Raw genomic sequence first — 54,482 nt, forward strand, 5'->3', positions numbered from 1 at the left:
GCCGCGATGCCATAGGCGTTGTCGTCCTGCATGATCCGCTCCTTGTTTTGCCGCCGGGTCTAGGCGGTCTTGCGGGCGGGTGCAATCGCCGCTAGGCCGTGCCGGCAAACGGAGGGCGCGATGACGATCTGGGACGGGCTGATCTGGGGCGGAACCGGGCTGACGGCCCTGGGGCTGGTGGCGCTGGCCTGGTGCATCCTGACCGCCGCGCGGGCCAAGGCGCGGGTCACCGACGATGCGCAGATGCGGGCCGTGATGCGCAAGGTCGTGGTGGTGAACATGGCAGCGCTGGCGGCATCGGTCTTTGGCCTGATGTTCGTGGTGCTGGGCATCATGCTGGGCCGCTGAGATGCGCGCCCTGGTCCAGCGCGTCAGCCGCGCCGAAGTCACCGTCGAGGGCCGCAGCATCGGCCGCATCGGCCCCGGGCTGATGGTCCTGGTCTGCGCCATGCAGGGCGACCCCGAGGACGCGCCCGCGAAGCTGGCCGCCCGCATCGCCAAGCTGCGCATCTTCCGCGACGAGGCGGGCAAGATGAACCGCTCGGTCACCGACATCGGCGGCGCGGTGCTGGTGGTGAGCCAGTTCACCCTGGCCGCCGACACCCGCACCGGCAACCGCCCGGGATTCTCCAGCGCCGAGGCGCCGGCGCGGGGCGAGGCGCTGTACCTGGCCTTTGCGCAAGCCCTGCGCGACCTGGGCCTGCCGGTCCAGACCGGCGCGTTCGGCGCGGACATGGCGGTGTCGCTGGTCAATGACGGGCCGGTGACGATCTGGATGGATTCCACCGACCGCACTTGACTTTTCGTGCAAAACCCCTCATCTGCACCAAGTTGCCGCCCGCTGCCGCGTGAGCAGCGACGCCCTTGCGCGTCAGGTCGGCCACATTTTCCGGTTTCCCATTCACGCGGGGAGGCTTGCGGGCATAGCGTATCGCGCCCGCCCCTCGCAACCAGCCGCACGCGATGCGGCCCCTTGTCATGCGTGCCGATACGCGGCCCGCATGGCCGAAAGATGACATGACGCAAGATACCACCCGCCCGAACCGTTCGGGCAAGCCGCGCCAGAATGCCTCGGGCCAGCCCCGCGGCGACGCTCACCCCCGCGGCGAGCGTGGCGGCAAGCCCGGATTCCGCGGCGGCAATGCCAAGCCGACCACCAACCACCGCCGCCACCGCGACGAGCCCGAGGAGAAGTTCATCCGCCGGGCGATTCCCGATATCGACACGCCCTTCACCCGCATGGGCATCGACGCCCGCGTGGCGGTGAACCTGCCGCCGATGGGCATCGACGCGCCCTCGCCGATCCAGGAGAAGGCCATCCCCGGCATCGTCGAGGGCCGCGACCTGCTCGGTCTGGCCCAGACCGGCACCGGCAAGACGGCGGCCTTCGGCCTGCCGATGCTGACGCGGCTGCTGAACATCGGTCGCAAGCCCGAGCCCCGGACCTGCCGCGCACTGATCCTGGCGCCGACCCGCGAGCTGGCGACCCAGATCGCTGCGAACATCGACGCCTATGCCGCCGGCACCGCCATCCGGCAGTTCCGCGTCGTCGGCGGCGCCTCGATCAACACCCAGACCATGCGCATGGAGCGCGGCGTCGACGTGCTGATCGCCACGCCCGGCCGGCTGATCGACCTGATCGAGCGCGGCGCGGTCGATCTGTCGCAGACCAAGTATCTGGTGCTGGACGAGGCCGACCAGATGCTGGACATCGGCTTCATCCACGCGCTGCGCCGCATCGCCAAGATGCTGCCGCGCGAGCGCCAGACGCTGCTGTTCTCGGCCACCATGCCGAAGCTGATGGAAGAGCTGGCCGACAGCTATCTGACCGATCCGCTGAAGGTCGCCGTGAACCCTCCGGGCCAGGCGGCCGCCAAGATCGCGCAGGGCGTGCATTTCGTGAACCAGGGCGACAAGGCGACGCTGCTGGCCGAATATCTGGCCAAGCACCGCGAGGAACTGGCCATCGTCTTCGGCCGCACCAAGCACGGCTCGGAAAAGTTGTCGAAGCTGCTGGAGAAATGGGGCTACAAGGTCGCCGCCATTCACGGCAACAAGAGCCAGGGCCAGCGCGAGCGCGCCTTGTCCGGCTTCCGCGCCGGCGAGACCAAGGTGCTGGTCGCGACCGACGTCGCGGCGCGCGGGCTCGACATCCCCGAGGTGGCGCATGTCTATAACTACGACCTGCCCAACGTGCCCGAGAACTACGTCCACCGCATCGGCCGCACCGCGCGCGCCGGCCGCGACGGCCGCGCCATCGCCTTCTGCGCCCCGGCCGAGGTCGGCGAATTGCGCGCCATCGAGAAGGCCATGAAGGCGCCGATCCCTGTGGTCGGCGGCGAGGTGCCCTTCGAGGCGGCCAAGATCCGCGAACGCGGCGGTCCGGCCGGCCGCGGCGGCCCCGCGGGCCAGCAGCCGGCGCGCAAGCGCCCGGCCCGCCGCCCCTCGCGCGCGCCGAAATCGGCCTGAGCCGCGCCTGACCCCGCGCAAACGTGAGCCGCCGCCTGTGGGCGGCGGCTTGCCCGCATCGGGCCCTCGCGGCTATCTGCCGACATGGCCAAGCTTTATTTCCATTACTCGACGATGAATGCCGGCAAGAGCACGCTGTTGCTGCAGGCGTCCTATAACTATCGCGAGCGTGGCATGCAGACGCTGCTGCTGACCGCCGCGCTGGACGACCGCGCCGGGCCAGGCCAGATCGCCAGCCGCATCGGCATCGCCGAGCCCGCCACCACCTTCACCCCGGAGACCGACCTGTTCGCCCTGATCGCCGATGCGGGTCCCTGCGCCTGTGTCTTCGTCGACGAGGCGCAGTTCCTGACCGAGATCCAGGTCTGGCAGCTGGCGCGCGTCGCCGACGACCTGGGCCTGCCGGTGATGTGCTATGGGTTGCGCGTCGATTTCCGGGGCAATCTGTTTCCGGGCTCGGCCGCGCTTCTGGCCTGGGCGGACGACCTGCGCGAGGTGCGCACCATCTGCCATTGCGGCCGCAAGGCCACCATGGTGGTGCGGCAGGATGAAGAAGGCCGCGCGCTGCATGACGGCGCGCAGGTCCAGATCGGGGGGAATGAAACCTATGTCTCGCTGTGCCGCCGGCACTGGCGCGAAATGATGGAGTGACCGCATGCAAGCCAGCAACACGCCCCGCGCCTATGGCTGGGTGGCCCGCTTTTTCCACTGGACCATCGCCGTCCTGATCCTGGCCGCCATCGGCTTGGGGCTTTATGCCGGCAGCCTGCCGACGGGCGCGCAGGACCAGATGCAGGCGGTGTTCCGGGCCTTCTCGATCCACAAGACCGTCGGCGTGGCCGTGCTGGTCCTGGCGCTGCTGCGCATCCTGTGGACCCTGACGCAGCGGAAGCCGCGCCCGCTGCATCCCGGCCGGCGGCTGGAAAGTTTCGTCGCCGAGGCGGTGCATTGGGCGCTGTGGATCGGCATGGTCATCATGCCGCTGACCGGCTGGCTGCTGCACTCGGCGGCGCCGGGCGGGTTTTCCCGCATCCTGTGGCCGCTGGGCCAGCGCCTGCCCGGTGTGCCCGAGGATGCCGCCCTGGCCGAGCGTTTCGCGCACTTTCACGAGACCGGCTGGTGGGTGCTGGCAGGGCTGATCCTGCTGCATGTCGCGGGCGCCGTGAAACATGCGCTGATCGACCGCGACGGCACCATGAGCCGCATGGCCGGCCATCCCGACCGCGCGCCCGAGCCGCCGCCGGCCCGTCCCGCCCTGCTGTCGCATCTGCTGGCGGCGCTGGCCGCGCTGGCGATCTGGGGCGCGACGGCAGTCCTGGCGGTGCCTGGCGCCGACGAGGATGCCGTAGCGCCCGCCGTGACGGCGCCCGTCGCCTCGGGCTGGGCGGTCGAGCAAGGGACGCTCGCCATCGAGGTCGTGCAGGCGGGCAGCCCGATCTCGGGCCGGTTCGGCGCATGGGATGCGGCGATCGACTATGATCCCGAAGAGCAGGCCGGGCATGTGACGGTCAACATCGACATTGCCTCGCTGGAGCTGGGCTCGGTCAGCGACAGCGCCAAGGGGCCGGATTTCCTGAACGCCCCCGCGCATCCGACCGCGACATTCGATGCCGATATCCTGGCAGAGGGCGCGGGTCCTGTCGCGCGCGGCACGCTGACCATCGCCGGGAAATCCGTGCCGGCGGAACTGCCCTTCGACCTGGTGATCGCGGGCGATACGGCGACGGCCAAGGGCCGGATGCAGGTGGACCGGCGCGATTTCGGCGTGGGCAGCGGCTATGCCGACGAAAGCACCGTGGGATTTGCGGTCGGGATCAGCTTCGATCTGACGGCGAAGCGGCAGTAGGAAGAAAGGGCCGCCTCGATGGGCGGCCCTTTCGTTTCGGGTATTTACGGAGCAAAGAAGCCGGATCAGCCGACCAGTTCGAGGCCCGAGAAGAAGAAGGCGATCTCGCGCGCGGCGGCTTCCGGGCTGTCCGAGCCGTGCACCGAGTTCTCACCGACCGAGAGGGCGAATTCCTTGCGGATGGTGCCCTCGTCGGCATTGGCCGGGTTGGTCGCGCCCATGACTTCGCGGTTCTTCAGGATGGCGCCTTCGCCCTCCAGCACCTGCACCACGACCGGTTCCGAGGTCATGAATTCGGTCAGCTCGCTGTAGAAGGGGCGTTCCTTGTGCTCGGCATAGAACTGGCCGGCTTGCGCGAGCGTCAGCTGGATGCGCTTCTGCGCCACGATGCGCAGGCCGGCTTCCTCGAACTTGGCATTGATCTTGCCGGTCAGGTTGCGCTTGGTGGCGTCGGGTTTGATGATCGAAAGCGTGCGTTCGGTCGCCATTGGGGTCGTCCTTTTCCTGATCCGGGCGGGATGGCCCGGAATTGCGCGCCCCGTTAACATGCAGCGCGGCGCTTGAAAAGCGGGCGCAGGATTGACGGCCGCGCGCGCTTCGTCCATGCGGGGGCCATGCTGCGCATCGACGACATCTCCTATTCCATCGCCGGCCGGCCGCTGTTCGAGCAGGCCAGCGCCACTATTCCCGACGGCCACAAGGTCGGTCTCGTGGGGCCGAACGGCGCCGGCAAGACCACGCTCTTCAAGCTGATCCGGGGCGAGTTGGGCCTTGACGGCGGCGCGATCACCCTGCCCGCCCGCGCCCGCATCGGCGGCGTCGCGCAAGAGGCGCCGGGCACCGCGACAAGCGTGCTGGAAACGGTGCTGGCCGCCGACGAGGAGCGCGCCGCCCTGCTGGCGGAATCCACGAGTGCGACCGACGCGCACCGGATCGCCGAGATCCAGACCCGTCTGGCCGATATCGACGCCTGGTCGGCCGAGGCCCGCGCCGCCACCATCCTGCGCGGCCTGGGCTTCTCGATCGAGGACCAGGCCCGGCCGACCAGCGACTATTCCGGCGGCTGGCGCATGCGGGTGGCGCTGGCGGGGGTGCTGTTCTCGCAGCCCGACCTGCTGTTGCTGGACGAGCCGACGAACTATCTGGACCTGGAAGGCGCGCTATGGCTGGAAAGCTATCTGCAGCGCTATCCGCATACCGTCATCGTCATCAGCCATGATCGCGACCTGCTCAATCGCGCCGTGGGCCATATCCTGCATCTCGAGGACCGCAAGCTGGTGCTTTACAGCGGCGGCTATGACACCTTTGCCCGCACCCGCGCCGAAAAGCGCGCCCTGCAAGCGGCCGAAGCGAAGAAGCAGGAGGCGCGGCGCGCGCATCTGCAAAGTTTCGTCGACCGTTTCCGCGCTAAGGCCAGCAAGGCCGTGCAGGCGCAGGCCCGCATCAAGATGCTGGCGAAGATGGAGCCGATCACCGCCCCGGAAGAGGCCAAGTTCCACCGCTTCAGCTTTCCGCAGCCCGACCAGTTGTCGCCGCCCATCGTTTCGCTGGACGGGGTCTCGGTCGGCTATGGCGACCGGGTGGTGCTGCATCGGCTGGCCCTGCGCATCGACCAGGACGACCGCATCGCGCTGCTGGGCCGCAACGGCCAGGGCAAGTCGACCCTGTCGAAGCTGCTCGCCGGTCGGCTGGAGCCGATGGAGGGGCGGATCAACCGCTCGGGCAAGCTGCGCATCGGCTATTTCGCCCAGCACCAGGTCGATGAGCTGGAACTGGACGAGACGCCCCTGGCCCATGTCCGCCGCCTGCGCCCGGACGAGACGCCGCCCCGGCTGCGGGCGCGGCTGGCCGGCTTCGGCCTGATGGAGGCGCAGGCCGAGACCAAGGTGCGGCAGCTGTCGGGCGGGCAGAAGGCGCGGCTGTCGCTGCTGCTCGCGACCATCGACGCGCCGCATCTGCTGATCCTGGACGAACCGACCAACCACCTGGACATCGAAAGCCGCGAGGCGCTGACCGAGGCGCTGAACGACTATACCGGCGCCGTGGTGCTGGTCAGCCACGACATGCACCTGTTGAACCTGGTGGCCGAGCGGCTGTGGCTGGTCGATCAGGGCGGGGTCGCGCCCTGGCAGGGCGACCTGGACGATTACCGCAAGATGCTGCTCTCGGGCGAGGACAAGCCCGCCGCGAAACCCGAGCCGAAGCCCACGGCGAAACGCCCCTCGCGCGACCAGGTGCTGGAACTGCGCGCCGAGGCCCGCCGCGCCGAGGAGCGGGTCGAGAAGCTGACCGCCATGCTGGAAAAGCTCGACGCCATCATGGCCGACCCGGCCACCTATGACGACGCGCAGAAGGCCGAGGCCTTTGGCCGCAAGCATGCCGAGGCCAGCGAGGCGATGACCCGCGCCGAGGGGCTGTGGATGGAGGCGCTGGAACGGCTCGAGGACGCGCTGCGCGCCTGAAAGCCACACATCACGGCTTTTCGTCCGGCAAGCCGCAGCGCGGGCTTGCCCCGGGAAGCGGTTTCGCCCAATGCCTTCGGGCAAGTTGACAAGGATTCGCCCATGACCCGCCTGATCGCGCTCGCCCTGCTCTCTGCCACCGCGCTGGGAACCCCGGCCATGGCGCAATCGCTGGCCGGGCGCAGCTTTTCCTTCGATGCCGGGCTGGGGGTGAAATACAGCCCGGAATACATGGGCTCGGACAACCTGGACGCCTCGCCCTGGTTCATCCTGAAGAATGCCGATGCCGACCGCGACAAGCCGGACGGATTCTCGTTCCTGCCGTCGCTGAACTATATCGGCAAGCGCGATGCCAGCGACTATCCCGACCTGCACGGCATGTCCGACGTGGGCATCGCCGGCGAGGCGGGGCTCAAGGTTTCCTATCGCATGGGCGACATGACCAGCTACGGCGCCATCCGCAAGGGCTTCGGCGGCCACCATGGCGTGGTGGGTGAACTGGGCGCGAAATACCGCATGGAATACAACGACCGGCTGACGCTGTGGACCGGGGCCGAGCTGGGCCTGGGCAGCGACGATTTCACCGATACCTATTTCGGCGTCACCGGAAGCGAATCGATCTCCAGCGGCCATCGCGCCTATGATCCCGAGGGCGGCGCCTATATCGCCCGGCTCAGCGTCGAGGCGCGCTATGAATTCATGCCCGACACCGCGCTGATGGGCCGGCTGACCTATGGCCGCCTGCTAGGCGATGCCAGCGATTCGCCGCTGGTGCAACAGCGCAACCAGCCCTCGGTCAGCATCGGCGTGGCGCGGCGGCTGAACTTCCGCTTCTAGAGCCGGGCTGGACCCTGCGGAAAGCACGCCCTATATAAGCGCCAGGCTTTCACAGGACGGGCGCAATGACCGACGAAACCCTCAAGGAAGGCGATCCGCTGATCGCGCCCTCGACAACCGAGCATCCGCTGTATGACAGCGTGGTCGAGGCCTGCAAGACGGTCTACGACCCCGAGATTCCGGTGAACATCTTCGACCTGGGCTTGATCTATACCATCGCCATCGACGACGAGAACGCCGTGCGCATCGTCATGACACTGACCGCGCCGGGCTGCCCGGTCGCGGGCGAGATGCCGGGCTGGGTCGCCGATGCCGTCGAGGCTATCCCGGGCGTGCGGCAGGTCGATGTCGAGATGACCTTCCAGCCGCAATGGGGCATGGACATGATGTCCGACGAGGCCCGGCTGGAGCTGGGGTTCATTTGAGCGCGCTCGCGGATATGCTGGCCGGGCGCGCCTATGATCCCGGCGACGGCGAGCTGGTCGCCATGCGCAAGACGGCCCAGGGGCTGATGCGCGAATACAATGCCACCATCATCGGCGACAAGACCCGCGCCCGCACGCTGTCGCAGCTGTTGGGCAGCTGGAACGGCGCCGTGGTGCGCGCGCCCTTTCACGTCGATTACGGCAAGCACATTCACTTCGGCGAAGGCTGTTTCGTGAATTACGGCTGCTTTTTCATGGACATCTGCGAGATTCGCATCGGCGCGCGCTGCCAGTTCGGCACCGCGGTCCAGCTTTTGACCGAGGACCGGCCGCGCGATGCTGCCCGCCGGGCCGCCGGCGAGGAATGGGGCAAGCCGATCACCATCGGCGACGATGTCTGGATCGGCGGCGGCGCCATCGTGCTGCCCGGCATCACCATCGGCGACGGCGCCATCGTCGGCGCGGGTTCGGTGGTGACGCGCGACGTTCCCGCCGGCGCCACCGTGGTCGGCAACCCGGCCCGTCCCCTGCCCGCCCGCAGCTAAAGAAACATCCGGTGTCGCCCTTGGCTGACCAGATGCACGGCGCCTTGCAGAACCGGCATCTCGGCCAGCCGCGACAGCGGCAGGCCCATCGCCTCAAGCCGCAGCATGCGCAGGGTCACGCCATGGGTGACGATCAGCGCCGGGCCCGACAGTTCGCGCAGAAAGGCCCGCACCCGAGCCTGGAGCCCGGCGAAATGCTCGCCTCCCGGCGCGCGGTCATACCAGTCCAGCGCGCCGCCCGCGAACAGCGCTGGATGCTCGGCCCGCAGCGCCTCGCCCGTGCGGCCGGTGAAATGGCCGATGTCGATTTCGTGCAGTCGGGTGTCGCTTAGAAAATCCGCGCCGGCGAAGACGATGCACGCGGTCTGCTGCGCGCGCCCGGCCGTGCTGGCATAGCGGGCAAGTCCGGTCAGGTCGCGCAAAAGCCAGGCCTGCCGCCGCGCCTGCGCGACGCCCAGCGGCGTCAACGCCGAATCCAGCCGCCCCTGCATGCGGCCTTCGGCGTTCCATTCCGTCTGCCCGTGCCGCATCAGGTAGAGGTCGGGCAGATCCGGCATCAGACCCATTTCGCCAGCGGCGGCAGGCTCATCAGCACGGCCTCGGGGTCGTGGCCGGTGGCCAGGCCGAATTTGGTGCCGCGGTCATAGACCAGATTGTATTCGGCATAGAGACCGCGGTGGATCAGCTGCGCGTCCCTGTCGGCCTCGCCCCAGGGCTGGGCCATGCGCTTTTCGGCGAGCGGCAGGAAGGCGGGCAGGAAGGCCTCGCCCACCGCCTTGGTAAAGGCGAAATCGGCCTGCCAGTCGCCGGTGTTGAGATCGTCGTAGAAGATGCCGCCGACGCCCCGTGCCCGGCCACGATGCGGGACAAAGAAATACTCGTCCGCCCAGGCCTTGAAGCGGTCGTAGTAATCGGCGCCGTGCGGCGCGCAGGCCGTGCGCAGCGTGTCGTGGAAATGCGCCGTATCCTCGGCGACTTCCAGGCAAGGGTTCAGGTCGGCACCGCCGCCGAACCACCAGGCGCCCGGCGTCCAGAACATGCGCGTGTTCATGTGTACGGCCGGCGCATGCGGGTTCTGCATATGCGCGACCAGGCTGATGCCCGAGGCCCAGAAACGCGGGTCCGCCTCGATCCCCGGCACGCCGCGCGCGGCCATGGCCTGGCGCGCAGCGGGCAGCAATTCGCCATGCACCGCCGACCAGTTGACGCCGACCTTCTCGAAGACCCGGCCGCCGCGCATCACCGACATCAGCCCGCCGCCGCCGTCTTCGCCGCGCCGGGTCTCGCGCACCTTGAAGCGGCCGGGCGGGGCGCTGCCGGGACCGCGATCCTCGAGCCCCTCGAAAGCGGCGACGATGCGGTCGCGCAGGCTGCGAAACCAGGCCGCGGCTTCCTGACGTTCTTGGCTCATCTCCATGGCTTGTCCCTGCATTCGTGAATTGCCCTGCCGAAATCGCAGGCCTATGCTTTCCGACAAACAACTAGAGATCCCCGCCATGACCCGCAACATCCTGCTTGCCCTGATGCCTGTCCTGGTCGTCGCAGCCTGCGGCACCCCGCAGGAACAATGCATCAGCCGCAACACGCGGGAATACCGCACGGTCTCGAACCTGCTGGCCGAGGTCGAGGCGAACCTGGCGCGCGGCTATGCCTGGGAAGAGCGCACGGTGAGCCGCACCGAATGGGACGATTGCCCCTATGTCATCCGCGACAAGGACGGCAATGCGCGCATCGTCAACCGCACTTGCATGCGCGAGGTCGCCGATACCGAGCGCTATCGCGTGCCGATCGACCCGGCGGCCGAGGAACGCAAGCGCGACAACCTCGCCGCCCGCAAGCAGGCGCTGACGCCGAATGCGGCCGCCGCGGTCAAGGCCTGCAAGGCCGCCTATCCCGAGGAAGACAAGTCCTGATAGGCGCGGCTCAATAGACGCCGGGCGCCAGCGGATCGCCCAGGCTGCGCCCGCCATCGACGCGCAGGATCTGCCCGGTGATGAAGCCCGAGGCCTCGCTGGCCAGGAATTGCACGGTGCCGGCCAGTTCGTCCGCGCCGGCGATGCGGCCCAGGGGCGTCGCCGCAATCATGCGGTCGCGCAGGCCGGGATCCTCGCGCAGCTTCAGCTGCATGTTGTTCGACATGATGCTGGCGAAGGCCACGCCATTCACGCGGATGCGCTGCGGCGCAAGCGCCGCGGCCAGTGAGCGTGTCGCCTGCGCCTGCGCGGCGCTGGCGATGGAATAGGCCAGCATCTGCGGCTGCGGCCAGTCGGCGGCCAGCGAGGTCACGTTGACGATGGCGCCGCTTTGCAAGGGCGGGGTGTCGCTGTGCTCGACCTGGGCCAGCATGCGCTTGGCGACCATCTGCGACAGCCGCAGGCCCGAGATCATGTTCTGGCGCAGCATCTCGGCCAGCATGTCCTCGCTGACCGCCAGCGGATCGCAGCCCTGCACCATGCGATGGGCGTTGACCAGGATGTCCACGCGGTCGAAGGCGTCGATGGTGGCCGAGACCAGGTTGGCCAGCGTCAGCTTCTGGCCCAGGTCGCCGGCAAAGGCACGGATCGGCCCTTCGGCCGCCGCATCGGCGCCCAGCTCGGTTTCCAGCGCCGCCTCGTCGCTGTCGGCGAACATGACATTGGCGCCGACCGCGGCGAAATGCCGGGCGATGGCCAGGCCGATGCCGCGCGCGGCGCCGGTGACGATGGCGGTCTTGCCCTGGATCGACAGGCTCATCTTCTGTGTCCCTTCGGCTGGCCGCGCCCGGCAGCACCGCCGCGACGCGCGCCGGTGGCGGTCAGGATCTTGAAGCGCGCATCGCCGCCCAGTTCGGCCACGTCGGCAAAGCTGTCCCTCAGCACCTGCTCATAGGGCAGGTGCCGGTTCGCCACCATCCACAGCCGCCCCGCCCCGGTCAGCAGCCCGGCGGCGGCGCGGATGAAGCCGGCGCCGATGCGCGGGTCGGCCGCGCGGCCGTCGTGAAAGGGCGGGTTCATGATCACGCCGTTCACCGGCTCGGGCAGGTGGAAGTCCAGCGCATCGGCCCAGTGGAACTGGGCGCGCGGGTCGGTCACGTTGCGACGCGCGCAATCCAGCGCGGTGGCATCGGCCTCGACCAGATGCAGCGTGCCGACGCCGGGATGGGTCAGGATCTGTGCCGAGAGCCAGCCCCAGCCCGCGCCCAGATCGGCAATCCGGCTCGGCAGTTTCTCCGGCAGGGCCGCCGCCAGCGCCTGCGAGGCCGGGTCCGGCCCGTCGGCCGAGAACACCCCCGGCCGCGTCACCATGCCGGGCGCGGCCTGGTGATCCTGCGCCGCCCAGTCCTCGGGCAGCCAGCCCGGCTCGGGCAGCGTCACGCGAAAGATCTTGCCATGGCCGCGCGATTCGATCCCGTCGACCGGGGCAAGGCCGCGCATCTCTTTCAGCACGGCGTCGATGCCATCGGTCTTTTGCCCGTCGATCCACAGCGCGGCGCCGGGTGACAGCCGCGAGGCCGCCTCGGCGATGCGGGCGCGCGCCTCGGCCCGGGCGCGCGGCAGAAACACCACCGCCGCGTCGAAGGAACCCGAGGCCGCGGTTACGACATCGAAACCCCGCGCCTTCAGCGCCTGGTGGTCGGGAAAGAACCCCTGCACGGCCTGCGTGCGCGCGGCGTCGAAAGGGGAAAGGTCCGTGTCGGCGCCGGCACCCAGCAACAACAGGCGACCCTCGGGCGGCTCACCGCCAAAGACAAGTTCCAGCCGTGATCCAGCCAATTTCTACTCTTTTTCCATGGTGCATTGCAGCGGATGCTGCTGACGGCGGGCAAGTTCCATCACCTGCGCCACCTTGGTTTCCGCGATCTCGTGCGAGAACACGCCGACCACCGCCACCCCCTTGCGATGCACGGTCAGCATGATCTCGATCGCCTGGCCGTGGGTCATGCTGAACAGCCGCTCGAGCACATGGACGACGAATTCCATCGGCGTGAAATCGTCGTTCAGCAGCAACACCTTGTACATCGGCGGCCGTTTCGTGCGGGGGCGGGTCTTGACCCCCAGCTCGACCTCGTCGCGGTCTCCGGGTGAGTTGGTCATCTGCGGTCTGGTCACGAGGCTTGCAACAGGATGGGAACGGTTCTGCGACCGAATATAGGCACTTTCCCCCCGGTTGGTAAGCCCCGCCCTGGGGGCGCCGCCGCAAGGGGCATGCAACCGCCGGCAGATTGCGCGCTACGGCCCCAAACTTACGGTTTCCGTGCGCAGGAATGCGTGTTATTGTCACTTTATTAATGAAGGGCCCGCATAATGAACGGGCCCTCAGAGGCAGAAAGACCGGGACCGTGAGCAGAATCAGCAAGAATGTCCGCTTGGGACTGATGATCCTATTGGCATGGGCCATGCCCATGGCCGTGGCAGCGGCGCCTTTCGCGGCCTTCGTCATGGATGCGCGCACGGGGCAGGAAATCTATTCGCAGAACGCCGACACGCGGCTGCACCCCGCCTCGCTGACCAAGATGATGACGCTTTACCTGGCCTTCAACGCCATCGAGCGCGGCCAGGTGCGGCTGGACAGCAAGTTCCTGGTGTCGAGCCATGCCGCCTCGCAGCCGCCGTCGCGGCTGGGGCTGAAGCCGGGGCAGCGGATCGAGCTGCGCTATCTGATCCGCGCCGCGGCAGTGAAATCCGCCAATGACGCCGCCACCGTGATCGGCGAAGGCCTGGCGGGCTCCGAAGCGCAATTCGCCGCGCAGATGACGCAGATGGCGCGCGCGCTCGGCATGCGCAACTCGAATTTCCGCAACGCCAACGGGTTGACGACCGAGGGGCATTATTCCACCGCCCGCGACATGTCGATCCTGGGCCGGCGGCTGTTCTACGATTTCCCGCAATATTACTCGATCTTCTCGCGCCGCTCGGCGGATGCCGGCATCGCCACGGTGTCGAGCACCAACCGCCGTTTCCTCGACAGCTACGAGGGCGCGGACGGGATCAAGACCGGCTATACCCGCGCGGCGGGGTTCAACCTGACCGCCTCGGCCAAGCGCGGCTCCAAGCGCATCGTGGCGACGGTGCTGGGCGGCAATTCGACCGCGCATCGCAACGCGGTGATGGCGCAGCTGCTGGATGCCGGTTTCGGAAAGGCCCCCACCCGTGTGCGTGAGGTAAAGCCCGCCCCGCCGCAGCTCGTGGCCGAGAAGAAGGTGCGCCGCACGGTGCAGGTCGCGACCGTGGTGCCGACGAGCCCCGGCGCCGCCGCATCCTCGGTGCAGCTCTCGGCCTCGGACCGGCCGGTGGCGCGGGCTTCGACCGCGGCGGTGGTGACCCCGGCGGCGATCTCGGCGGCGGTGTCGCGCGCCCAGGCCAGGGCCGGTTCGCGCGCCACGGGCGATGCCGGCACGCTGGCCGCCAGCGCCCGGCCGAACCGCAAGCCCGGCGCGGGCCCGGTCGCCAATGCCGCCGTCGATCCGGAGGTGCTGGCCCGGGCCGCCCGCCCCGCGGCGCGCCCGGAAGAAGGCGACGCCTCTGAAGCGATGGCCGAGCCGGTGCAAAGCCAGCCGGCCGCGAACCGGATCGACGCGGTCCGCCCTGCCCCGGCGCCGCGCGGCGACCGGTCGGCCAGCTTGGCGCCGGCTGATACGGCCGGCTCCGCCTCGCTGTTCGTGCAAAGCACCGCGCCGCAGCCGGAAAGCCTGGCGCTGCTGGCCTCGCCTGCGCCCGAGCGGCGTTCGGAAACCATCATCCTGGCCTCGCTGGAGCCTGAGGAAGCCGTGCCCGAGGCGACCGAGATCGTCTCGCGCGGGACCGGCGGCGGCAAGGGCTGGGGCGTGACCCTGGGCCTGTTTCGCTCGCAGCGCGAGGCAGAACAGTTGCTGTTGAAGACGGCGTTGCAGGAAAGCGCCGCGCTGGGCAGCGCGGTCAGCCGCGTCGCCAATACCAAGCGCGGCTTCGAGGCGAATTTCGTCGGCATGGCGAAAGAGACCGCCGAACTGGCCTGTGACCGCCTGGCCGCGCGGCAGCAGGACTGCACGGTGGTTGGTCCCTGATTGCCGGGATCGACCGCGGGGCCGATGAACTCTGATCCGCATGAGCGCTGCAAAGTCCCGGTCGAGAGGCCGGGATTTGTCTTTCGAGCGCCTTGGCTTGCTTCGGGCACTTTGCTTGGTCGCCGGACTTAGGTAGCTTCAGCAGGGCTTCGGCTTGCGCACCCGCATTTCCTGGACTTGCTTGGTCACAAGACTTCGGCAGCGTCAGCAGGCTGCTGAAAATGGCAGAGCTTGGGCCGGCAACCGGGAAATTGACTCGATTCGACCAGAAATGCCCATTCCCAAGCCGAGCCTGACCGAGTCCAGACGATTACCCTTTCCGGCAGCTGACAGGGACGGCATGCGGTCCTGGGCCTCTGACGCTGCGCTTCCTGACCGGCATGGCGGCAGGCGGCAGGCAGCCGGTCGATTACGCGATGGCGGTTCGGCATAAGACGCGCCTTATGCTACGCCACGGGCTGACTGAAGGGAGACCGCCCAAAGCATGATGGTGCGAAACGGCGAACCGTCTACGTGCAACGCGCGCCTTGCGTGCCGCGATCATCCGAGAGGGCGATTTGCCCGGGTTGGCTCTGCGAAAAGGTAACGCTTTCAGAAAGGAGAGACGCCCGGGGCTCTGCGGTCGGTTGTCCGGCCCTACCCCGCTGCGCCGATACCCCCGCTTTTCGGCTCAGGGTTTCGGATGATCGTCCCATTCCTGGCTGAGGATCCGCTCGGCATCGCCCTTGGGATCCTCGTATTGCCGGCCGCGCAGGGCCCAGACGAAGGCCAGAAGGCCCAGCGTGCCCAGGCCCAGGGAAACCGGAATCAGGATGCTGAGAACTTCCATGGCAACTCTCCCTAGCGCAGCCGCAAGGCGTTCAGCGTCACGCTGATCGAACTCAGCGACATGGCCAGCGCCGCCATCAGCGGCGTCGCGAGACCCGCGATGGCAAAGGGCACCGCGACGACATTATAGCCCAGCGAAATCGCGAAATTCTCCTTGATCCGCGAACGCGCACGGCGGGCGACGTCCAGCGCCTCGGCCACCGGGGCAAGATCGCTGCCCATCAGCACGATGTCCGAGGCGGTGCGCGCCGCATCCAGCGCCGAGGCGGGCGAGATCGAGACATGCGCCTCGGCCAGCGCGGCGGTATCATTGAGCCCATCGCCGACCATCAGCACATGCCGCCCTTCACTGCCCAAGCCGCGGACGGTCTCGGCCTTGTCGAGCGGCGTCACCCCGGCGCGCCATTCGGCGATGCCGAGCCGCGCCGCCAGATCCTCGACCACCGGCGCCGCATCACCCGAAAGCAGCAGCACGCGCTGCCGCCGCGCCAGCAGCCGGGCGACGCAGGCCTCGGCGCCCGGGCGCAGCCGGTCGGAAAACTCCAGCCGGATCGGAGCGCCCTGCCCCAGGTCCAGCCAGCTGGCCGAAAGTCGCGCTTCGCCATGGCTGGCGCCCAGCCAGTCGGCGCGGCCCAGCCGAACCTCGCGGCCCTGCCAGCGCCCGGCGATACCGTAACCCGGCACCTCGCGCAGGTCGTCCAGGGCCGCCGGCTGCGTGCCCGCCTCGGCCAGCGCCTGGGCCAGGGCCTGCGACAGCGGGTGGCCCGACCCTTGGGCCAGGGCCAAGGCCAGCGGCCGGGCCTCGGCCGGGATCGGCGCCAGCGACACCAGCTGCGGCACGCCCATGGTCAGCGTCCCGGTCTTGTCGAAGACCACGCAATCGACATCGGCCAGCCGCTCCAGCGCCGTGCCGTCCTTGATCAGCATGCCGCGCCGGAACAGCCGCCCCGAGGCCGCGGTGATCACCGCCGGCACCGCCAGGCCCAGGGCGCAGGGGCAGGTGATGATCAGCACCGCCGCGGCGACGTTCACCGCCAGCCGCAGGTCATGCGTGGCCAGATACCAGCCGAGGAAGCTGCAGAAGGCCATCAGATGCACCAGCGGCGAATAAAGCCGCGAGGCCCGGTCGGCGAGGCCGGTGTAATGCCCGCGCGCCGATTCCGCCGCCGCGACCAGCGCCGTCAGCCGCGAGAGCGAGCTGTCGCGCCCGGCCGCCGTCACGCGCAGGACCAGGGGCCCGGTCAGGTTCACCTCGCCTGCCGACAGCGCCATGCCCGGCGCGGCCGCGACCGGGATGCTTTCCCCGGTCAGAAGCGCGCGGTCGATCTCGCTGCGGCCTTCGGTGATCTCGCCATCGGCGGGCACGCGGGCGCCCGGGCGGATGCGGATCAGGTCGCCCGGCACCAGCTCGGCCACCGGCACCGGCTCCTCCCCCGCCGCGGTCAGGCGAAAGGCGCGCGGCACCTCGAGCGCGGTCAGCTCCTCGGCGGCGGAACGCGCCACGGCGCGGGTACGATAGTCCAGGTAGCGGCCGATCAGCAGGAAGAAGCACAGCATCACCGCCGCGTCGAAATAGGCGTGATGGCCGGAATGCACCGTCTCATAGACCGAGATCGCCGAGGCCAGCACCAGCGCCAGCGAGATCGGCACGTCCATGCCCAGCCGGCCGTGCCGCAAGGCCCGCCAGGCGCTGGCAAAGAACGGCTGGCCGGCAAAGGCCACCGTCGGCAGGGCGATGGCGCCCGAGATCCAGTGGAACAGGTCGCGGGTGGCAGCGTCGGCCCCCGACCAGACCGCGACGGACAGGATCATGATGTTCATCATCGCGAAACCCGAGACGCCGATGCGCATCAGGATGTCGCGGCCCTGCCGGTCGGCGGCGCTGGCCGACAGCGCGGCAGGGTCGAGTTCATGCGCCTCGTAGCCGATGGATTCGACGACCGGGATCAGCTCGGCGGCGGCCATGCCCGGGGCGTCCACCGTCACCCGACGCAGGGTCAGGTTCACCCGCGCCGCGCGCACGCCGGGATGGCGGGCCAGCACCCGCTCGACATCGGTGATGCAGGTCGCGCAATGGATGGTCGGCAGCGACAGGATCACATCGGCCTGCCCGCCCCGCGCATCGGCCAGGCGCTGCGCCAGGGGCGCCGCGTCGCAGGCCGGGCAGGCCGAGAGCCGCAGTTCATGATCGTGCAGGGTGGCGTCGGACATCTCAGTTCACCCGGTTGCCGTGGTAGTGGTCGATGCGCTGGCGAAACACCGTGCCGTCGGGCGCCGTCGCCACCAGGTGGATGTTCCACAGCCCCGGCGCCAGATGCAACGGCGCGCGGAACAGCCCGCCGGAATAGGTGAAGGCCGGGTGCTGGTCCTCGCGCACATGGGTCGGGCGGCCGATGGTCACGTCCAGCGTCCGGACCGGGGCCGGATTGCCTTGGGCGTCGCGGATCACCAGCACCAGCTCGCGCCCGTCGTAATCGGGCGTCGCGGTCCAGTCCAGCGCCTGCTGGGCCGCGCGCTCGCGGTCGAAGGACTGCGAGGCGACATAGCTGTTCTTGACCTCGAGTCCCGGGAAGGTCCCGACCGCCTTGACGGCCATGAAGACATTGACCGCGATGATGGTGCCGAAGGCCGCGAGGGTAATCAGCAGCACATGCCGGCCGGTCAGTTCGCGCGCCATCATTCGCTCCTTCCGTGAAAGACCGTGTCGATGCTGGCCCTGACGCCATCGGTGGCATCCTCGACCCAAAGCGTCAACTCCGCCTGTCCGCCCTCGGCCAGGGCCGAGCCCTTTTCGGCGGTGATATAGACGCGCTGGGTCTGGGTGCTGTCGGCCGCGACGCTGACCCGGCCATCGGGCTGGCCCTCCAGCGTGACCTGGGTGCCCGCCGGCGCGCTGCCGCCGGGGCCGGCGACGGACAGGGTGAAGTCATGCGCCTCGGCCTGCTTGTTGCGCAGCCGCAGCGCATAGGTATTGCGGATCGCGCCATCGGCCATGGTGACATAGAGCGGATTGCGCACCGGCGTCACGTTGAGGTCGAGCGGCGAGCGCATGAACAGCGCCGCGACCAGCGCCACGCCGATCCCGGCCCAGAGCGTGAAATACAGGATCGTGCGCGGGCGCAGGATGTGCTTCATCAGCGGCTTCGGCTGGCCGCCGGCGCGCTCGGCGGTCTCGTCGCGCAGCGCCATGTAGTCGATCAGCCCGCGCGGCTTGCCGATCTTGTCCATCACGTCGTCGCAGGCGTCGATGCACAAGGCGCAGGTGATGCATTCCATCTGCTGCCCGTCGCGGATGTCGATGCCCATCGGGCAGACGTTGACGCAGGCCATGCAGTCGATGCAATCGCCCTTGGTGCCGCCGTCCGAGCGGGTCAGCTCGCCCTTGTGGATCTTGCCGCGTTCCTCGCCGCGCCAGTCGCGATAGGCGACGGTCAGCGTGTCCTCGTCCATCATCGCGGCTTGGATGCGCGGCCAGGGGCAGGCATAGATGCAGATCTGTTCGCGGGCGAAGCCGCCGAACAGGAAGGTCGTCGCGGTCATGGTCGCGATGGTGATATAGGCCACCGGATGCGCCTGGCCGGTCAGCAGGTTGCCCAGAAGCGTCGGCGCGTCGGTGAAATAGAACACCCAGGCGCCGCCGGTCAGCGCCGCGATCACCAGCCAGATGGTCCATTTCGACAGCCGCAGCCGCAGTTTCCTGGCGCTCCAGGGCTCATTCCACAGCCGGACGCGGGCGTTGCGGTCGCCCTCGATCCAGCGCTCGGTCAGGATGAACAGGTCGGTCCAGACCGTCTGCGGACAGGCATAGCCGCACCAGACCCGCCCCAGCGCCGAGGTGAACAGAAAGAGCCCCAGCCCCGCCATGACCAGCAGGCCCGCGACGAAATAGAATTCATGCGGCCAGATCTCGATCCAGAAGAAATAGAAGCGGCGGTTTGCCAGATCGACCAGCACTGCCTGGTCCGGCAGGCTGGGGCCGCGGTCCCAGCGGATCCAGGGCGTGAGGTAATAGATCCCCAGCGTCACCGCCATGATGACCCATTTCAGGTTGCGAAAGGTGCCTTGCACCCGGCGCGGAAAGATCGGCTCGCGGGCGGCATAGAGACGTGGCGGGTCGATGTCGGATTGCGACATGATTGGCTCCTGTTGCGCGTGGCTTGGGTATAGGCCCTGGCCGCGGGGGCGCTTTGATCTGCGTCAAGCGCGGGGCTGGGCGACTTATACACAGGCCGGGCAGCGGCCGGCATGGGCCGCATTGTCGCATCATGGCCACGGACATGCGCGAAGGCGACTTGCGCCGCCCCCGGGGATTCGCGTTTGATAAAAACACCGGCCCCCCTGGAAACGCGCGAACAGGACGGGGGGCCGGTGCCTCCGGGGCCGGTTGCCCGGCCACGGATTCGGGGTGCTTGTCTGGGCGCTATTCGCCGCCGCCCAGACCGTGCACATAGGATGCGACGGCGCGGATATCCGCCTCGGACAGCCGGCCGTTCCAGGCCGGCATGACGCCGAAGGGACCGTCGTGGACGATGCGGGTGATCGTCGCCGGGTCCGAACCATAGAGCCAGACCGCGTCGGTCAGGTCCGGCGCGCCCTGCGCCCGGTCGCCCTTGCCGTCCTCGGCATGGCAGGCAGTGCAGTTGTCAGCGAAGACCGCCGCGCCCTCGGCCGCGAGGTCTGCGTCATGCGGCTGCCCGCCCAGTTCCAGCACATAGTTCACCACCTGGGCGATCTGGCTGTTGTCCAGCAATTCGTCGGTGCCGAATTTCGGCATTTCGGAATAGCGGGTCTCCTCGTCCTTGGGATCGCGGATGCCGTGCTGGACGGTGGTGTGGATGTCGTCCAGCGTGCCGCCCCACAGCCAGTCGTTGTCCAAGAGCGTCGGATAGCCCGGATTGCCGCCCGCGCCCGAGCCGTGGCACTGCGCGCACCAGGTGCGGAAGATCGCGGCCCCGGCATTGGCGGAATAGTTCGCAAGCTCCGGATCGGCGGCGACCTGGTCCAGCGGCGTCTCGACCAGCTTGGCCTGGATCGGAGCGTTGGCGTCGTTGAAGCGCTGGATCTCGGCCGCGACATCGCTGCGATAGGTGGTGCCCAGCACGCCCTGGGTCGAACCCGACAGCAGCGGGATGGCCGGATAGGCCACGACATAGGCCAGGCCCCAGACGATGGTGGCATAGAAGGACCACAGCCACCAGCGCGGCAGCGGGTTGTCGTATTCCTCGATCCCGTCCCAGCTATGGCCGGTCGAGGGCACCTCGACCACCTTGCGCACGCCCTTGCGGTCGCGCACCACGCGGGTGCTGCCGACCGGGCGGTGCAGCGGCCGGCCGTCGGGTCCCACGGGCGGATGCGCGGCGATCTGCGCCTTGTTCTCCTGGTCCGCGGCCATGCGTTCCAGCTCGATCCGGTTGTCGGGGTTCTGGGGGCTGGTGTGCTCGTCGTCGGTGTCGGCCATCACTCGACCTCCTTCTCGCCCGCCGTGGCGGGACTCGTCTCGTTACGGAAAATGCTTTCCGCGGCATCGCGGTGCAGCCGGCGCGAGCCGGGCCTGAGGACGAAGGCGATCGCCCCCAGGAAGAACAGCACCAGGGACAGCAGCACCCAGCTGTCGGCCAGTTCGCGCAGGAAGGAATAGATCTCCATGGCGGGCCTCAGCGGTTCGGGTCGGGCTCGAAGGTCGAGAAGTCGACCATCGTGCCCAGCACCTGCAGATAGGCGATCAGGGCGTCCATTTCCGACACGCCGGCGCGGCGGTCGTAGTTGCGCTGCAATGCGCCCGGATAGCGCTCTTCCAGCCCCGAGGCATCCGCGTCGGGATCGGCCTGGGCGCGGAAATCGGCGGCGGCATTCGTCACCATCTCCTCGCTGTAGGGCACACCGACCAGCGCGTCGGTCTTCAGCCGGTCCTGCATGTTCGAGGCGTCGATGATCCGGTCATGCAGGAAGCCGTATTTCGGCATGATCGATTCCGGCACCACCGCCTGCGGATTGGTCAGGTGGTCGATGTGCCATTCGTCCGAATAGCGCCCGCCCACCCGGGCCAGGTCCGGCCCGGTGCGTTTCGACCCCCATTGGAATGGATGGTCATACATCGACTCGGCCGCCAGGCTGTAGTGGCCATAGCGTTCGACCTCGTCGCGCATCGGGCGGATCATCTGGCTATGGCAGACATAGCAGCCCTCGCGGACATAGATGTCGCGGCCCTTCAGCTCCAGGGGCGTATAGGGCCGCATGCCCGTCACCGTCTCGATGGTGTTCTGCAGATAGAACAGCGGCGCGATCTCGACGATGCCGCCGATGGTGACGACCAGGAAGGAAAAGACCAGCAGCAGCGTGGCGTTCTTTTCCAGAACCTTGTGTTTTTCAAGGATTGCCATGATGCGCCCTTACTCTGCCGGAACCGCGACGGCGGTGGTTGCGGTCTTGGGTTGCCTGGCGACGGTGGCCCACAGGTTGTAGCACATGATCAGCGCGCCGCTGAGATAGAGCACACCCCCCAGGCCACGCACCACGTTCATCGGGAACTTGGCGGCCACGGTGTCGGCGAAGGCGTTGACCAGGAAGCCCTGGGCGTCGACCTCGCGCCACATCAGCCCTTCCATGATGCCCGAGACCCACATCGAGGCGGCGTAGAGCACCAGGCCGATGGTGGCGAGCCAGAAGTGCCAGCTGACCAGCGCGGTGGAATACAGCCGCTCGCGGCCCCAGAGACGCGGCGTCAGGTAGTAGAGCGCGCCGAAGGTGATCATGCCGTTCCAGCCCAGGGCGCCGGAATGCACGTGGCCGATGGTCCAGTCGGTATAGTGCGACAGCGAGTTCACCGCCTTGATCGACATCATCGGCCCTTCAAAGGTCGCCATGCCGTAGAAGCCGACGGCCACCACCATCATGCGGATGATCGGATCGGTGCGCAGCTTGTCCCAGGCGCCCGAGAGCGTCATCAGCCCGTTGATCATGCCACCCCACGAGGGCATCCACAGGATGATCGAGAACACCATGCCCAGCGTCGAGGCCCAGTCGGGCAGCGCGGTATAGTGCAGGTGGTGCGGACCGGCCCAGATATAGAGGAAGATCAGCGCCCAGAAGTGGATGATGGACAGCTTGTAGCTGTAGACGGGACGCTCGGCCTGTTTGGGGATGAAGTAATACATCATGCCCAGGAAGCCGGCGGTCAGGAAGAAGCCCACGGCGTTGTGGCCATACCACCATTGCACCATGCCGTCCTGCACGCCCGAGAACACCTGCACCGATTTCGAGCCCAGGAAGCTGACCGGCACCGACAGGTTGTTGACGATATGCAGCATGGCGATGGTGACGATGAAGGACAGGTAGAACCAGTTCGCCACGTAGATATGCGGTTCCTTGCGCTTCAGGATCGTGCCCAGGAACACCGCGAGATAGACGACCCAGACCAGCGTCAGCCACCAGTCGACATACCATTCCGGCTCGGCGTATTCCTTGGACTGGGTGGCGCCCAGGATATAGCCGGTCGCGGCCAGGACGATGAACAGGTTGTAGCCCCAGAACACGAACCAGGCGGCATTGCCGCCCCAGAGCCGCGCCGCCGAGGTGCGCTGCACCACGTAGAACGAGGTCGCGATCAGCGCGTTGCCGCCAAAGGCGAAGATCACCGCGCTGGTATGCAGCGGCCGCAGCTTGCCGAAGTTCGTGTAGCCCATGGTGAAGTCGCTGAGGTTCAGCGCCGGGAAGGCCAGCTGGAAGGCGATGACCACGCCGACCAGGAAGCCGACCACGCCCCAGAATGCGGTGGCGACGACCCCGGCCCGGACCACGCCGTCCAGGTATTCGTTTTCCGGGTGCGGGTCGAGCAGCGGCTGCTCGTTGCCCATCTGGCGCAGCACCCGCATGAACATGAACCCGGCTGCCAGCATCACGATCAGCGCGTTCACCAGATAGGCGGGATCATCGGGTCGCGCGTAATTGGCGGCGAGGGCGGCCAGAACCGCGATCACCCCCAGCGCGATCAGCTTGATGGTATCCAACATGACTTTCCTGTCCTTCATCCTTTGCCGGCGGCCGCGAATCACCCGCGCATGCGCTGGAATTTCGGCCTCGACACCCACCTTCTACAGGCGCACGGTTTCGTTACACTTTGATCTGCATCAATCGTTTCGTTCGCAAGGGGTGTAAAATCGTCCCCTGACCGGACAGGATGGCCACGCCAGCGCCGGCCAGGCCCTTGATTCCCTTCCGGGAAGCCGGCGCCCGGGACCAAATGCCAAAAAGGAGACTGCCCATGGGATACAAGACCATCCTGACCGTCCTGACCGAGACCGGCCAGCACGAGCAACTGGACGCGGCGCTTGCCATGACCCGGCGCGAGGATGCGCATCTCGACGTCTTCTGCATGGGCGTCGACCACACGCAAAGCGGCTATTACTATGCCGGCGCCTCGGCCTATGTGTTCCAGGAATCCATCGACAAGGCCATGGCCGCCGCCAGCGACCTGGAGCAGAAGGTGCGCGAGCGGCTGAACGCCGAGGACGTGCGCTGGTCGGTCGATTCCGCCGTCGCCCAGGTCGGCGGCATGTCCACGCTGGTCGGCATGCGGGCGCGCTATTCCGATCTGGTGGTGCTGAACCGGCCCTATGGCCCCGGCGCGACCCCCGATGCAGAGGCGATCACCGAGGCGGCGCTGTTCGAGGGCTCGGCCCCGGTGCTGATCGTGCCGCACCAGCTGACCGAGCCCTTCGGCAAGCGCATCGTCATCGCCTGGAACCAGTCGAACGAGGCCCTGGCCGCCGTGCGCCGCGCCCTGCCGCTGCTGATCGCCGCCGAATGCGTCGAGATCACCGTGATCGACCCCTCGCCCAACGGCCCCGAACGCTCGGACCCCGGCGGGGCGCTGTGCCAGATGCTGACCCGCCACGGCGTGCGGGCCGAGATCTCGGTGCTGGCGCGCACCCTGCCCCAGGTCAGCGACATCCTGAACCGGCGCGTGACCGAGATCGGCGCCGACATGCTGGTCATGGGGGCCTATGGCCATTCGCGCTTCCGCCAGGCGATCCTGGGCGGCGCGACGCGCAACATGCTGGAAAAGGCCGAGGTGCCGGTGCTGATGGCGCGCTGACGGGGCCGGCCGGCGGGGGCTTGGCCCCCGCTTTGCCCTCAGCTCAGCGGACCGCCGTCCGAATCGTCGCCGCTTTCCAGGACCAGGCGCTGGAACGAGGGCACGATGACCCGGCGCTTGCCGTCAAGCTCGATCACCCCCTCGCGCTTCAGGGCGCTCATCTGCCGGCTGACGGTCTCCAGCGTCAGCCCCAGGTAATCGGCCATGGCCTCGCGGGTCAGCGGCAGTTCGATGGCGATGCGCCCCTCGGGCCGGCGCTTGATCAGCGCCGCCTCGCGCCGCGCCAGGATCACCAGCAGCGAGGCGATCTTCTCGCGCGCCGACTTGCGGCCCAGCAGCAAGAGCCAGTCGCGGGCGGCGTCAAGCTCGTCCAGCGTCATCTCCAGCAGCCGGCCGGCGATGCGCGGAATGTCGATCAGCAGCTTTTCGAAGGGCTTGCGGCGAAAGCAGCACAAGAGCAGGTCGCTGGTCGCGGTCACGGTGTAGGCCGCGACGTCGCGCCCTGGCCGGCCCAGGAAATCGCTGGGCAGCAGAAGCCCGACCATCTGCGTGCGGCCATCCTCGAGCTGCTGGGTCAGCCCGGCCATGCCGGACACTACGGAACCCACGAAATCCAGCCGGTCGCCGGCCCAGACCACGACCTGCCCGGCCTCGAAGCGGCGATAGTATTTCATGCTCTCCAGCTCGGAAAGCTCGTCGCCGCCGCAATGCGAACATACTGCCCGTTCCTTGATCGGGCAGATGTGGCAGGGCTGCTGCGTCGCAACAAGGGCGGCGTCGTGTGGCATGTTGATCTGGGTCAATGTCCTGGCGCGTGTTCTGCTGCAAGGATAGCGTCATGACACAGCAATCGCAACTTGAACGCCTGGGACTGTTTGACGCGCGGGTTCCGCGCTATACCAGCTACCCCACGGCACCCCATTTCACCCCCGCCGTGAACGGGGCCGAATTCGGCCGCTGGCTGGATGCGATTCCCGAAGGCGCGGCGATCTCGCTCTACATGCATGTGCCGTTCTGCCGGCGGCTGTGCTGGTTCTGCGCCTGCCGCACCCAGGGCACGCAGTCGGATGCGCCGGTGCGCGCCTATGTCCAGGCGCTGCTGACCGAGCTCGAGACGCTGCGCGCCGCGCTGCCTCGCGGCGTGCGGCTGTCGCGGCTGCATTGGGGCGGCGGCACGCCGACGCTGATGCAGCCCGACATGATGCGCGACCTGGCCCAGGCCGTCCGCGACGCCTTCCCGCTGGCCGAGGGCGCCGAGTTCTCGGTCGAGATCGACCCGAACGAAATCGACGAGCCCCGCATGGACGCCCTGGCCGAATCGGGCCTGACCCGGGCCTCGATCGGGGTGCAGGACTTCGACCCCGAGATCCAGCGCATCATCGGCCGCGAGCAGAGCTTCGAGCTGACCAAGCGCGCCGTGGACATGATCCGCGACCGCGGCGTCGCCAGCCTGAATGCCGACATCCTCTATGGCCTGCCCGAGCAGGATCCGCGCCGCATCGCCGAATCGGTGCAGAAACTTCTGGCGCTGTCGCCGGACCGGGTGGCGCTCTACGGCTATGCGCATGTGCCCTGGATGGCCAAGCGCCAGGTGATGATCCCCTCGGAATCGCTGCCGGACCCGCATGGCCGGCTCAAGCTCTTCGAGACCGCCCGAGCGCTGTTCCTGGCCGACGGCTATGACGAGATCGGCATCGACCATTTCGCCCGCCCCGGCGACGGGCTGGCCACGGCGCAAAAGGCCGGGCTGCTGCGCCGCAACTTCCAGGGCTATACCGACGACCGGGCCGAGGTGCTGGTCGGGCTTGGCGCCTCGTCGATCTCGCGCTTTCCGCAGGGCTATGCCCAGAACGCGCCGGCGACCGGCGCCTATCTGGGCCATGTCCGCGCCGGCCGCTTCGCCACCACCCGCGGCCATGTCTTCAGCGCCGAGGACCGCTGGCGCGCCCGCATGATCGAGGCGCTGATGTGCGACTTCCGCATCGAAGCACAGGAATTCGCCGCCCACGGCTTCGACGCCGAAAGCCTCGCCCGCCTCTTCGCCCCGGTGGCCGAGCGTTTCGGCGAGATGGTCGAATGCGACGCGACCGGCCTCAGCATCACGCCCGAGGGCCGGCCGCTGACGCGGATGATCGCCCGCATGTTCGACGGCTACGACATGGCCGCCTCGGGCCATTCCGGCGCCATCTGAGGCCTCGGCTTCTTTGCTCTGCAAATACCCAAGCGGCCGCGCCACAAGCGCGGCCGCCTTCGTCAATGCGCCTCGGCCCAGCTTGCCCCCTGCCCGGCATCGACGATCAGCGGCACGTCCAGCCGCACGGCCGGCTCGGCCGCGCCCTGCATGACGCCGCGCGCCACCTCGATCAGTTCCGGAACCGCCCCTTCCTCGACCTCGAAGACCAGCTCGTCATGCACCTGCAGCAGCATCCGCGCCGGCAGATGCGCGATGGCCTCGGGCATGCGGATCATGGCGCGCCGGATGATGTCGGCCGCCGCGCCCTGGATCGGCGCATTGATCGCCGCCCGCCGCGCGCCCCCGGCCGAAGGGCCGCTGAGGTTGATGCCCGGGGTGTTGATGCGCCGCCCGAACAGCGTGCGCACGAAGCCGTCCTGCTTGGCCTCGGCCACGGTGCGGTCCATATAGGCGCGGATCTCGGGGAAACGCTCGAAATAGGTGTCGATGAAGGCCTGCGCCTCGGCGCGCGGAATGCGCAGGTTGCGCGACAGGCCGAAGCCGGAAATGCCGTAGATCACCCCGAAATTGATCGCCTTGGCGCGGCGGCGGATCATCGGGTCCATGCCCTCGACCGGCACGCCGAACATCTGGCTCGCGGTCATGGCGTGGATGTCGATGCCGTCGCGGAACGCCTGCTTCAACGCCGGGATCGCCGCGACATGCGCCAGGATGCGCAGCTCGATCTGGCTGTAGTCGAGGCTGACCAGCCGGTGCCCCTCGGCGGCGATGAAGGCCTCGCGGATGCGCCGGCCCTCCTCGGTCCTGACCGGAATGTTCTGCAGGTTCGGATCGGTCGAGGCCAGCCGCCCGGTCTGGGCGCCGGCAATGGAATAGCAGGTGTGGACGCGCCCGGTCGCCGCGTTCACATGCAGCGGCAGCGCATCGGTATAGGTCGATTTCAGCTTCGAGATCGCCCGCCAGTCCAGCACCCGCGAGGGCAGGTCGTGGCCCTCGGCCGCCAGGTCCTCCAGCACCTCGGCGCTGGTCGAGAAGGCCCCGGTCTTGCCCTGCTTGCCGCCGGCCAGCCCCATGCGGTCGAACAGGATCTCGCCCAGCTGCTTGGGGCTGCCGACGTTGAAGGACCCGCCGGCCAGGGCGTGGATCTCGGCCTCCAGCGCCGCCATCTTCTGGGCGAAGGCACTCGACATGCGGCGCAGGTGGTCGGCATCGATGCGGATGCCGGCCATCTCCATCCCGGCCAGCACCGGCACCATCGGCCGCTCCAGACGCTCATAGGCGCTCGCCACCCGCTCGCGCGCCAGCTGCGGACGGAAATGATGCCAAAGCCGCCAGGTCACCTCGGCATCCTCGGCGGCATATTCGGCGGCCTTGTCGATGGCGACCTGCTGGAAGCCGATCTGCGCCTTGCCCGAGCCGATCAGGTCCTTGATCGGCACGCAGGTATGGCCCAGATAGGTCTGCGCCAGCTCGTCCATGCCGTGGTTGTGCGTGCCGGCATTCAGCGCATAGGACATCAGCATGGTGTCCTCGACCGGTGCCATGCGGATGCCCAGCCGGGCGAAGATCTTGACGTCATACTTGATGTTCTGGCCGATCTTCAGGGTGGCATCATCCTCCAGCACCGGTTTCAGCAGCGCCAGCGCCCGGTCGACCGGGACCTGCCCCTCGGCCAGCACCGGCCCGCCGAACAGGTCGCCCGTCGCGCCCTCGCCGACATGGCCCAGCGGGATATAGCAGGCCCGCCCCGGCCCGGTGCATAGCGAAACCCCGACCAGGTCGGCCACCATCTCGTCCAGCCCGGTGGTCTCGGTATCGACGGCGACGATGCCGGTCTCGGCGATGCCCTCCAGCCAAGCGGCCAGAGCCGCCTCGTCGCGGATGACCTCGTAGCGGCTGCGGTCGATGGCCGGCAATTCCCGCGCCACGGGCCCCGCGACAGCCGCCACCGCAATCTCGGGCGCGGCCGGCACCGCGGCCCCCAGCTTCTCGGCCACGCGGTTGACCAGGGTGCGGAACTCCATCCGCTGCAGGAATTCCAGCAGCGCCTGCGCCTCGGGGGCCCGGATCGACAGGCTCTCCAGCGTGAAGTCCAGCGGCGTGTCGCAATCCAGCTCGACCAGGCGCTTCGAGATGCGGATCTGCTCGGCATGGTCGATCAGGGTCTGGCGACGCTTGGGCTGCTTGATCTCGCCCGCACGCGCCAGCAGGCTCTCCAGGTCACCATATTCCTCGATCAGCTGCGCGGCGGTCTTGATGCCGATCCCGGGCGCACCCGGCACGTTGTCGACGGAATCGCCGGCCAGGGCCTGGACGTCCACCACCCGCTCGGGCCCGACGCCGAACTTCTCGCGCACCTCGTCGGGGCCGATGGGCTTGCCCTTGATCGGGTCCATCATCTCGACGCCGCCGCCGACCAGCTGCATCAGGTCCTTGTCGCTGCTGATGATGGTGACGCGCCCGCCGGCATCGCGCGCCCGGCAGGACAGCGCTGCGATGATGTCGTCGGCCTCGTAGCCCTCGGTCTCGATGCAGGCGATGTTGAAGGCCCGCGTCGCCTCGCGGGTCAGGGGAAACTGCGGCCGCAGATCCTCGGGCGGCTCGGGCCGGTTCGCCTTGTAGAGCGGATAGATGTCGTTGCGGAAGGTCTTGGCGCTATGGTCGAAGATCACCGCGGCATGGGTCGGCTGGTCCGAGCCAGAGCCGTCCTGGATATATTTCCACAGCATGTTGCAGAAACCGGCGACCGCCCCGATCGGCAGCCCGTCCGAGCGCCGGGTCAGCGGCGGCAGCGCGTGATAGGCGCGAAAGATGAAGGCCGAGCCGTCGATCAGATGCAGGTGATGGCCCTTGCCGAATACGTCCGTCATCTGCGCCCCATCCTTCTGCCGGCAATCCAAGGTCCCTTGATGCCACGAAGCGCCGACCGGGCCAAGACCGCCCCCCGCCTTCGCTGTTTCACAAATACCCCCGCCGGAGGCCGGCAACCCTGCCGCCCCCGCAAAGGCCGCCATGGCGCAGGGTCAGTGATCGTCGTGGGCGTGGGCGCGGTCGATGACGAAGCGCTTGTCGCAATAGCCGCATTCGACCCAGCCGCTGTCCTGCGGAATGGCCAGCCAGACGCGCGGATGGCCAAGGCCCCGCGCCTCGTCGCCGTCGCAGGCGACCTTCCAGCGGGTGACGGTCTGGATCTCGGGGGCCGGGATGGTCATGGCGGTTCCTTGAGCTTTGACGACAAACGCGGTTAAACCGGCGGCGATCATAATGAACGCGAAGAGCCGATGCCAGCCCCTGCAAGCAGTCCGAACGCCATCGAAATCAGCGGCCTGACCAAGACCTATGCCGCCGCCGGCAAGGCGCCGGCAAAACAGGCGCTGAAGGGGCTGGACCTGGCGATTCCCGCCGGCTCGATCTTCGGCCTGCTGGGTCCGAACGGCGCCGGCAAGTCCACGACGATCAACATCCTGGCCGGGCTGGTGCGCAAGACCGCGGGCCGGGTGACGATCTGGGGCTTCGACCAGGACGTGAACCCGCGGCAGTCCCGCGCCGCCATCGGCGTCATGCCGCAGGAACTGAACATCGACCCGTTCCTGTCGCCCCGCGCCAGCCTCGAGGTGCAGGCCGGCCTCTATGGCGTGCCGAAGCGCGAGCGCTGGACCGACGCGCTGCTGGAGCTGGTCGGGCTGACGGACCAGGCGGAAAGCTATTCGCGCCACCTGTCGGGCGGCATGAAGCGGCGGCTCTTGCTGGCCAAGGCGCTGGTGCACCGGCCGCAGATCCTGGTGCTGGACGAGCCGACCGCCGGGGTGGACATCCAGCTGCGCGAGATGCTGTGGCGCAACGTGCGGCGGCTGAACGACCAGGGCATGACCATCATCCTGACCACGCATTACCTCGAGGAAGCCGAGCAGATGTGCGACCGTATCGCCATCATCGACCACGGCGAACTAATCCTGTCCGAGCCGACCGCCGCCCTACTCGGCCGCGCCGATTCCAAGACGCTGATCGTCGACACCGGCGAGAATCGCGCCCTGCCCGCCCTGCCCGAGGGCGTGCGGGCCGAGCGTCGCGCCGACGGCCGCCTGGCGCTCGGCTATGCCCCCTCGCGCATCGCGGCCGACCGGCTCATCGACGCGCTGCGCGACGCGGGGCTTGCGATCCGCGACGTGGCGGTCGAGGCGCCGGACCTGGAAGACGTCTTCGTCCAGCTGACCTCGCGCTGAGGCGCCTCAGCCGGCCGAGACCATGCGCCCCATCGGCCGGCCGCCCAGGATATGCATGTGGAAATGCGGCACCTCCTGCACGCCGTCCGGCCCGGCATTGGTGATGGCGCGGAAGCCGGCGCCGCTGTCCAGGTCAACGCCCAGTTCGCGCACCACGCGGGCGATGGCGCGGTGGAAGTCGACGATCTCGGCGTCCGAGGCATTGGCCGCGAAATCGTCGTAGCTGACATAGGCGCCGCGCGGGATCGCCAGCACATGCACCGGCGCCTGCGGGCGGATGTCGCGGAAGACCAGCGTGTGCTCGGTCTCCAGCACGGTGTCGTTCGGGATCTCGCCGCGCAGGATACGGGCAAAGATGTTCTGCGGGTCATAGGCCGGCATGGCGATGTCTCCTCAATCGGTGAACAGGTGCGGGATTTTGGCCAGTTTCAGGGCGGTCTCGGGCAGCAGGTCGAGGAAGCGGGCCAGGTGGACGGCGTTCTCCTCGGGGCTGCGCCAGGGGGCGATGGCGTGGAAGCCGGGGAAATCCATGTCGCGCAGCCGCTCGGCCTCGTGCTCCAGGTCGGCGCGCACCGTGGGCAGCAGCCGCTCGATCACCTCGGGCGCGGTCTGCGCCCCGGCCAGGCCGACCCGGCCGATATGGCCGCGCAGGTAATCGTCGTCGAAATCCGAATCGATCAGCAGCAGCCTTGTGTCGGCCTTGTCGGCCATCAGGTCCTGGATCAGGTGCAGCGCCGAGGGATCGAGGCAGATCACCAGCTGGTTCGACTCGAAATTCTCGAACAGCAGCCGGATCAGCGCGCGGCGGTGCCGGTCGCGCTTTTCCAGCGTGGTCTCGACCCCGCCCAGGTCGGGCAGATGCGCCTCGAGCTCGTTGAACAGGAAATCCACCGCCGGGATCGTCGTCTCGGCCCGGATCGCGGCGGTCAGGCGCTTGGCGACGTGCCATTTCTTCGAGACCACCAGCAGCAGCGTGTTGTTGCGCCCGAGGCTGCCCTCGGCCTCCCAGAAGCGCTGGCCGAAGCGGCGCCCGACCCGGCCCTGCCCGGTCAGGAAGCGGAAAAGCCCGGTCGCCTCGTTCGAGATCGGGAAATGCACCCCGGTCGCCGCCCAGAGCGCCCCCAGCCTTTCGCGCAGCCGGATCGCCTCGGGCGAGATCTTGCGCGCGAACAGGTAGTCCTGGCCCATCAGCAGGTCGTACTGGTCGTTGTAGAAGGTGACCGGCATGCCGTAATCGGTGAAGACCAGATAGGTCAGCGTGCGCGAGCGGATCTGCTTTCGCGGCACGACATGGGGCACGATGGTCTGGAAGAAGGTCTCGTCCGGGATCCAGGTCGTGGCGAAGAAGCGCATGACATCGGAGCGCGCGGCGCAGAACTCCAGCACCTTCTCGACGGTCTGGCGGCGCAGGCACCACCATTGCGAGCCGATCATGACCTGGATGTCGGCCGGGATGCTGCGGGTCAGGCCGAATCGCTTCTGCAGGTCGTAGCTGGCGTAGAACAGCCATTTCCGCGTGCGTTCGTTGAACCAGTGGCGATAGATCAGCCGCTCTTCCTTGAAACCGGTCTTGATCCAGTCCGATTCGAAGAAGTCGAAGCTCTCGATATAGTCGCAGTCGTCGGCGTCGAGGAAGGCGCGGGCGTATTCGGCCGACTTGATCGGCATGCAATCGCCCGAGAGCATGTAGAAATGCGTCGCCAGCGGAAAGGCCGCCACGGCCGAGCGCACCGCCTCCAGCGTGGCGCCGACCAGCGACCACTCGCCCCAGCCGCATTTCCAGCGCCGCTGCGCAAAGACCACCGACGGGTTGTCGGCCAGCGCCGCGCGGATGGCGTCGAAGTCCTTGGGATTGGCGCGGCCGTCGAAATGGATCGAGACATAGTCGCCGGTCGCGGTCAGGCGCTTGGCCTGCGCAATGACCCCCTTCGGATCCTTGTGGCAAAGCAGAATGAAGGCAATCCGCGCCATTCTCTATCCCATCTTCCCGGTTCGCGCCCGGAACGCTCTACAGCAGGTTGAATCTCTGCCGGTGATTTGCTTTGTGTCCTTACCGATTTTGACCGGGCCGGCAACCCGGCCCGCACCCGGCCCGCAGCGGGCGCGGCAATGTGAACAGGAAAGGCACGGAATGGGCTTCCCAGGAACTTGGATGACCGAAAGCGGCAGCATGGTCTATCGCGTGGTGCCGAAATGCGCCTGTTCGTCGATCGGGCAGATCATGTTCTATTCGGACCACGGCCGCTATTTCGACGGCGACATCCACGATTCCACCGACGGCCTGCACAAGTGGAACCAGGAGGCCAGCCAGCCGCTGATCGAGAAATCGGTCAAGGCGCATGAGGCGCTGACCTTCACCTGCGTCAGGAACCCCTATGGCCGCATCCTGTCCTCGTTCTTCGACAAGATCGCCGGCATCCAGAGGAACGGCAAGCGCTATCGCGGCAACCTGGTGCCGCAGCTGATCCAGCGCTACGGCATCGACGTCGGCAGCCCCGAGAACGGCTTCGAATTCGACCAGGTCGCCAGCTTCCGCCGCTTCCTGCTGTTCGCGCGCGACACCATCCGCTGGCGCCGGCCGATGGAGCCGGACATCCACTGGTCGGCCATGTCGGGCCATATCTCGACCTTCATCGTGAACGGCGGCCGCTACGACCAGATCTTCTTCACCGAGAAGTTCAACGAGGGCATGCAGAAGGTGCTGGACGCGGCGCCGACCCCGGTGACGCTCGACGTGAACGACGTGCCGAAATTCAACGAATCGGAGGGCCACGGCCCCAAGCGCGCCCACAGGATCAGCGAATACTTCGACGACCTGTCGCGCCATCTGGTCTGGGAGATCTACAAGAAGGACTTCCAGCTGTTCAAATACGACTTCGACGACCCCGACAACAAATATCCCAGGCATGAAGTCGACCTCGACGAGGTCCATGCCAAGCTGGGCCGCTGAACCCGCCGCGCCGGCCCGCACCCGAGGCCGGCGCCGCTGCCGCCCGCTTTCACCGTTTTCCAAATACTCCCGCCGGAGGCAGCGCCGCCCGGCGGCGCTTTCTTCCCGCCCACCCAAGTTTTCCCTTGCGAAAACCGGCAAAGCCGCTATTTTCCGCGCTTCATCCGACCGGCGGGGCATCACCCGGACCGTTGCCCCCGTGCGCCAGACTTGTTTCGCGCCTTGCGGTTCACGCGCTCTTGGCCTATGCCCGCCCCAGAAACGAAATCAGCATCCGGGGCCGCCCAGTCGGGTTGCCCCCCGAACCACTTGAGGTTGAGACATGGCCGTCCCTCAGAACCGAGTTACCCGGTCCCGCCGCAACATGCGCCGCTCGCACGACGCGCTGGTCGCCGGCAACCCGAACGAATGCAGCAACTGCGGCGAGCTGAAGCGCCCGCATCACGTCTGCCCCTCCTGCGGCCATTACGCCGACCGCGAGGTCGTGGCGCAGGCCAATGAGGTCGACCTGGACGAAGACGCGGCCTGAGCGGACTGACCGCGGATATGGTCTCGGCAGGCTCCACGACGCTGCCGCGCACCCCGGCGACCGGGGGCGTGGTGATCTCGGTTGATGCAATGGGCGGCGATCGCGGACCTTCCGTGGTGGTCGCCGGCATTGCCGAAAGCGCCGAGAAGAACCCCGATATCCGTTTCATCCTGCACGGCCCCGGCGCCGAACTGGAAGCCCTGGTCGCCCGCCGGCCCGGGCTTTCCGTGCGTTGCGACATCCGCGACGCCCCCGGCGTGGTCACGATGGGCGACAAGCCCAGCCAGGTGCTGCGCAAGGGCGAAGGCACCTCGATGTGGTCCACGCTCGAATCCGTGCGGCAGGGCGAGGCCACGGCCGCCGTCTCCTGCGGCAATACCGGCGCGCTGATGGCGATGTCGATGATCCGGCTGCGCAAGCTGCCCGGCGTGAACCGCCCCGCCATCGCCTGCCTCTGGCCCTCGCGCAATCCGCAGGGCTTCAACGTCATGCTGGACGTGGGCGCTGACATCCGCGCCGATGCGCAGGACCTGCTGGCCTATGCGCTGATGGGCGCCGCCTATGCCCGCAACGGGTTGGGCCTGGCCCGGCCGCGCGTCGGGCTGCTGAACGTCGGCACCGAGGAACACAAGGGCCGCCCCGAGCTGAAGCAGGCGCATGAGTTGATGCCCGCCTCGGCCCAGACGGCGAATTTCGACTATGTCGGCTTCGTCGAGGGCGGCGATCTGCCCTCGGACCGGGTGGATGTGATCGTCACCGACGGCTTCACCGGCAATGTCGCGCTGAAGACCGGCGAGGGCACCGCCAAGCTGGTCGGCGACCTGCTCAAGGAAGCCTTCGGCAAGTCGGTGCTGTCGAAATTCGCGGCGCTGCTGGCGATGGGATCGCTGAAGCGGCTGCAAAAGCGCATCGACCCGCGCCGCGTCAATGGCGGCGTCTTCCTGGGCCTGAACGGAACCGTGGTGAAATCGCATGGCTCGGCCGATGCGACCGGGGTTTCGGCGGCGGTCAAGCTGGCCTTCCAACTGGCGCAATCCGGCTTCCAGGACCGGCTGGCGGCGCGCCTTGCCCAGATCCATGCCGGCGCCGAGACCGATGGCGCCACGCCAACCGAGGGAGCGTCCTGATGCGGCGAGCGATCGTCCGGGGAACCGGCCACTACCTGCCCGAACGGGTGGTCGAGAACAGCTGGTTCGAGGACAAGCTGGACACCAGCGACGAATGGATCCGCGCCCGCACCGGCATCGAGCGGCGCCATTTCGCGGCCGAGGGCCAGCGCACCAGCGATCTCGGCATCCTGGCTGCCCGCGCGGCGCTGGACAAGGCCGGACTGGCGGCGCAGGACATCGACGCGGTGATCGTGGCGACCTCGACCCCCGACCTGACCTTCCCCTCGGTCGCGACCATGGTGCAGGCGGGGCTGGGTATGACGCGCGGCTTTGCCTATGACATCCAGGCGGTCTGCGCCGGCTTCGTCTTCGCGCTGGCCAATGCCGATGCGATGATCCGCGCCGGCTTGGCCGAGCGGGTTCTGGTCATCGGCGCCGAGACCTTCAGCCGCATCATGGACTGGACCGACCGCGGCACCTGCGTGCTGTTCGGCGACGGCGCCGGCGCCGTGGTGCTGGAGGCGGCCGAGGGCGACGGCACCGCGCAAGACCGCGGCATCCTCGCCACCGATCTGAACAGCGACGGGCAGTATCGCGATCTGCTCTATGTCGATGGCGGCGTCGCCTCGACCGGCACCGCCGGGTATCTACGGATGCAGGGCAACCTGGTGTTCCGCCATGCGGTCGAGAAACTGGCCGATACCGCGCATCGCGCGCTGGACAAGGCCGGGATCGCGCCCGAACAGGTGGATTGGCTGGTGCCGCACCAGGCCAACCTGCGCATCATCGAGGCCACCGCCAAGCGCATGCATCTGCCGATGCAGAAGGTGGTGCTGACCGTCGCGGACCATGGCAATACCTCGGCCGCATCGATCCCGCTGGCACTGTCGGTCGCCGATGCGCAAGGCCGCTTCAAGCCCGGCGACCTGCTGGTGGTCGAGGCCATCGGCGGCGGCCTGGCCTGGGGCTCGGCCGTGCTGCGCTGGTGAATCCAAAAGCGGCGGGTTCCCCCGCCGCCTGCCGGCTTGCCATGAATGTCATTCGGACCGGCTGTTCGCCGCGCTGTCGTCCAGCACGCCGGCGGCGCCCTTCAGCTTCTGCCGCTCCTCGATCAGCGCCCGTTTCAGCTTGCGCTTCCATTTGCTGGTCATCTCATGCCTCCCATGAAACCGGCAGCGGGTTGCTGCGCCATGATTGCAGCCTAGCACGACCTGCGGAAAATTTCACGATAAAGATGATAGATATTTATGTCTATCGTCCGGCGGACGGCGCGCCACCGCAAGTCCCTATTTCAACTGCGAATCCTTGGACCCGCGCCGATTGATGCCCGCCACCGGGCGGAACGCCTTGTCGCGCCCCGACTGGCATTCGACGCACAGCCGCACGCCGGGAATCGCCTGCCGCCGGGCCTCGGGAATAGGCTCGTCGCATTCGTCGCAGAATTCGGCACTGTCGCCCACGGTGCGATGCGCATTGCGCGCCCGCATCCGCTCGATCGCCTCCTGGGTCGAGATATCGATCTGCTCGTTGACCGCCTCGTCGCGTGCCCAACCGCCCGCCATGTCTGCCGCTCCGTCCCAGGTTACACTGCAAAGATAGGAAGCAAAACCCCGCCCTCCAAGCCCATGCGCGCCGGGAATGCGCGGGGTCTTGCCGGTAAGGCGCGAATAATGCGGAACAAAATCCGGCATGCGGGAACGGAATCGCAGAGCCGGTTGTTGACTCGGCACCCTAAAGAAATCATCCTGCACAGCATTCATGAGGTTTCCGAGATGAGCGACTCTACCCTGACCCGCATGGACCTGGCCGAAGCCGTGTTCCGTGAGGTGGGTCTGTCCCGCCACGAATCGGCCCAACTCGTCGAAAGCGTGCTCGGCCATGTTTCGGACGCGCTGGTGCGCGGCGAACAGGTCAAGATCTCGTCCTTCGGCACGTTTTCGGTCCGCGACAAGAACGAACGCGTCGGCCGCAATCCCAAGACCGGCGAGGAAGTGCCGATCACCCCGCGCCGGGTGCTGTCCTTCCGGCCCTCGCATCTGATGAAGGACCGCGTCGCGGCCGGGAACAGGCGCAAGGGCTGATGAGCAAATCGCCCGACGCCTTCCGATCCATCGGAGAGGTTTCGCGCCTCGTGGGCGTCGCGCCGCATGTGCTGCGCTATTGGGAATCGCAATTCCCGCAACTGGCCCCGGTCAAGCGCGCCGACGGCCGCCGCTACTATCGCCCCGACGACGTGCGGCTGGCCGCGGGCCTGTGCCAGGTCATGCGCGAGGAAGGGCTCAGCATCCGCGGCGCCCGCCGCCTGATCGCGGCGGATCGCGGCCTGGGCCTGCGCGAGATCGGCGCCGCGCGGCTGGGCGAGGCGCGGGACCACGCCGCCGAGCCGGCGGCCGCAAGCCCGGACACGCCTGCGCCCGAATCGACGCCCCTGCCCCGCCCCCCGCGGCGCGCCGCGAAACCGGCCGAATCCCTGCCGCTGTTCGACCGGCCCGGTGCCGCGCCCGACTGGCTGGCCCGCCTCGCCACCGCCGCCGCCCGGCTGCGCCGGCTGGAATTGCAAGGCCGCCCCCTGCCCGACCGGGCCCGTCAGCTGCGCATCGCGCTGCGCGACCTGCGCTAGGCGCATGCCACCCCGCCCCTTGCCGCAGCAGGTTGCAACAATCGAATTTCCCGACCAGATTTCCGCGCTTGGCCCCTTGTGCTGGCCGCCCGCTTCGCTCTATATGCCCCTCGTCGGGCCGTGGCGCAGCCTGGTTAGCGCGTCCGTCTGGGGGGCGGAAGGCCGCGAGTTCGAATCTCGCCGGCCCGACCATTCCGAAAACGCCCATCCCTTTGCGGGGGTGGGCGTTTCCTTTTGCCGAAAGGGTTTGCCGTGAACGGTGTCCTGCCCGATTCCCGCCTGCGCCAGCTGATCGATTCCGGTGCCATCCGCGCCGAAAGCCCGATCCTGCCCGAGCAGATCCAGCCTGCCAGCCTCGACCTGCGGCTGGGCGCGACGGCCTGGCGGCTGCGCGCCTCGTTCCTGGCCGGCCAAGGCCGCAAGGTCAGCGACCGGCTGGCGGATTTCGAGATGCACCGCATGGGCCTGACCGGTGGCGCGGTGCTGGAAAAGGGCTGCGTCTACCTGGTGCCGCTGATGGAGCGGCTGTCGCTGCCGCAAGGCCTCGATGCGGTCGCGAATGCGAAAAGCTCGACCGGCCGGCTGGACCTGCTGACCCGCCTCGTCACCGACGGGGGCACCGAATTCGACCGCCTGCCGCCCGGCTACGACGGCCCGATCTATGCCGAGATCTGCCCGCGCAGCTTCTCGGTCCTGGTCCGGCCCGGGATGCGGCTGAACCAGCTGCGGCTGCGCCAGGGCCAGGCCGTGCTCTCGGACGCCGAGCTGCAGGAACTGCACGCCCGCGAGCCGCTGGTCAGCGGCCAGGCGCTGATCGACGACGGCCTGGGCTTCTCGGTCGACCTGCGGCCTGAGACCGGCGACCTGGTCGGCTACCGCGCCCGCCCGCATAGCGGCGTCATCGACCTCGACCGCATCGGCGCCTACCGCGCCCGCGACTTCTGGGACGAACTCCACACCAGCGACGGCCAGTTGATCCTCGACCCCGGCGCCTTCTACATCCTCGTCAGCCGCGAGGCCGTGGCGATCCCGCCCGATTACGCCGCCGAGATGGCGCCCTATCTCGCCATGGTCGGCGAATTCCGCGTGCATTACGCCGGCTTCTTCGACCCCGGCTTCGGCCATGGCCCGGGCCAGGGCGCGCGCGGCGTGCTCGAGGTGCGCTGCCACGAGGCCCCCTTCGCGCTGGAGCACGGCCAGACCGTCGGCCGCCTGGTCTACGAACGCATGGCCGCTCGCCCCGACCGGCTCTATGGCAGCGGCATCGCCTCGAACTACCAGGGCCAGGGTCTGAAGCTCGCCAAGCAGTTCGCCTGAGCTTCTTTCTTGCCGAAATATCCCGGGGGAGTCCCGCAGGGACGGGGGCAGAGCCCCCGCTACCGCATCCGACGGGTGATCCGCGCCGCTTGGCGCGCCCGCTTCACCGCCTCGCGTGCCGCCTTCTCGCGGCTTTTCTGCTGCGGCGTCTGCCGCTCGCCGGGTTTCGGCGCGTTCATCCGGCGCATGCCCCAGTTCAGCAGGCGATTCGAAACCATCCGCGTCAGCATATTGACAAGCTGGTTCATGTTCATGGCGCTATGCCTTGTTTTCATTCATCTTCGAACAGGTCGTCGGCCAGGGCCCCGGACGCGCCCGCCTCGGCATCCTCGTCCCGGAACAGCGTGGGCGCAAGCGCGGCCTGCGGACGCGATTCCAGCAGCCCGGCGGCGCGCAGCTCGGCCAGCCCCGGCAGGTCGCGGGCGCTTTCCAGCCCGAAATGATCGAGGAACGTCTCGGTCACCACGAAGGTCACCGGCCGGCCCGGGGTCTGCCGGCGCCGGCCGATGCGCACCCATTCCAGCTCGATCAGCTGGTCCAGCGTGCCCTTGCTGACGGCGACGCCGCGGATCTCCTCGATCTCGGCGCGGGTGACCGGCTGGTGATAGGCGATGATCGCCAGCGTCTCGGTCGCGGCGCGCGACAGGCGCCGGCTCTCGACCATGCTCTCCTGCATCAGGAAGCCCAGGTCGGCGGCGGTGCGAAAGGCCCAGGCATCGCCGACACGCGCCAGCTGCACCCCGCGCCCCTCATAGCGGGCGCACAGGCTTTGCATCACCTCGGCCGGGTCGCAGCCCTTGGGCAGGCGCGCGGCGATCTCGCGCAGGCTCATCGGATGGGCCGAGGCAAACAGCACCGCCTCGACCATGCGCTCCTGCTCGGGCAACGGCGGCGGGGGGAAACGGTGCGGGTCAAGGGGTTCGTCGGTCATTCCGGGCGTCTGCGAATGGTGATGGGGGCAAAGCTGGCGCTCTGGCTGATTTCCAGCCGGCCCTGCCGCGCCAGCTCCAGCGTGGCGGCAAAGGTCGCGGCGGTGGCCGAGCGGCGGCGCTGCGGGTCGGTCTCCCAGCCCTCGGGCAGGAAGGCGGCAAGCTGGGTCCAGTCGCAGGCAAAGCCGATCAGCCCGCACACCCGGTCCAGCGCCTGCTCCATGGTAAAGACGTCGCGACGGTCGAAGGCATAGGGCCGGAACTCGTCGCGGGTGCGCAGCCGGGCATAGGCCCGCATCAGGTCGATCAGCCCGGCCTGCCAGGCGACCTGGCGCTGGCGGGTCACCACCTCGGGCGCGCCGCGCGCGAAACGGTCCTGCCCCAGCCGGTCGCGCGCCATCAGCCGCGCCGCCGCCTCGCGCATGGCGTTCAGCCGTTCCAGCTGGAAGGCCAGATGCGCGGCCATCTCCTCGGCGCTCGGCCCCTCGGCCTCGGGATCGGGCGGCAAAAGCAGCCGCGATTTCAGAAAGGCGAGCCAGGCCGCCATGACCAGGTAATCCGCCGCCAGCTCGATGCGCAGGGCGCGGGCCTGGTCGACGAAGGCCAGGTACTGGTCGGCCAGCTCGAGGACCGAGATCTGCAGCAGGTCGACCTTCTGCATCCGCGACAGGTTCAGAAGCAGGTCCAGCGGCCCCTCGAACCCCTCGACATCGACGACCAGCACCTCCTCGGCGCGGGCGGCGGCCCGGTCCGAGACATTGTCGGGCGGCTCCAGCCCCGGCAGCGGCGGCGCGGGGTCCGGGTCGGGCACGGGCGTCAGATAGGGAACCCTGGTCATGCGGGCAGAATCGGCGATGGCGCGGGGTTCGTCAACCGCTCAGGCCAGCAGCCCGCCCAGCGCCGCCAGTTCGGCGCGCAGCGCGGCGATGTCCTGATCGGCCGGGATGCAGCGCAGGGCCAGCGCCGCATCGGCGCGCCGCAGGGCATCGGTCCCCATCGGACCGGCGGCGGCGACGATGCTCTCCATCTGCGGCAGCGTCTCGTTGCAGGACAGCACCAGGTCGCAGCCGGCGTCGATGCTGGCCAGGGCGCGCTCGGCCGGGCTGCCCGACAGCGCCTGCATGCCGATGTCGTCCGACATCAGGAGCCCGTCGAAGCCGATGCTGCGGCGGATCAGCCCGATCACCGTGTGCGAGGCGGTCGCCGGCGCGTCGTCGATGGCGGTAAAGCGGATATGCGCCGTCATCGCCATCGGCAGGTCGGCCAGCGCGCGGAAGGGCGCGAAATCGGTGGACTCCAGCTCGGCCAGCGTGGCCTCGACCACCGGCAGGCTGTGGTGGCTGTCGACCTGGGCCCGGCCATGGCCCGGCATGTGCTTGACCACCGGCAGCACGCCTGCCGCCAGCATGGCGTCGGCCGCCGCCTGGCCCAGCCGGGTCACGGTCGCGGCGTCGGTGCCAAGGCAGCGGTTGCGCAGGAAGGCGTGCGTCTCGGGGCGGGCGATGTCCAGCACCGGGGCGCAATCGGCGTCGATGCCGACGGCGCGCAGCTCCAGCGCCAGCAGGTGATGATGCAGCCAGACGGCGCGCTCGCCGCGTTCGGCCTGGTCCAGCGGCGCCGGCCAGTCGGTCCAATGCGGCGCGCGCATGCGCTGGACGCGGCCGCCCTCCTGGTCGATCAGCACCGGCGCGTCGCGGCCCACGGCCTCGCGCAGCGCGGCGGTCAGCCGGCGCAGGCGCTCGGGCGTGTCGATGTTGCGGCCGAACAGGATGAAGCCCCAGGGGTCGGCCGCGCGGAAGAAATCGCGCTCGGTCCGGTCGAGGTCCGGGCCGGCGATGCCGCCAAGGATCGTGGCCGAGGGCATTACTTCGCCGTCGCCGGGATGCAGTCGACGCCCTCGGCGATCAGCGCGGCGCAGAACCGGCGCGCCTCGTCCTTGGAGGCGAAGCCCGCGGCGCGCAGGCGCCAGAAGCTGCGGCCGTTGGCCTTGTGCTCCTGCACGACCATGCCCTTGCCGGCGAAAAGCGCGCCGAACTTGTTCGACACCCGGTTCCATTCGCCGCGCGCCAGCTTGTCGCTGTCGAAGGCGCCGATCTGGACCAGCGAGGCGCCCGAGGCGACCTTGGCCGGCGACGGCGTCGGCGCGGGGGCGTCCTCGGGCCTGGCTTCGGTCACGGCGGCCGCTGCGGCGAGCGTGGGCGCGGCGTCGCTCGCCACCACGGCGGCCGAGGCCAGCCGGCGCGGGCGCGGCGCCGGGCGCGGCGAGCCCGCGACCGAGGCCGGGGCGACGGCGGGCGCGGCACCGGCCTCGGTCAGCGCACTGGTGATCGCCACGTCGCGGGTCTCGTTGCCGGCGAGATCGGTCACGACCTCGTTCACCGGCGCTTCCGAGGCGGCGGGCGCGTCCGAGATCGCCGCATCGGCGACCATGTCGGGCTCTTCGCTGCTTTCGCCGTCGGGCCGGGCGATGACGCGCGGCGTGTCGTCGGTCAGCGGCAGGTCGACCGGATGCGAGGGGGCCTGGGCCGTGGCGCCAAGCGCGCCCATGGCGACGTCCTCCGCCCCGAGCGGGGTGGCCGGCGGGGCGATGGCGACCTGGTCGACGCGCTTCGGCTCCTGCCCGGCGGCGACGGTGTTCACGGCCAGGCCGGTGCGGTCGGTCAGCTCGCCGCCCGGGTTCTCCGGCGCGGTGCGGGCCTCGCCCTCGACGGCGCGGATCACCGGCACGCCCGAGACGTCGCGCACCACCAGCTTGAAGCCCCAGACCGCCAGGATCACGATCAGCCCGACCGAGACCAGCGCGCCCAGGTAATGCGTCAGCCGCGACACCCGGCCCAGCAGCGAGGGCGATTCGGCCGGCGCAGCGTCGTGCTGCGCGTCCCAGCCGTCGTCCTGCCAGTCCTGTTCCTGCGTTTCGCCATAGGGATAGTCATGCGCCAGCCGTTGCGGCTGCGACCCGTCAAACCCGCCCGAGGAGCGGAAATCTACCACCGTCATTCCTGCCTGCCTGCCGGTTGTTCCGACGCTGCTCGTTTATCTGCTCGATCCCGACAGGGCGCCTTTGGTCAGCGCATTTCCTTGGCCGGAGTCACCCCCAAGATACCAAGACCGGCCGAAATGACAACGCCGACGGCGCGCACCAGGGCGATTTTCGCCGCCGTCGCCGCCGGATCGCCGTCCTGGACGAAGCGCAGCGCGGTCTCGTCATTGCCGCGGTTCCACAGCGAATGCAGGTCCGAGGCGATGTCATAGAGGAAAAACGCGATCCGGTGCGGTTCGTTGGCGCGGGCCGCGATCTCGACCGTGCGTGGCCATTCTGCAACTTTGCGCGCCAACTCCAGCTCGGCCGGATGGCTCAGCCGCGACAGATCCGCCGCCGCCAGCGCCGCGTCCGCGGTGTCGACGCCCATGCCGGCGGCCTTGTTCAGCACCGAGTTTACCCGGGCGCTGGCATATTGCACGTACCAGACCGGGTTGTCCTTGGACTGCTCGAGAACCTTGTCGAAGTCGAAATCCAGCGCCGCGTCGTTCTTGCGCGTCAGCATGTGAAAGCGGGTCACGTCGGCGCCGGCCTGCTCGACCACGTCGCGCAGGGTGACGAAGGTGCCGGCACGCTTGGACATCTTGAAGGGCTCGCCGTTCTTGAACAGCTTGACCAGCTGGATCAGCTTGACGTCCAGGACCACGCGGCCGTTCGACAGCGCCGCGACCGCCGCCGTCATGCGCTTGACATAGCCGCCGTGGTCGGCGCCGAAGACGTCGATCAGCGCGTCGAAGCCGCGGTCGATCTTGTCCCAGTGATAGGCGATGTCGGGCGCGAAATAGGTCCAGGACCCGTCGGATTTCTTCACCGGACGGTCCACGTCGTCGCCATGCGCGGTGGAACGGAACAGCGTCTGCTCGCGCGGCTCCCAATCCTCGGGGATCTTGCCCTTGGGCGGCTCCAGCACGCCCTCGTAGATCAGCCCGGCCTGGCGCAGGCGGTCGATGGCGGCCTCGATGCGGCCGGTGCCGTAAAGCGCCTTCTCGCTGGAAAACACGTCCATGTGGACGTTGAGCAGCGCCAGGTCCGCGCGGATCATCTCCATCATCGCCTCGGTGGCGAAGTCGCGGATCTCGGCCAGCCATTCGCTTTCGGGCTGGTCCAGCAGGCGGGTGCCGTATTTCGCCTTCAGCGCCTCGCCCACCGGTATCAGGTAGTCGCCGGGATAGAGCCCCTCGCGGATCGCGGGCTCAAGGCCATTCGCCTCGCGGTAACGCTCATAGGCGGAACGCGCCAGCACATCGACCTGGGCGCCGCCGTCGTTGATGTAATATTCGCGCGTGACGTCATGGCCGGAGAAATCCAGCAGCGCCGCCAGCGCATCGCCGAAGACCGCGCCGCGGGTGTGGCCGACATGCATCGGCCCGGTCGGGTTGGCGCTGACGAATTCGACGTTGACCTTGCGGCCCCGGCCCATGTCCGAGCGGCCGTAGTCCCTGCCCTCGGTCAGCGCGGCGCGGATCACCGCCTGCCATTCGGCCGGCGCCAGCCGCAGGTTCAGGAAGCCCGGTCCCGCCACCTCGGCCGAGGTGATGCGCGGGTCGGCGGCCAGCCGCGCGGCCAGGGCCTCGGCGATGTCGCGCGGCTTTTTGGCGGCGGGCTTTGCCAGCACCATCGCGGCATTGGTCGCCATGTCGCCATGCGCGGCATCGCGCGGCGGCTCGACCGTGACATTGGCGGTGTCGAGACCGGCGGGCAGTTCGCCCGCCTGTTCCATCTGCGCCAGCGCGTCGATCACCAGCGCGCGGATATCCGAGAAAAGGTTCATGGCTTCCATCCGTAAGATCGCGTCGGGATAGCGCCTGCCCAAGGGGGCCGTCAACCATGGCCAAGGCGCGCGCCGCATGCCGCCGCGTGCCGCGTTCCCGCATCAGATTGACGCAGCCCGGATTTTCGGCTAGGTGCAGCCTGTCTGCATCCGGCAGGCATGGCGAGGGGCGTGCGGAAATTGCGTCCCGAACCGCCGCGCGGCCCCCAATTCCCGGCAGTCGGCGATGGACGCAAAAAGTGCGGGATGTTCCCCGCACAGCTATACGAAAGCCCTGAATGACCAAGTTTTCCGATCTGAAGCTGGACCCCAAGGTTCTGAAAGCCATTGCCGAGGCCGGGTATGAAACCCCGACCCCGATCCAGGCCGGGGCGATTCCCCCGGCGCTGGAAGGCCGCGACGTGCTGGGCATCGCCCAGACCGGCACCGGCAAGACGGCCAGCTTCACCCTGCCGATGATCACGCTCTTGGGCCGCGGCCGCGCCCGCGCCCGGATGCCGCGCTCGCTGGTGCTGTGCCCGACGCGCGAACTGGCCGCCCAGGTGGCCGAGAATTTCGACATCTATGCCAAGCACACCCGCCTGACCAAGGCGCTGCTGATCGGCGGCGTGTCCTTCGGCGAGCAGGACCGGCTGATCGACCGCGGCGTCGATGTGCTGATCGCGACCCCGGGCCGGCTTCTGGACCATTTCGAGCGCGGCAAGCTTCTGCTGACCGGCGTGCAGATCATGGTCGTCGATGAGGCCGACCGCATGCTCGACATGGGTTTCATCCCCGACATCGAGCGCATCTTCCAGCTGACGCCCTTTACCCGGCAGACGCTGTTCTTCAGCGCCACCATGGCGCCCGAGATCGAGCGCATCACCGACACCTTCCTGCATTCGCCCGAACGCATCGAGGTCGCCCGCCAGGCTACCACCAGCGAGACCATCACCCAGAAGCTGGTCGAGATCACCCCGACCCGCCGCGACCAGTCCGCCAAGCAGAAGCGCGAGCTTCTCCGCGCCCTGATCGACGCCGAGGGAGCCGGGCTGAAGAACGCCATCATCTTCTGCAACCGCAAGACCGACGTGGACATCGTCGCCAAGTCGCTGAAGGCGCATGGCTATGACGCCGCGCCGATCCACGGCGACCTGGACCAGCGCCACCGCATGGCGACGCTGGACGGCTTCCGCGAGGGCACGCTGCGCTTCCTCGTCGCATCGGACGTGGCGGCGCGGGGCCTCGACATTCCGGCGGTCAGCCATGTCATCAACTTCGACCTGCCGAGCCATGCCGAGGATTACGTCCACCGCATCGGCCGCACCGGCCGCGCCGGGCGCGAGGGCACCGCGATCTCGATCGGCACGCCCGCGGACGAGAAATACCTGACCGCCATCGAATCGCTGGTCAAGCAGAGCCTGCCCCGCGCCGCCCTGCCCGAAGGCTTCACCCTGTCGGCCGCCGCCCAGGACGCGCCGCGTCCGGGCCGCGAGAGCAGCGGCCGGCGCGAGCGCGGCCGGGAACGCGACCGTGATCGGGAACGGGGCGAGCGCCGCGGCCGCCGCGACGACAGCGAACAGCGCGCCGCCGCGCCGGAACCCCGTGCCGAGGCGCCGGCCCAGGCCGAGCGCCGCCACGACCGCCCGGCACGCGAGGAGCGCCGCGAAGACCGGCGCGACGACCGCCGGGGCGAACGCGGCGGCCACGACCGCCACGAGCGCCGCGACGACCGCCGCACCGACCGCCATCCGGTGATGGGCATGGGCGATCACATGCCCGAATTCATGACCCGCACCTTCCGCCCCGGCTTCCTGGAGCCCGCCGAGGAAACGCCGGTGGTCGAGGCCGAGGATCTGGCGCCGGCGCTGCCCGAAACCGCCGCCGTGACCGAGGCCGCGCCCGCCCCGGATACCAACGCGCCTGCCCAGGCCGAGAAGCCCAAGCGCAGCCGCAGCCGCAAGGCCAAGCCCGCGCCGGAAGCGGCGCCCGCGCTTGCTTCCGAGCCCGCCCCGGCAACGGAGACGCCCGAGCCCGTGGCCGAGGCATCGCCCGAAGTCGCAGCCGAGGCGGTGGTCGAGGCCACGACCGAAGCGGCAGCCCCGGAAAAGCCGGTCCGCAAGCGCAAGCCGCGCGTGACCAAACCCAAGGCGGAAACGGCCCAGCCCGAAGCCGCCAGCGACGCCCCGGACGCCGCAGCCGCGGCCGAAGAGCCTGCCGAGGCCGCCGAGAAACCGGCCAGGAAGCCCGCGAAGCCGCGCGCGCCGCGCAAGTCCCGCGCCAAGGCGCAGCCCGATGCGCCAGCCGAGACCGCGCCCGAGGCCGAAGCCGCGGCGCCGCAAGCCGACACCGTCCCCAGCCCGGACGACACGGCGGCCGACGCCTGAGGCGCGCCATGGCGGCGGCAGCCGTGCCGAGCCCCGCAAGACCGGGGCGCCCGTCCTGGTCGGCGCTTGCGCTCGACCTGATCCTCGGCGCCGGCGCGGCGCTGGGACAGGCGCCCTGGGGGCTCTGGCCGCTGACCGTGGTGGCGCTGGCCGCGCTCTGCTGGCGCATCGCCCGCGCGCCCGGCCCGCGGCCCGCCGCATGGCACGCCTTCGCAGCGGGCCTTGGCCATTTCGCGCTGGCCATGTCCTGGATCGTCGAGCCCTTCCTGGTTGAACCCGAGATCTATGGCTGGATGGCCCCTTTTGCCCTGGCGCTGATGGCGGCGGGCGGCGCGCTGTTCTGGACCCTGCCCGCCTGGGCCGCGGCGCGGCTGACCCCGGGCTTCCCCCGGCAGGGGCTGGTGTTTGCGGCACTGATCGTGCTGTCGGACTGGCTGCGCGGCTGGATCTTCACCGGCCTGCCCTGGACGCTGACCGGCCATGTCTGGATCGGCACCCCGGCCGCGCAACTGGCGGCAACATTCGGCGCCATCGGGCTTTCCGGCCTGACCATGCTGGCGGCGGCGCTGCCGCTCGCCTTCTGGCGTGGTCCCGCACGGCAGCTTCGGGGGGCGGTGCCGGGCACGATCCTGTCGGCGCTGGTCATCGCCGCCGCGCTCAGCGCCGGCCTGGCGCGGCTGACGCGCCCGCTGCCGCCCGACACCGCCATCCAGCTGCGCCTGGTCCAGCCCGACGCCACCCAGGCGCTGAAATGGGACCCCTATTGGTCCGAGGTGTTCTTTCGCCGCCTCCTCGACCTTTCCGCCGCCCGCGACCCCGGCCGGCCGGCGCCGGATGCGGTGATCTGGCCGGAAACGGCGGTGAACTTCCTGCTCGACCAGTCCGGCACCGCGCCGCAGGACATCGCCGGTTTCGCCGGCGCGCCGGTGATCCTGGGCATCCAGCGCAGCGAGGGCCAGCGCTATTTCAACAGCCTGACCGAGTTCTCGGCACGCGGCATCGGCCCGATCTATGACAAGTTCCACCTGGTGCCCTTCGGCGAATACACGCCCTGGGGCGACCTGATGGCGCGCTTCGGCATTCGCGCCTTCGCCGCACAGCACGGTTTCGGTTATTCCGCCGGTCCCGGCCCGCGGCTGCTGGACCTGCCCGGCCTGCCCCGCATGCAGCCGCTGATCTGCTACGAGGCGATCTTCTCGCGCCACCTGATCGCGGGCGAGACGCGGCCGGTCTGGTTGTTGCAGGTGACGAACGACGCCTGGTTCGGCGCGCTCTCGGGACCCTGGCAGCACCTGGCGCAGGCGCGGCTGCGCGCCATCGAATCCGGCCTGCCGCTGATGCGCGCGGCGAATACCGGCGTCTCGGCGGTGATCGACGCCCGCGGCGGCTTGCGCGCCACGCTGGGGCTGAACCGGGCCGGCCGCATCGATGCCGCACTGCCGGGCGCGCTGCCACCCACGCCTTGGGCACGCTGGGGCGACGGGCCGGCGCTGGCCTTGGTGCTCGCGGCCCTGGCCCTGGCCGCGCGGCGGCGTCATCAGCACGGTTGACGGCACCCGGAGCGTGATCTATCGCTGAACGTTGACCGCCACAACGGCTTCCTGGCGTGGCGGCGTCATTCAACGGAGCACCTCCATGGCCAGACAGAACTACGTGTTCACCTCGGAATCCGTATCCGAGGGGCATCCCGACAAATTGTGCGACCAGATCTCCGACGCGGTGCTGGACGCGCTCCTGGCCGAGGACCCGGCCGCCCGCGTCGCCTGCGAGGCCTTCGCCACCACCGGCACCGTGGTCATCGGCGGCGAGATCGGCCTGACCGACCAGAAGAAGCTGGGCGAATACATGGGCCGGGTGACGCAGATCGCCCGCGACACTATTCACGACATCGGCTACGAGCAGGAAAAGTTCCACTGGAACACCTGCCACGTCCACAATTACCTGCACGAGCAATCGGCCCATATCAGCCAGGGCGTCGACCGCGACGGCGCCGGCGACCAGGGCATCATGTTCGGCTATGCCGTGGACGAGACGCCCGAGCTGATGCCGGCGCCGATCCAATATGCCCATGCCATCCTGCGCCGGCTGGCCGAGGCGCGCAAATCCGGCGCCGAGCCGATGCTGGGCCCCGACGCGAAATCGCAACTGTCGCTGCGTTATGAAAACGGCAAGCCGGTCGAGGTCACCAGCCTGGTGCTCTCGCACCAGCACAAGGACGAAGCACAGAGCTCGGACGACATCCGCGCCATCGTCGAGCCCTATATCCGCGAGGTGCTGCCCGCCGACTGGCTGACCGAGCGCACCGAATGGTGGGTGAACCCGACCGGCACCTTCGTCATCGGCGGCCCCGACGGCGACGCCGGTCTGACCGGGCGCAAGATCATCGTCGACACCTATGGCGGCGCGGCCCCGCATGGCGGCGGCGCCTTCTCGGGCAAGGATCCGACCAAGGTCGACCGCTCGGCCGCCTATGCCGCGCGCTACCTGGCCAAGAACGTCGTGGCGGCAGGGCTCGCCAGCCGCTGCGTGATCCAGCTTTCCTATGCCATCGGCGTGGCGAAGCCGCTGTCGATCTATGCCGACACCTTCGGCACTTCGGGCGTCCCCGAGGCCGAGATCGAACGCGCCATCGCCCGCGCCATGGACCTGACGCCGCGCGGCATCCGCGAGCATCTGGATCTGTGCCGGCCGATCTATCGCCGCACCGCCGCCTACGGCCATTTCGGCCGCGCGCCGGAAGCCGATGGCGGGTTCTCCTGGGAACGCACCGACCTGGCCGATGCGCTGAAACGCGAGCTGTAAGGCTGCGGCCGGGGGCTTCGCGCCCCCGGACCCCCGCGGGATATTTGAACAAGAAAGAAAGGGCCGCATGTTTCGCGACCCCGCGAGTTTCTTTCTTGGACAAATATCCTGGGGGGAGCGCGGAACGCGCGGGGGGCAAAGCCCCCCTTGCTTCAATCCTTGAAGCTGCGGCTGTCCTTGATCTGGTCCCAGGCCCAGACCACCTCCTGCAGGCGATCCTCGTCCGAGCGGTCGCCGCCGTTCATATCCGGGTGAAGATCCTTCACCAGCGACTTGTATTGCTTGCGAATTTCTGTCCGGGTCCAGGTATCGCGTGCCTCGAGGATCTCGAGCGCCTTGCGTTCCGTCGGCGGCAGCTTGCGGCTGGCCGCCTTGCGGACCTCGGGGTTGGTGCCGTTGGCGCCCAGGATCTCCAGCGGGTCGTCGATGCCGTGGCGGGCCCATTTCTGTTCCTGCGCCGCACGGCCGAAGGGTTTGGTCGGGCGTTCCCAGACCGTGGCATTGTCGAGGAACTCCTGGAACTCGGCCTCGGACTGGCCCTGGAAATAGTTCCAGTTCAGGTTGTATTCGCGCACGTGGTCCTTGCAGAACCAATAGTAGTCGTCCAGCGCGCGCGGCGATTTCGGCGCGCGGTACTGGCCGGGTTCGTTGCAGCCTTCCTTGTCGCAGACCCGCCGCGAGGTCTCAAAGGCGCCGGACATGCCGCGCCGGCCCTTGGAACGCTTCTTCTTGTCGGAAGCGGCGGATATGTCGAAGCCGAACGGGTCACTGTTGCTCATCTGACTGCCTTGTCCTGAACGGGACAGGCAGTTTAGGCTATTTCGCGGGACATGAAAGGGGTGATGCGGATGATTGCCGACGAGATGCGCGAGAAACTGGCGGGGCTCGCCCCCTCGCGGTTGGAGATCCTGGACGAAAGCGAGAGCCATCGCGGCCATGGCGGCTGGCGTGAGGGCGGCGAGACGCATTTCCGCATCCGCATGGCCAGCCCCGCCTTCGCCGGGCTGGGCCATGTCGGCCGCCATCGGCTGGTGCATGCCGCCCTGGGCGATATCGTGCCGCGCATCCACGCCTTGGCGCTGGAGCTTGCCGAAAGCTGAGCCGTTAGCGCGCGCAGTCTTGCCCGGTGCAGGCCGCGGGCGTAGAAGCCCCCCGGGATCAGAAACACGATCAGACACACAAGGAATTTCCGTATGAGCTCGGCCAAGGATTTCAATGACCGGATGCTGTCGCTGGGCCTCGCCCGGGTCAGCGAGGCGGCCGCCCATGCCTCGGCCCGGCTGATCGGCCGCGGCGACGAGAAGGCCGCGGACCAGGCCGCCGTCAACGCCATGCGCGAGCAGCTCAACATGCTCGACATCAAGGGCGTCGTGGTCATCGGCGAGGGCGAGCGCGACGAGGCGCCGATGCTCTATATCGGCGAGGAGGTCGGCACCGGCGACGGTCCCGAGGTGGACATCGCGCTGGACCCGCTGGAGGGCACCACGCTGACCGCCAAGGACATGCCGAACGCGCTGACCGTGATCGCCATGGCGCCGCGCGGCACGCTGCTGCATGCCCCCGACGTCTATATGGAGAAGCTCGCCATCGGTCCGGGCTATGCCAGGGACGTGGTCAGCCTGGACATGGCGCCGGCCGAGCGCGTGCGGGCGCTGGCCCAGGCGCGGGGCGTCAAGGACAGCGACATCACCGTCTGCATCCTCGAGCGTCCGCGCCACGAGGAATTGATCGCCGAGGTCCGCTCGACCGGCGCCGCGATCCGGCTGATCACCGACGGCGACGTCGCGGGTGTGATCCATTGCGCCGAGGCGGAACTGACCGGCATCGACATGTACATGGGCTCGGGCGGCGCGCCCGAGGGCGTGCTGGCGGCCAGCGCGCTGAAATGCATGGGCGGGCAGATGTGGGGCAAGCTCCTGTTCCGCAACGAGGACGAGAAGGGCCGCGCCAAGAAGGCCGGCATCACCGACCTCGACCGGATCTATTCGCGCGACGAGCTGGTCACCGCCGACGTGATCTTCGCCGCCACCGGCGTCACCAACGGCTCGATCGTGGCCGGCGTCAAGCGCGAGCCGAACTACCTGCAGACCGAGACCATCCTGATGCGCTCGAAGACCGGCTCGGTGCGGCGCATGATCTATCGCAACCCGGTCAAGTAAGCGGGCGGCATCTTGAACAGCGGGCGGTCATGGGGGATGAAGCCCGCATGACCGCTTTGCTTTCGCCCGCCTTCCTTTCCGTCACCGCCTCGCTGACCGGCCGGTCGTGGCGCGGCCCCGAGACCAGCCTGGAACGCGCGGCGGAGGCGCTGGCCCAGGACAGCCGGTTGCCCCTGCCCGTCAGCCGCGTGCTGGCCGAGCGCGGCGTGCCGGCGCATGAGGCGCAGGCCTATCTGGACCCCAAGCTGCGCGACCTGCTGCCCGACCCGCAGCGGCTGCGCGACATGGACAAGGCGGCCGAGCGGATCACCGCCGCCGCCCTGTCCGGCCAGCGCATCGCCGTCTTTGCCGATTACGACGTGGACGGCGGCGCCTCGGCCGCGCTGCTGATCGACTGGCTGCGCCGCCAGGGCCGCGACGCGACGCTTTATATCCCCGACCGCATCGATGAGGGTTACGGCCCGAACGCCCCCGCCATCGCCGCACTGTCGCAAAACCACGACCTGATCGTCTGCGTCGATTGCGGCACGCTGAGCCACGAGGCGCTGGCCGCCGCCACCTGCGACGTGATCGTGCTGGACCACCACCAGGGCGGCGAGACGCTGCCGCCGGTGCTGGCCGTGGTGAACCCCAATCGCGCCGACGAGGACGGCGCCCTGGGCCACCTTTGCGCCGCAGGCGTCGTCTTCCTGACGCTGGTGCGCTGCAACAGCCTGCTGCGTGCCGCGGGCCATGATGCCCCCGACCTGATCCCGCTTCTGGATCTGGTGGCGCTGGCGACGGTGGCCGATGTGGCGCCGCTGGTCGGCGTCAACCGGGCCTTCGTGCGCCAGGGGCTGCTGATCATGGCCCGGCGCGCGCGGCCGGGGCTGGTGGCGCTGTCGGATGTGGCGCGGCTCGATTCGGCGCCGAACGCCTTTCACCTCGGCTTCCTGCTGGGGCCGCGCATCAATGCCGGCGGCCGCGTCGGGCGGGCCGACCTGGGGGCGCAGTGCCTGTCCTGCACCGATGCCGCGCTGGCGCAGCGCCTGGCGGCGGAACTGGACGAGCTGAACCGCGACCGCCGCGCCATCGAGGCCGCCGTCCGCGACGAGGCGCTGGCCCAGGTCGAGGCGCGCGGCGCCGGGACGCTGGCCTGGGCCGCCGGCCAGGGCTGGCATCCGGGCGTGGTCGGCATCGTCGCGGCGCGGATGAAAGAGGCGACCAACCTGCCCTCGGTCGTGATCGGCGTCGAGGGCGGCATCGGCAAGGGCTCGGCGCGCTCGGTCCCCGGCGTCGATCTGGGCCGCGCCGTGCAGCGCCTGGCCGCCGAGGGGCTGCTGCTGAAGGGCGGCGGCCATGCCATGGCGGCGGGGCTGACCGTGGAAGAGGCGCTGATCCCCGCCGCGATGGAGCGGCTGGCGCAGCTGCTGTCGCGCGAGATGGCCACGCGCAGCGGCGCGGGCGAGCTGCGCATCTCGGGCCTCTTGGACCCGGCCGGCGCCACGGTCGAGCTGATGCAGATGCTGGACCGGGCCGGACCCTTCGGCCAGGCCGCACCGGCGCCGCGCTTCGCCTTTGCCGACCAGCTGATCGACAGCGCCAGCACCATGGGCGACAGCCACCTGCGCCTGCGCTTCCGCAGCCCCGGCAGCCCGGTGCTGGAAGCCGTGGCCTGGAGCGCGATGGCTGGCCCGCTGGGTCCGGCCCTGCTGGGCGCGAAAGGCCGCCGATTCCACCTGGCCGGCAGGCTGGAGCTGTCGCAATGGGGCGGTCGCGAGCGGGTGCGCCTGCGTCTTGACGATGCCGCGCCGCTTGGTTGAAGGACAGAGAAAAAACTTCCCGCCCGGGCGATTTTTCCGCTTGCAGCCCTGCGGCCCAAGCCCTAAACACCGCCCCACGCCGCCGGCACAGGCCGTGGCGGAACAAGAAAGTGGCCCGTTCGTCTATCGGTTAGGACGTCAGG

At 68.8% G+C, this 54,482-nt stretch carries 53 protein-coding genes, 1 tRNA gene, 1 pseudogene and 1 riboswitch; of the genes and pseudogenes, 28 read left to right on the top strand and 27 right to left on the bottom strand.

The window, feature by feature from the left end; all coding sequences use genetic code 11:
* Window positions 1-120: 120 nt before the first annotated feature.
* From E3D03_RS13090 to E3D03_RS13110, 5 genes are all read left to right on the top strand, one after another.
* Window positions 121-348: a hypothetical protein gene (locus E3D03_RS13090; RefSeq protein WP_263567304.1), complete on the top strand. Its 228-nt coding sequence runs from the start codon at window positions 121-123 to the stop codon at window positions 346-348.
* Window position 349: 1 nt separating this feature from the next.
* Complete coding sequence (gene dtd, locus E3D03_RS13095; RefSeq protein ID WP_062560773.1) at window positions 350-799, top strand: D-aminoacyl-tRNA deacylase; 450 nt, start codon at window positions 350-352, stop codon at window positions 797-799.
* Window positions 800-1,017: 218 nt separating this feature from the next.
* Window positions 1,018-2,469, top strand: a complete 1,452-nt coding sequence (locus E3D03_RS13100) for a DEAD/DEAH box helicase (RefSeq protein WP_263567305.1) — start codon at window positions 1,018-1,020, stop codon at window positions 2,467-2,469.
* An 84-nt stretch (window positions 2,470-2,553) separates the two neighbouring features.
* Window positions 2,554-3,120, top strand: a complete 567-nt coding sequence (locus E3D03_RS13105) for a thymidine kinase (protein WP_263567306.1) — start codon at window positions 2,554-2,556, stop codon at window positions 3,118-3,120.
* 4 nt (window positions 3,121-3,124) lie between these two features.
* Window positions 3,125-4,315, top strand: a complete 1,191-nt coding sequence (locus tag E3D03_RS13110; protein ID WP_263567307.1) for a cytochrome b/b6 domain-containing protein — start codon at window positions 3,125-3,127, stop codon at window positions 4,313-4,315.
* A 65-nt stretch (window positions 4,316-4,380) separates the two neighbouring features.
* Here E3D03_RS13110 and ndk read toward each other — a convergent pair whose 3' ends face one another.
* Window positions 4,381-4,803, bottom strand: a complete 423-nt coding sequence (gene ndk, locus E3D03_RS13115; RefSeq protein WP_263567308.1) for a nucleoside-diphosphate kinase — start codon at window positions 4,801-4,803, stop codon at window positions 4,381-4,383.
* Between the two features lie 126 nt (window positions 4,804-4,929).
* On the opposite strand from ndk, the gene E3D03_RS13120 reads away from it, so the two are divergent.
* The 4 genes from E3D03_RS13120 to E3D03_RS13135 all read left to right on the top strand — a co-directional run bounded on the left by E3D03_RS13120 (window position 4,930) and on the right by E3D03_RS13135 (window position 8,584).
* Entirely contained in the window at window positions 4,930-6,777 is a 1,848-nt protein-coding gene (locus E3D03_RS13120) for an ABC-F family ATP-binding cassette domain-containing protein (RefSeq protein ID WP_263567309.1), read from the top strand.
* A gap of 102 nt (window positions 6,778-6,879) precedes the next feature.
* Complete coding sequence (locus E3D03_RS13125) at window positions 6,880-7,614, top strand: MipA/OmpV family protein (RefSeq protein ID WP_062560777.1); 735 nt, start codon at window positions 6,880-6,882, stop codon at window positions 7,612-7,614.
* Window positions 7,615-7,679: 65 nt separating this feature from the next.
* Entirely contained in the window at window positions 7,680-8,039 is a 360-nt protein-coding gene (locus tag E3D03_RS13130) for an SUF system Fe-S cluster assembly protein (RefSeq protein ID WP_062560778.1), read from the top strand.
* On the top strand, window positions 8,036-8,584 hold the full coding sequence (locus E3D03_RS13135; protein ID WP_253879854.1) for a sugar O-acetyltransferase: 549 nt from the start codon (window positions 8,036-8,038) through the stop codon (window positions 8,582-8,584). Before E3D03_RS13130 ends, E3D03_RS13135 begins: the two co-directional genes overlap by 4 nt.
* Here the strand turns inward: E3D03_RS13135 and E3D03_RS13140 are convergent.
* Together E3D03_RS13140 and hemF are read right to left on the bottom strand one after the other, a co-directional pair.
* Window positions 8,581-9,141 carry a histidine phosphatase family protein gene (locus E3D03_RS13140; protein WP_082724717.1) on the bottom strand — a complete coding sequence of 187 codons (561 nt, stop codon included), beginning with the start codon at window positions 9,139-9,141 and terminating at the stop codon, window positions 8,581-8,583. The genes E3D03_RS13135 and E3D03_RS13140 overlap by 4 nt on opposite strands.
* A complete protein-coding gene (gene hemF, locus E3D03_RS13145; RefSeq protein ID WP_062560780.1) occupies window positions 9,141-10,001 on the bottom strand; it encodes an oxygen-dependent coproporphyrinogen oxidase in 861 nt (286 codons plus the stop codon). Before hemF ends, E3D03_RS13140 begins: the two co-directional genes overlap by 1 nt.
* Before the next feature lie 79 nt (window positions 10,002-10,080).
* Between hemF and E3D03_RS13150 the strand changes: the two genes are divergently transcribed.
* The gene (locus E3D03_RS13150; protein ID WP_062562218.1) at window positions 10,081-10,497 is read left to right on the top strand and encodes a hypothetical protein; all 417 of its coding nucleotides are present in this window, start codon (window positions 10,081-10,083) and stop codon (window positions 10,495-10,497) included.
* 10 nt (window positions 10,498-10,507) lie between these two features.
* Here E3D03_RS13150 and E3D03_RS13155 read toward each other — a convergent pair whose 3' ends face one another.
* Genes E3D03_RS13155 through clpS form a run of 3 tightly spaced genes read right to left on the bottom strand, consistent with a single transcriptional unit; the run spans window position 10,508 to window position 12,657 of the window.
* On the bottom strand, window positions 10,508-11,317 hold the full coding sequence (locus E3D03_RS13155; RefSeq protein ID WP_263567310.1) for an SDR family NAD(P)-dependent oxidoreductase: 810 nt from the start codon (window positions 11,315-11,317) through the stop codon (window positions 10,508-10,510).
* Window positions 11,314-12,336 (bottom strand): class I SAM-dependent methyltransferase, encoded by a 1,023-nt coding sequence (locus E3D03_RS13160; RefSeq protein ID WP_263567311.1) that lies wholly within the window; start codon window positions 12,334-12,336, stop codon window positions 11,314-11,316. Before E3D03_RS13160 ends, E3D03_RS13155 begins: the two co-directional genes overlap by 4 nt.
* A gap of 3 nt (window positions 12,337-12,339) precedes the next feature.
* A complete protein-coding gene (gene clpS, locus E3D03_RS13165; RefSeq protein WP_062560783.1) occupies window positions 12,340-12,657 on the bottom strand; it encodes an ATP-dependent Clp protease adapter ClpS in 318 nt (105 codons plus the stop codon).
* Between the two features lie 308 nt (window positions 12,658-12,965).
* Between clpS and E3D03_RS13170 the strand changes: the two genes are divergently transcribed.
* A complete protein-coding gene (locus tag E3D03_RS13170; protein WP_411969824.1) occupies window positions 12,966-14,606 on the top strand; it encodes a serine hydrolase in 1,641 nt (546 codons plus the stop codon).
* Window positions 14,607-15,276: 670 nt separating this feature from the next.
* On the opposite strand, the gene ccoS is transcribed toward E3D03_RS13170, so the two are convergent.
* The 8 genes from ccoS to ccoN form a co-directional block, all read right to left on the bottom strand.
* Window positions 15,277-15,435, bottom strand: a complete 159-nt coding sequence (gene ccoS / locus E3D03_RS13175) for a cbb3-type cytochrome oxidase assembly protein CcoS (protein WP_017998038.1) — start codon at window positions 15,433-15,435, stop codon at window positions 15,277-15,279.
* Between the two features lie 11 nt (window positions 15,436-15,446).
* On the bottom strand, window positions 15,447-17,645 hold the full coding sequence (locus tag E3D03_RS13180; RefSeq protein WP_263567313.1) for a heavy metal translocating P-type ATPase: 2,199 nt from the start codon (window positions 17,643-17,645) through the stop codon (window positions 15,447-15,449).
* 1 nt (window position 17,646) lies between these two features.
* Complete coding sequence (locus E3D03_RS13185) at window positions 17,647-18,111, bottom strand: FixH family protein (RefSeq protein WP_263567314.1); 465 nt, start codon at window positions 18,109-18,111, stop codon at window positions 17,647-17,649.
* On the bottom strand, window positions 18,111-19,568 hold the full coding sequence (gene ccoG / locus E3D03_RS13190; RefSeq protein ID WP_062560787.1) for a cytochrome c oxidase accessory protein CcoG: 1,458 nt from the start codon (window positions 19,566-19,568) through the stop codon (window positions 18,111-18,113). The genes E3D03_RS13185 and ccoG overlap by 1 nt, the downstream gene beginning before the upstream one ends.
* Window positions 19,569-19,854: 286 nt before the next feature.
* Window positions 19,855-20,892, bottom strand: a complete 1,038-nt coding sequence (gene ccoP / locus E3D03_RS13195) for a cytochrome-c oxidase, cbb3-type subunit III (RefSeq protein ID WP_263567315.1) — start codon at window positions 20,890-20,892, stop codon at window positions 19,855-19,857.
* The gene (locus E3D03_RS13200) at window positions 20,892-21,080 is read right to left on the bottom strand and encodes a CcoQ/FixQ family Cbb3-type cytochrome c oxidase assembly chaperone (protein ID WP_017998043.1); all 189 of its coding nucleotides are present in this window, start codon (window positions 21,078-21,080) and stop codon (window positions 20,892-20,894) included. The genes ccoP and E3D03_RS13200 overlap by 1 nt, the downstream gene beginning before the upstream one ends.
* 8 nt (window positions 21,081-21,088) lie before the next feature.
* Window positions 21,089-21,814 carry a cytochrome-c oxidase, cbb3-type subunit II gene (ccoO, locus tag E3D03_RS13205; RefSeq protein WP_062560788.1) on the bottom strand — a complete coding sequence of 242 codons (726 nt, stop codon included), beginning with the start codon at window positions 21,812-21,814 and terminating at the stop codon, window positions 21,089-21,091.
* 9 nt (window positions 21,815-21,823) lie between these two features.
* A complete protein-coding gene (ccoN, locus tag E3D03_RS13210; RefSeq protein WP_062560789.1) occupies window positions 21,824-23,443 on the bottom strand; it encodes a cytochrome-c oxidase, cbb3-type subunit I in 1,620 nt (539 codons plus the stop codon).
* Window positions 23,444-23,694: 251 nt separating this feature from the next.
* Between ccoN and E3D03_RS13215 the strand changes: the two genes are divergently transcribed.
* Window positions 23,695-24,528: a universal stress protein gene (locus E3D03_RS13215; protein ID WP_263567316.1), complete on the top strand. Its 834-nt coding sequence runs from the start codon at window positions 23,695-23,697 to the stop codon at window positions 24,526-24,528.
* A 38-nt stretch (window positions 24,529-24,566) separates the two neighbouring features.
* Here E3D03_RS13215 and fnrL read toward each other — a convergent pair whose 3' ends face one another.
* Entirely contained in the window at window positions 24,567-25,316 is a 750-nt protein-coding gene (gene fnrL / locus E3D03_RS13220) for a transcriptional regulator FnrL (RefSeq protein WP_026155095.1), read from the bottom strand.
* Window positions 25,317-25,366: 50 nt separating this feature from the next.
* Between fnrL and hemN the strand changes: the two genes are divergently transcribed.
* The gene (hemN, locus tag E3D03_RS13225) at window positions 25,367-26,719 is read left to right on the top strand and encodes an oxygen-independent coproporphyrinogen III oxidase (protein WP_263567317.1); all 1,353 of its coding nucleotides are present in this window, start codon (window positions 25,367-25,369) and stop codon (window positions 26,717-26,719) included.
* Between the two features lie 62 nt (window positions 26,720-26,781).
* Here the strand turns inward: hemN and polA are convergent, their stop codons facing one another.
* A complete protein-coding gene (polA, locus tag E3D03_RS13230; protein ID WP_263567318.1) occupies window positions 26,782-29,592 on the bottom strand; it encodes a DNA polymerase I in 2,811 nt (936 codons plus the stop codon).
* 153 nt (window positions 29,593-29,745) lie between these two features.
* On the bottom strand, window positions 29,746-29,934 hold the full coding sequence (locus E3D03_RS13235) for a zinc-finger domain-containing protein (protein WP_017998050.1): 189 nt from the start codon (window positions 29,932-29,934) through the stop codon (window positions 29,746-29,748).
* A 69-nt stretch (window positions 29,935-30,003) separates the two neighbouring features.
* Between E3D03_RS13235 and E3D03_RS13240 the strand changes: the two genes are divergently transcribed.
* Entirely contained in the window at window positions 30,004-30,945 is a 942-nt protein-coding gene (locus E3D03_RS13240; protein WP_263567319.1) for an ABC transporter ATP-binding protein, read from the top strand.
* 6 nt (window positions 30,946-30,951) lie between these two features.
* Here E3D03_RS13240 and E3D03_RS13245 read toward each other — a convergent pair whose 3' ends face one another.
* Together E3D03_RS13245 and E3D03_RS13250 are read right to left on the bottom strand one after the other, a co-directional pair.
* Entirely contained in the window at window positions 30,952-31,326 is a 375-nt protein-coding gene (locus E3D03_RS13245) for an HIT domain-containing protein (RefSeq protein WP_263567320.1), read from the bottom strand.
* A 12-nt stretch (window positions 31,327-31,338) separates the two neighbouring features.
* A complete protein-coding gene (locus tag E3D03_RS13250; RefSeq protein WP_263567321.1) occupies window positions 31,339-32,916 on the bottom strand; it encodes a beta-1,6-N-acetylglucosaminyltransferase in 1,578 nt (525 codons plus the stop codon).
* Between the two features lie 160 nt (window positions 32,917-33,076).
* On the opposite strand from E3D03_RS13250, the gene E3D03_RS13255 reads away from it, so the two are divergent.
* From E3D03_RS13255 to E3D03_RS13270, 4 genes are all read left to right on the top strand, one after another.
* Window positions 33,077-33,895 (top strand): sulfotransferase family protein, encoded by an 819-nt coding sequence (locus E3D03_RS13255; RefSeq protein WP_062560796.1) that lies wholly within the window; start codon window positions 33,077-33,079, stop codon window positions 33,893-33,895.
* Between the two features lie 322 nt (window positions 33,896-34,217).
* Window positions 34,218-34,424 (top strand): 50S ribosomal protein L32, encoded by a 207-nt coding sequence (rpmF, locus tag E3D03_RS13260; RefSeq protein WP_011748153.1) that lies wholly within the window; start codon window positions 34,218-34,220, stop codon window positions 34,422-34,424.
* 17 nt (window positions 34,425-34,441) lie between these two features.
* Window positions 34,442-35,551 (top strand): phosphate acyltransferase PlsX, encoded by a 1,110-nt coding sequence (gene plsX / locus E3D03_RS13265; RefSeq protein WP_263567322.1) that lies wholly within the window; start codon window positions 34,442-34,444, stop codon window positions 35,549-35,551.
* Window positions 35,551-36,522 (top strand): beta-ketoacyl-ACP synthase III, encoded by a 972-nt coding sequence (locus E3D03_RS13270; RefSeq protein ID WP_263567323.1) that lies wholly within the window; start codon window positions 35,551-35,553, stop codon window positions 36,520-36,522. The genes plsX and E3D03_RS13270 overlap by 1 nt, the downstream gene beginning before the upstream one ends.
* Before the next feature lie 297 nt (window positions 36,523-36,819).
* On the opposite strand, the gene E3D03_RS13275 is transcribed toward E3D03_RS13270, so the two are convergent.
* Entirely contained in the window at window positions 36,820-37,095 is a 276-nt protein-coding gene (locus E3D03_RS13275) for a DksA/TraR family C4-type zinc finger protein (RefSeq protein WP_062560799.1), read from the bottom strand.
* 210 nt (window positions 37,096-37,305) lie between these two features.
* Between E3D03_RS13275 and ihfA the strand changes: the two genes are divergently transcribed.
* The 4 genes from ihfA to E3D03_RS13295 all read left to right on the top strand — a co-directional run bounded on the left by ihfA (window position 37,306) and on the right by E3D03_RS13295 (window position 39,470).
* Window positions 37,306-37,614 (top strand): integration host factor subunit alpha, encoded by a 309-nt coding sequence (ihfA, locus tag E3D03_RS13280; protein ID WP_017998060.1) that lies wholly within the window; start codon window positions 37,306-37,308, stop codon window positions 37,612-37,614.
* A complete protein-coding gene (locus tag E3D03_RS13285) occupies window positions 37,614-38,153 on the top strand; it encodes a MerR family transcriptional regulator (RefSeq protein ID WP_263567324.1) in 540 nt (179 codons plus the stop codon). The genes ihfA and E3D03_RS13285 overlap by 1 nt, the downstream gene beginning before the upstream one ends.
* Window positions 38,154-38,267: 114 nt before the next feature.
* A tRNA-Pro gene (locus E3D03_RS13290) sits at window positions 38,268-38,345 on the top strand.
* A gap of 60 nt (window positions 38,346-38,405) precedes the next feature.
* Window positions 38,406-39,470 carry a 2'-deoxycytidine 5'-triphosphate deaminase gene (locus tag E3D03_RS13295; RefSeq protein WP_263567325.1) on the top strand — a complete coding sequence of 355 codons (1,065 nt, stop codon included), beginning with the start codon at window positions 38,406-38,408 and terminating at the stop codon, window positions 39,468-39,470.
* 59 nt (window positions 39,471-39,529) lie between these two features.
* On the opposite strand, the gene E3D03_RS13300 is transcribed toward E3D03_RS13295, so the two are convergent.
* From E3D03_RS13300 to argS, 6 genes are all read right to left on the bottom strand, one after another.
* Window positions 39,530-39,724: a hypothetical protein gene (locus tag E3D03_RS13300; RefSeq protein WP_062560802.1), complete on the bottom strand. Its 195-nt coding sequence runs from the start codon at window positions 39,722-39,724 to the stop codon at window positions 39,530-39,532.
* A gap of 17 nt (window positions 39,725-39,741) precedes the next feature.
* Complete coding sequence (scpB, locus tag E3D03_RS13305; RefSeq protein ID WP_263567326.1) at window positions 39,742-40,401, bottom strand: SMC-Scp complex subunit ScpB; 660 nt, start codon at window positions 40,399-40,401, stop codon at window positions 39,742-39,744.
* Window positions 40,398-41,237 carry a segregation and condensation protein A gene (locus E3D03_RS13310; protein WP_263567327.1) on the bottom strand — a complete coding sequence of 280 codons (840 nt, stop codon included), beginning with the start codon at window positions 41,235-41,237 and terminating at the stop codon, window positions 40,398-40,400. Before E3D03_RS13310 ends, scpB begins: the two co-directional genes overlap by 4 nt.
* 39 nt (window positions 41,238-41,276) lie before the next feature.
* Window positions 41,277-42,263 (bottom strand): beta-N-acetylhexosaminidase, encoded by a 987-nt coding sequence (gene nagZ / locus E3D03_RS13315; RefSeq protein ID WP_263567328.1) that lies wholly within the window; start codon window positions 42,261-42,263, stop codon window positions 41,277-41,279.
* Complete coding sequence (locus E3D03_RS13320) at window positions 42,263-43,396, bottom strand: SPOR domain-containing protein (protein WP_263567329.1); 1,134 nt, start codon at window positions 43,394-43,396, stop codon at window positions 42,263-42,265. The genes nagZ and E3D03_RS13320 overlap by 1 nt, the downstream gene beginning before the upstream one ends.
* A 68-nt stretch (window positions 43,397-43,464) precedes the next feature.
* Window positions 43,465-45,210, bottom strand: a complete 1,746-nt coding sequence (argS, locus tag E3D03_RS13325; protein WP_263567330.1) for an arginine--tRNA ligase — start codon at window positions 45,208-45,210, stop codon at window positions 43,465-43,467.
* A 278-nt stretch (window positions 45,211-45,488) separates the two neighbouring features.
* On the opposite strand from argS, the pseudogene E3D03_RS13330 reads away from it, so the two are divergent.
* The 3 genes and pseudogenes from E3D03_RS13330 to metK all read left to right on the top strand — a co-directional run.
* Window positions 45,489-47,039, top strand: a pseudogene (locus E3D03_RS13330) (DEAD/DEAH box helicase); the annotation flags it as partial.
* A gap of 545 nt (window positions 47,040-47,584) precedes the next feature.
* Window positions 47,585-49,126: an apolipoprotein N-acyltransferase gene (lnt, locus tag E3D03_RS13335; protein ID WP_263567331.1), complete on the top strand. Its 1,542-nt coding sequence runs from the start codon at window positions 47,585-47,587 to the stop codon at window positions 49,124-49,126.
* A 32-nt stretch (window positions 49,127-49,158) separates the two neighbouring features.
* Window positions 49,159-49,206, top strand: a riboswitch (SAM-SAH riboswitch).
* Window positions 49,207-49,211: 5 nt separating this feature from the next.
* The gene (metK, locus tag E3D03_RS13340) at window positions 49,212-50,378 is read left to right on the top strand and encodes a methionine adenosyltransferase (RefSeq protein ID WP_263567332.1); all 1,167 of its coding nucleotides are present in this window, start codon (window positions 49,212-49,214) and stop codon (window positions 50,376-50,378) included.
* A 152-nt stretch (window positions 50,379-50,530) separates the two neighbouring features.
* Here metK and E3D03_RS13345 read toward each other — a convergent pair whose 3' ends face one another.
* Window positions 50,531-51,157, bottom strand: coding sequence for a J domain-containing protein (locus E3D03_RS13345; RefSeq protein WP_017998072.1), 627 nt, complete (start codon window positions 51,155-51,157; stop codon window positions 50,531-50,533).
* A 69-nt stretch (window positions 51,158-51,226) separates the two neighbouring features.
* Here E3D03_RS13345 and E3D03_RS13350 point away from each other — a divergent pair, with 69 nt between their 5' ends.
* The 3 genes from E3D03_RS13350 to recJ all read left to right on the top strand — a co-directional run bounded on the left by E3D03_RS13350 (window position 51,227) and on the right by recJ (window position 54,339).
* Entirely contained in the window at window positions 51,227-51,478 is a 252-nt protein-coding gene (locus E3D03_RS13350) for a BolA family protein (RefSeq protein WP_263567335.1), read from the top strand.
* 93 nt (window positions 51,479-51,571) lie between these two features.
* A complete protein-coding gene (glpX, locus tag E3D03_RS13355) occupies window positions 51,572-52,537 on the top strand; it encodes a class II fructose-bisphosphatase (RefSeq protein ID WP_263567333.1) in 966 nt (321 codons plus the stop codon).
* 47 nt (window positions 52,538-52,584) lie between these two features.
* Window positions 52,585-54,339 (top strand): single-stranded-DNA-specific exonuclease RecJ, encoded by a 1,755-nt coding sequence (gene recJ, locus E3D03_RS13360; RefSeq protein ID WP_263567334.1) that lies wholly within the window; start codon window positions 52,585-52,587, stop codon window positions 54,337-54,339.
* Window positions 54,340-54,482 lie beyond the last annotated feature (143 nt).

It is taken from the genome of Paracoccus sp. DMF, assembly GCF_004407025.1.
GTDB classification, from domain to species: Bacteria; Pseudomonadota; Alphaproteobacteria; order Rhodobacterales; family Rhodobacteraceae; genus Paracoccus; species Paracoccus aminovorans_B.

Coding starts and splice junctions, on each gene's coding strand:
- E3D03_RS13090 (WP_263567304.1), top strand. CDS start 121: ATGACGATCTGGGACGGGCTGATCTGGGGCGGAACCGGGCTGACGGCC.
- dtd (WP_062560773.1), top strand. CDS start 350: ATGCGCGCCCTGGTCCAGCGCGTCAGCCGCGCCGAAGTCACCGTCGAG.
- E3D03_RS13100 (WP_263567305.1), top strand. CDS start 1,018: ATGACGCAAGATACCACCCGCCCGAACCGTTCGGGCAAGCCGCGCCAG.
- E3D03_RS13105 (WP_263567306.1), top strand. CDS start 2,554: ATGGCCAAGCTTTATTTCCATTACTCGACGATGAATGCCGGCAAGAGC.
- E3D03_RS13110 (WP_263567307.1), top strand. CDS start 3,125: ATGCAAGCCAGCAACACGCCCCGCGCCTATGGCTGGGTGGCCCGCTTT.
- ndk (WP_263567308.1), bottom strand. CDS start 4,803: ATGGCGACCGAACGCACGCTTTCGATCATCAAACCCGACGCCACCAAG.
- E3D03_RS13120 (WP_263567309.1), top strand. CDS start 4,930: ATGCTGCGCATCGACGACATCTCCTATTCCATCGCCGGCCGGCCGCTG.
- E3D03_RS13125 (WP_062560777.1), top strand. CDS start 6,880: ATGACCCGCCTGATCGCGCTCGCCCTGCTCTCTGCCACCGCGCTGGGA.
- E3D03_RS13130 (WP_062560778.1), top strand. CDS start 7,680: ATGACCGACGAAACCCTCAAGGAAGGCGATCCGCTGATCGCGCCCTCG.
- E3D03_RS13140 (WP_082724717.1), bottom strand. CDS start 9,141: ATGCCGGATCTGCCCGACCTCTACCTGATGCGGCACGGGCAGACGGAA.
- hemF (WP_062560780.1), bottom strand. CDS start 10,001: ATGGAGATGAGCCAAGAACGTCAGGAAGCCGCGGCCTGGTTTCGCAGC.
- E3D03_RS13150 (WP_062562218.1), top strand. CDS start 10,081: ATGACCCGCAACATCCTGCTTGCCCTGATGCCTGTCCTGGTCGTCGCA.
- E3D03_RS13155 (WP_263567310.1), bottom strand. CDS start 11,317: ATGAGCCTGTCGATCCAGGGCAAGACCGCCATCGTCACCGGCGCCGCG.
- clpS (WP_062560783.1), bottom strand. CDS start 12,657: ATGACCAACTCACCCGGAGACCGCGACGAGGTCGAGCTGGGGGTCAAG.
- E3D03_RS13170 (WP_411969824.1), top strand. CDS start 12,966: ATGGCCGTGGCAGCGGCGCCTTTCGCGGCCTTCGTCATGGATGCGCGC.
- ccoS (WP_017998038.1), bottom strand. CDS start 15,435: ATGGAAGTTCTCAGCATCCTGATTCCGGTTTCCCTGGGCCTGGGCACG.
- E3D03_RS13180 (WP_263567313.1), bottom strand. CDS start 17,645: ATGTCCGACGCCACCCTGCACGATCATGAACTGCGGCTCTCGGCCTGC.
- E3D03_RS13185 (WP_263567314.1), bottom strand. CDS start 18,111: ATGGCGCGCGAACTGACCGGCCGGCATGTGCTGCTGATTACCCTCGCG.
- ccoG (WP_062560787.1), bottom strand. CDS start 19,568: ATGTCGCAATCCGACATCGACCCGCCACGTCTCTATGCCGCCCGCGAG.
- ccoP (WP_263567315.1), bottom strand. CDS start 20,892: ATGGCCGACACCGACGACGAGCACACCAGCCCCCAGAACCCCGACAAC.
- E3D03_RS13200 (WP_017998043.1), bottom strand. CDS start 21,080: ATGGAGATCTATTCCTTCCTGCGCGAACTGGCCGACAGCTGGGTGCTG.
- ccoO (WP_062560788.1), bottom strand. CDS start 21,814: ATGGCAATCCTTGAAAAACACAAGGTTCTGGAAAAGAACGCCACGCTG.
- ccoN (WP_062560789.1), bottom strand. CDS start 23,443: ATGTTGGATACCATCAAGCTGATCGCGCTGGGGGTGATCGCGGTTCTG.
- E3D03_RS13215 (WP_263567316.1), top strand. CDS start 23,695: ATGGGATACAAGACCATCCTGACCGTCCTGACCGAGACCGGCCAGCAC.
- fnrL (WP_026155095.1), bottom strand. CDS start 25,316: ATGCCACACGACGCCGCCCTTGTTGCGACGCAGCAGCCCTGCCACATC.
- hemN (WP_263567317.1), top strand. CDS start 25,367: ATGACACAGCAATCGCAACTTGAACGCCTGGGACTGTTTGACGCGCGG.
- polA (WP_263567318.1), bottom strand. CDS start 29,592: ATGACGGACGTATTCGGCAAGGGCCATCACCTGCATCTGATCGACGGC.
- E3D03_RS13235 (WP_017998050.1), bottom strand. CDS start 29,934: ATGACCATCCCGGCCCCCGAGATCCAGACCGTCACCCGCTGGAAGGTC.
- E3D03_RS13240 (WP_263567319.1), top strand. CDS start 30,004: ATGCCAGCCCCTGCAAGCAGTCCGAACGCCATCGAAATCAGCGGCCTG.
- E3D03_RS13245 (WP_263567320.1), bottom strand. CDS start 31,326: ATGCCGGCCTATGACCCGCAGAACATCTTTGCCCGTATCCTGCGCGGC.
- E3D03_RS13250 (WP_263567321.1), bottom strand. CDS start 32,916: ATGGCGCGGATTGCCTTCATTCTGCTTTGCCACAAGGATCCGAAGGGG.
- E3D03_RS13255 (WP_062560796.1), top strand. CDS start 33,077: ATGGGCTTCCCAGGAACTTGGATGACCGAAAGCGGCAGCATGGTCTAT.
- rpmF (WP_011748153.1), top strand. CDS start 34,218: ATGGCCGTCCCTCAGAACCGAGTTACCCGGTCCCGCCGCAACATGCGC.
- plsX (WP_263567322.1), top strand. CDS start 34,442: ATGGTCTCGGCAGGCTCCACGACGCTGCCGCGCACCCCGGCGACCGGG.
- E3D03_RS13270 (WP_263567323.1), top strand. CDS start 35,551: ATGCGGCGAGCGATCGTCCGGGGAACCGGCCACTACCTGCCCGAACGG.
- E3D03_RS13275 (WP_062560799.1), bottom strand. CDS start 37,095: ATGGCGGGCGGTTGGGCACGCGACGAGGCGGTCAACGAGCAGATCGAT.
- ihfA (WP_017998060.1), top strand. CDS start 37,306: ATGAGCGACTCTACCCTGACCCGCATGGACCTGGCCGAAGCCGTGTTC.
- E3D03_RS13285 (WP_263567324.1), top strand. CDS start 37,614: ATGAGCAAATCGCCCGACGCCTTCCGATCCATCGGAGAGGTTTCGCGC.
- E3D03_RS13300 (WP_062560802.1), bottom strand. CDS start 39,724: ATGAACATGAACCAGCTTGTCAATATGCTGACGCGGATGGTTTCGAAT.
- scpB (WP_263567326.1), bottom strand. CDS start 40,401: ATGACCGACGAACCCCTTGACCCGCACCGTTTCCCCCCGCCGCCGTTG.
- E3D03_RS13310 (WP_263567327.1), bottom strand. CDS start 41,237: ATGACCAGGGTTCCCTATCTGACGCCCGTGCCCGACCCGGACCCCGCG.
- nagZ (WP_263567328.1), bottom strand. CDS start 42,263: ATGCCCTCGGCCACGATCCTTGGCGGCATCGCCGGCCCGGACCTCGAC.
- E3D03_RS13320 (WP_263567329.1), bottom strand. CDS start 43,396: ATGACGGTGGTAGATTTCCGCTCCTCGGGCGGGTTTGACGGGTCGCAG.
- argS (WP_263567330.1), bottom strand. CDS start 45,210: ATGAACCTTTTCTCGGATATCCGCGCGCTGGTGATCGACGCGCTGGCG.
- lnt (WP_263567331.1), top strand. CDS start 47,585: ATGGCGGCGGCAGCCGTGCCGAGCCCCGCAAGACCGGGGCGCCCGTCC.
- metK (WP_263567332.1), top strand. CDS start 49,212: ATGGCCAGACAGAACTACGTGTTCACCTCGGAATCCGTATCCGAGGGG.
- E3D03_RS13345 (WP_017998072.1), bottom strand. CDS start 51,157: ATGAGCAACAGTGACCCGTTCGGCTTCGACATATCCGCCGCTTCCGAC.
- E3D03_RS13350 (WP_263567335.1), top strand. CDS start 51,227: ATGATTGCCGACGAGATGCGCGAGAAACTGGCGGGGCTCGCCCCCTCG.
- glpX (WP_263567333.1), top strand. CDS start 51,572: ATGAGCTCGGCCAAGGATTTCAATGACCGGATGCTGTCGCTGGGCCTC.
- recJ (WP_263567334.1), top strand. CDS start 52,585: ATGACCGCTTTGCTTTCGCCCGCCTTCCTTTCCGTCACCGCCTCGCTG.